Here is a 57,671-nt window from a genome sequence, read left to right as displayed (position 1 = left end):
GCCACAACCACAACCACAACCACAACCACAACCACAACCAACGGTCCCACAGCCACAACCAACAGCCCCACCGCCACGAAGGTGGCCCGCCAGGAAAGCCATCAAGGCGAGGTCCGCACCCCGTAATTGGCTGGCGGAGGCGGTCCGTCCCATTGAGCATCGCCCCATGGAGACCTATCTGACCACCGCCCGCCTGGCCCTCCGGCCGTTCACCGACACCGAGGCCGACCTCGATCTGGTGGTGGAACTCGACAGCGACCCGCAGGTGATGCGGTACATCACCGGCGGCCGCCCGATGACCCGGGACGAGATCCGCGCCGAGTCCTTCGCCCGGATGCTGCCGGGCGGCTTCTGGGCCACGCATCTGCGCGCCACCGGCGAGTTCCTCGGCTGGCACTGCCTCCAACCGTACGACGGCGGCCCGGGACGCTCGGCCGAGCTGGGATACCGCCTGCGCAAGACCGCCTGGGGCCGGGGACTCGCCACCGAAGGCGCGCTGGCCCTCCTGGGGAAGGGCTTCGGCGAGCTGGGCTACGACCGGATCACGGCGAACACCATGTACGTCAACGCGGGCTCCCGCCGCGTGATGGAGAAGTGCGGACTCTCCTACGTCCGCACCTACTTCGAGGAGTGGCCCTACCGGGTGGAGGGCGACGAACACGGCGATGTGGAGTACGCGTTGACCCGCGAGGACTGGCTGACGCACCGTTAGGGTGCCGGTTCGGGCCGGTGCCCTGACGACGCGTGGCCCCTCGCCCCTACGGGCCGCGAGGTTCAGCCGGTCCAGGTGAGGCGCCCGCCCAGGTAGGTGGCGGCCCCCTGGACCTCCTCCCGGAACGCGGCGGCGCGGCGAGGACCGCCTCAGCGGTGACGTCGCCGTGGACGTGACGGGCCACGTGGAAGCCCCTGGGCGGTGAACGCGGTGGCCAGGTCGGCGAGTTGGCGGGGGCGGTAGTTCATAGGCCCGTGGGTGCAGTGGTCGAGGCCGATGCGGAGCGTCGCGTCGTTGTCCCGGAACGGGAAGCGGCCATGATCGGCATGTAGCACAGGACTGCGGCGAAGATCGCGACGGTCGCGAAGACGAGGGGCCCCACGGGACACCCGGCACGCCACAACCTACCGCGGCCCAGGGGCCCGAATCCGCATGCGATACACATCGCATCGGATACGAGTTCGTATCGCATACGGTGCTGTACCGTGAGCGGCGTCACGTCGACGTGTCAATGCCCGTGGAGGGATGCGTTGCCCAAGGGACCGACCAAGCGCCGACCGCAGACCACCGCGCGGCTGCTCGACGCGGCACAGGAGACCTTCGCCGACCGCGGCTTCCACGGCGCCTCCATCGAGGAGATCTGCGACCGCGCCGGCCTCACCCGCGGGGCGTTCTACTCCAACTACCGGACCAAGGAAGAGCTGTTCTTCGCGCTCTTCGACCTGCACGCCCGGCGCGTGGTCGAGCGACTGGCCGCGGCGGTCGACGAGATGCAGGACACCGAGGACCCGCTGCGCACGCTGATCACCCGGACCAGCGCGCTGGACGAGACCGAGCGCCGCTGGTACCTGCTGTCAACGGAGTTCACGCTCCACGCCATCCGGCACCCCGACACGGCCCGCACGCTCGCCGAGCACGACCGGCGCCTCCGCGAGGAGATCGCCCGACTGCTGGCCGCCCTCTTCGACCGACTGGGACGACGCCCCACCGTCGACCTCGACTCCCTCGCCCGCCTGGTCACCGCCCTCCACGAGGGCTCCCTCGCACAGAGCCTGGTCGAACCGGACCGCCTCCCCCCGGACGAGCTCGCCGGCACCTACCTCCCACTGCTGGTCCACGCCGTCTCCCGGGCCCGCCGCACCCGCCGCACGGACCCCTGAGCCCCCCGGCGAACGATCCCCTCCCGCCCCAACTCCCGCCCGGTCCCTACCCATTGACGAATGGTATGGACCAATCTACGGTGTGCGCACACCCCCCGATTCCCCGCCACTGACGCCCCCGTCATGGCGCGAAGGGAGCACAGCGTGACCGGTCGGATAGCGCGTCTGCTGAAAACCGGCCTCGCGGCCGCCTGCCTCCTACCGATGCTGGGCGCCGCGGCACCCGCCACCGCCGCGCCCCGGAGCGACACCTGCGCCGTGAAGTCGAAGCCCACCGGAAAGGTCCTCCAGGGGTACTGGGAGAACTGGGACGGCGCGGCGAACGGCGTCCACCCGCCGTTCGGTTGGACGCCGATCACCGACCCCCGGATCGGCGCCCACGGCTACAACGTCCTCAACGCGGCGTTCCCCGTCATCCGCTCGGACGGCACCGCCCTCTGGGAGGACGGCATGGACGCGACGGTGAAGGTGCCGACGCCGGCCGAGATGTGCCAGGCCAAGAGCGACGGCGCCACGATCCTGATGTCCATCGGCGGCGCCACGGCCGGTATCGACCTCAACTCCACCACGGTGGCCGACCGTTTCGTCGCGACCGTCGTACCGCTCCTCAAGAAGTACAACTTCGACGGCATCGACATCGACATCGAGACCGGCCTCAGCGGCAGCGGCAACATCACCCAGCTGTCGCCCTCCCAGTCCAACCTCATCCGCATCATCGACGGCATCCTCGCCCAGATGCCCGCGGGCTTCGGCCTCACGATGGCCCCCGAGACCGCCTACGTCACCGGCGGCAGCGTGACCTACGGGTCGATCTGGGGCGCCTACCTGCCGATCATCAAGAAGTACGCCGACAACGGCCGCCTGTGGTGGCTGAACATGCAGTACTACAACGGCAGCATGTACGGGTGTTCCGGCGACTCCTACGAGGCCGGCACGGTCGAGGGCTTCACCCGGCAGACCGACTGCCTCGACAAGGGCCTGACCGTCCAGGGCACCACCATCAAGGTCCCCTACGACAAGCAGGTACCCGGCCTGCCCGCCCAGCCGGGCGCGGGCGGCGGCTACCTCTCCCCGGACCTGGTGACCCAGGCGTGGAACACGTACCACAACGGTCTGAAGGGCCTGATGACCTGGTCCCTCAACTGGGACGGCGCGAAGGGGTGGACCTTCGGCGACAACGTCAAGGCCGCTCAGGGACGCTGAGCCCCCGGCATCCGCAGGGTGCTACGACCGCCGGCGCGGCCGACCGCGCCGGCCCCCGTCCTTGGACGCAGCGGCGCCGCGCCGCTGGCCCCGTCCGGCCGGCGCCTCCCCCCGGGCCGCCCCGCCCCCCTTGCCGGACGGCTGCTCCTTCTTGCCGGACGGCTTCTGCTTGGTCTCCTCGTCCGGGCGGCGGCCCCGGGAGCTGTTCACCGTCCGCCCGCGGACGATCCCGATGAAGTCCTCCACCTGATCAGTGGTCCGGTCCTCGCGCCACGACAGCGCGATCCGGGACTGCGGGGTGCCGGTGATCGGCCGGTAGGTGAGGTCCCGCCGGTGGTAGAGCCGCGCGAGCGACTGCGGGACGACCAGCAGCCCCACGCCGGCCGCCACCAGCTCGATGGCGTCCGGGGTCGTGGCGGGACGCTCGATCGCGGGCCGGCCCGGCGGCTGCGCCCAGTCCAGGGCGTCGTCGAGCGGGTGCAGCACGATCTCGTCGGCCAGGTCCTCCGCGGTCACCTCCTCGAAGGCGGCCACGAGGTGGTCCTTGGGCACCACGACCACCGACGTCTCGGTGTACAGCGGGATCGCGCTGAGATCCGTCCGGTCGACCGGCAGCCGCAGGAATCCCGCATCGGCGCCGCCGTCCCGCAGGGCGTCGGCGGCCTCGGTGGCGGACACCTGGAGGAGGGTGAGCGGGACGTCCGGCAGGCGCTCGTTCCAGATCCGCACCCACTTGGCGGGTGTCACTCCGGGTACATACGCGAGCCGGAACGAAGGGGATGCTTCCGAGCCTGTCACCCCGCCAGGTTACCCGCCGCGGGGTGAGGCCGTGGTCAGAGGTGGTGCGCACGCTCGATACCCTGGAGTCATGAAGTCGCACCAGACCGCCCAGACGATGAAGCCCGCCACCGCGGCGAAGAAGCTGGGTGTGTACCTCCAGGCCACCCCCGCAGAGTTCCAGGAGGGTGCCGTCTCCCGCAGCGAGCTCAACGCACTCCAGGCGGACCCGCCCGAGTGGCTGCGCGAGCTGCGGCGCAACGGCCCCCACCCCCGACCGGTGGTCGCGGCGAAGCTGGGCGTCTCCATCTCCGGCCTCGCCCGTGCCGGCGTCACCGACGCCCTCACCACGGAGCAGATCGACGCGCTGAAGACGGAGAACCCGGAGTGGCTCCAGAAGGAGCGCGCCACCCAGGCCGAGGTCCGCAAGGAATCGGCCCGCCTCAAGGAGCAGAAGCGCACCGAGGACGAGGCGTAACCACTCCGCAACAGCGGGCGACCCGCCCCACCGCCCTCGCAACCGACCGTCAACCCCCCGCACGCTCGGCAACGCCCGACTCCGCCATGATGGGCACATGACCACCCCGAGGACCCCGAGGACCCGGCCCGTACTCGTCTACGACGGCGACTGCGGCTTCTGCACCACCTCCGTGAACTTCGCCGAGCGGTACCTCCGGCCCCGCTGCCGGATCACCGCCTGGCAGTTCACGGACCTGGACGAACTCGGGGTCACCCAGGAGCGCGCCGAACACGAGGTGCTGTGGATCACCCCGTCGGGAACGGTCCACGGCGGCGCCCAGGCCGTCGCCAAGCTCCTGCTCAGCGCGGGCGGCCCCTGGTCCGTCGCCGGCGCCGTCCTCACCCTCCCCCCGGTGCGCTGGCTCGCCCACGCCGCCTACCGCCTGATCGCCACCAACCGCCACCGCATGCCCGGCGGCACCCCGGCCTGCGCCCTCCCGGCCAACAACCGCCCGAACCCGGGCTCTTGACCGCCCCGCGGCGCCCGCTGCCGGCAACCTGACCCCCTCCACCACAGGGCGTCGGTCCCGTCCACCGGCCGGCCGAAGGTGGCATCGCCGCTCCCGGGAATAGTCGGCGGCGGCCGGGCCTTCCCCGGACATGACCGCTACCCCGTTCGACCCGCGCGCCCTCCTCGCGGAGAGCCGTCTCGGCGTGCTCGCCACGCTCAAGGCGGACGGCCGCCCACAGCTCTCCCCCGTCATGCCCTTCTACGACCAGGAGGCCGATGTCCTCCACGTCTCGATGAGTGAAGGGCGGGCCAAGACGGCCAATCTGCGGCGGGACCCGCGGGCCGCGCTGGAGGTCACCAGCGCCGACGGCTGGGCCTGGGCGACCGCAGAGGGCACGGCGACGCTCATCGGCCCGGGCACCGACCCGTACGGCCCCGAGGTCGAGGCACTGGTCCGCTACTACCAGCGCGCCGCCGGCGAGCACCCGGGCTGGGACGAGTACCGCGCGGCGATGGTGTCCGAGCGCAGGGTGCTCATGACGATGACGGTGGAGCACGTGTACGGCGCCAAGCTCCGCTGACGGGCCCGAAGGAGGTCGCCACCAGCACCTCCTGCAGACCTACTCCGGACACCGTGCCTGCCCCCTGCCCCCTCCCCTCCGGCGCCCGCGGCGGCCTGCTGGAGTGCATCGGCGGCCTCATCGACCGGCGGCACGGCGGCCGCGTCCCCAAGCGCTACCCCACCCGACTCCGGCTCGTCCACCGCAGTTCGTGACCGCGGCACCGTTCCCCGCCCGCGCGCAGCGGTTCGGCGGCCCCGGGGCCGGGGGCTATCCCTACGTCGCACTGGCCCGCTACCCGGATGGGACGGCGGGGCGTGTGAGCGCAGGCTGAGCAGGTCCAGATTTCCCACGTGGCCGGCGGGCTGCACCAGGAGGGGTCTCATGTCCGATCGTGCTCATCAGTCTCGGCGGTTCCGCGCTTCGTCATGGCCCGGGCGGCGGGGGGTCGCGATGGTGACGGTGACGGCCGCCGCGCTGGCCGTGAGCAGCGCACTGCCCACGGCGGCCGCGCAGACCCGTGGTTCCGGTGAGGTCGTCCGACAGGGCCTGCACCGCCTGGTGCAGCAGGACCGGTTCCCCGCCGCGCTGGCCGCCACCACCGGCCGGGACGGGCACACCCACAACTACACCGCAGGCGTGGCGGATTTGACGACCGGGGCGAAGGTGCCGGTGGACGGGCAGGTGCGGGCGGGGAGCAACACCAAGGCGTTCACCGCCACGGTCGTCCTGCAACTGGTCGGCGAAGGCAAGGTGGCGCTCGACGCGCCCATCGAGCGCTACCTGCCGAAGCTGGTGCGGGGCGAGGGCATCGACGGACGCCGCATCACGGTACGCCAACTGCTCCAGCACACCAGCGGATTGCCCAACTACACCGAATTCCTTGGCGACTTCACCACGTACCGTCACACCTACGTCCCGCCGCGCACCCTGCTCGACCTGACACTGGCGCACAAGGCGCTGTTCGCCCCCGGGACGCGTTGGTCGTACAGCAACACCAACTACCTCCTGGCCGGCCTGCTCATCGAGAAGGTCACCGGACGCCCGCTGGCCGAACAGATCACCCAACGCGTGATCGACCGCATCGGGCTGCGCCACACCGCCTTCCCCGGCGTGGGCGACGAGCACATCCGCGAGGCCCACCCCGAGGGCTACTACCCGTCGAAGCCCGGCGGGCCACTGACCGACGTCACGGAGCTGGACCCCGGCTGGGCCTGGGCCGCCGGCCAACTCATCTCCACCCCAGGCGACTTGAATCGCTTCTTCACCGCCCTGCTCGGCGGCCAGCTCCTGCGCCCCGCGCAGCTCGCCGAGATGCGCCGCACCGTCCCGGCCGAGTCCGGTCTGTGGCCCGGCGCCCGGTACGGGCTCGGGCTGATCAGCACGCCGCTGAGCTGTGGCGGCCTGATGTGGGGCCACGGCGGCGACATCCATGGTTACGGCACGCGCACCGGCGTCACCACAGACGGCCGCGCCGTCACGGTCGCCGTCACCGCCGACCCCACGCCCACCCCCAAGGCCCCCGACCATGCGCGGTCCCTCCTGGACACCACCTTGTGCACGTGGGGTCCGGATTCCCCGCCGAGCCCGGCCCGTTCACTCACGAACCGTCGCTGATGGCGTCAGGGGTTACTTCCCTCGGCTGGGAGAACCGCCTGCCGCAGCCGCGATCCCGGAAGGGAAGGCCGCATTGGTACGGCTCGGCGGGGGCATGCACCCCAACTGTCGGGGCGGGGGAGTAGATTCGCGATCATGCGAGCGGTGGTGATCGACGGCGGGGGCGCGTTCCGGCTTGAGCAGCGCGCCGATCCGGTGGCCGGGCCCGGCCTGGTGGCGGTGCGGGTGCATGCAGCAGGGCTCAACGCGGCCGACCTTCAACAGGCCCGGGGTGACTACCCGGCGCCACCAGGCTGGCCGGCCGACATCCCCGGTCTGGAGATCGCCGGTGAGGTCGAGCAGGTCGGTGCGGGGGTCACCGGAGTGGGCGTCGGCGACCGGGTCATGGCCCTCGTGGGTGGCGGTGGCCACGCCGAGAGGATCGTGGTGCCCGCTGACTTGCTGCTTCCGATACCTGCGGGGTTGTCCTGGCAGGAGGCAGCAGGATTCCCGGAGGCGTTCAGCACCGCCTGGGACGCACTGGTCATCCAAGCGGGGGTACGCGCAGGAGACCGGGTTCTGGTCACCGGAGCTGCGGGCGGGGTCGGTACGGCCATGGTGCAGGTGGCGGCCGCTTCCGGCGCCCATGTCGTGGCAAGTGTGCGCCGGACCGAACTGCACGACCGAGTCCAGGAACTTGCACCCGCCGGCAGCAGTGTGGAGGTGGTGGTCCCGGGCCAGGAGGGCGGAGCGGCGCCGTACGACATCGTCGTCGAACTGGTCGGCGGGGAGGACTGCTTGCGGCGGGTTGAACTGTTGCGCGCCCGGGGGAAGATCCTCGTTGTGGGGGTGCAGGGCGGGGCGGTGGCCTCCTTGCGCATGTTCGACCTGATGCTTGCGCGCGCCCAGCTGATCGGCACCACCATTCGAGGCCGCTCCCCCTCGGAGAAAGCACTCCTCGCGGCCGCGGTGCGCGCAAGTGTCGTCCCGCTGCTGGCCGAGGGCCGGCTGCGGGTGCCTGTCGACGCTACCTTCCAGCTGGATCGTTACTCCGACGCCTATGCCCGGCTGGCCGGTCCGGGGAAGTTCGGCAAGGTCATCATGGCGACTTGATGGCGCTACGCCTGGTGGTTGACGGGCTCAAGGCCACGGCAGAGCCGAATCCGACCGAGCGCATGCAGAGCGCGCTCATCAAGGCCGGGCGCCAGGGCAGTTGAGACCTTCGGCCGAAGCGGCTGCTTGCCGGGCCGGGTACTTCACGCACACGCTCTGGGAACATCATCCGGACGCCGGCTGCTGGTGACCCGGTTCCCCCCTCCCAGGCCGCGGCGCACTTCCCCTGGGTCGCGGCGCACTCCCCCGGGTCCGCCTCGGGTGGTCCCGGAAAAGGCCCCGAAGTCCTCGTTCAGTATCTTCACCGTGCGAACGCTCGCTGGACTATGGTGAGCGCAAGCCTGTGACCAGGGTTTTTCAACGGGGGATGAGCTACGTGAGCGCCATAATCTTCAACCTGACGACCGCCGCACTGATGGTGCTGGCGTTCAAGTCCGGCCTGCTTCTAGTCGGCGAAGGCACGGTGCGCCGCAGACCGGTGCCCTGGGTGGCGATCGCCCTCACCGCCGTGGCCATCGGCGCGGTGGTGCTCCAACTGACGTGGTCCGGAGCGATGGACGCACTGGACAGCGATCCGCGCAAGACCGGCTGGTGGCGCGTGGTGACCTCGGTGTTCATGCAGAACGGCGGGCTGTTCGGGGGTGTCTGGAACATCGCCACCCTGGCGGTGATCGCCGCGCTGGCGCAGTGGTTCTGGCGCAGCCCGCTCATGCTGGTGCTGTTCGCCGGCGGCATTCTGCTGCCCCAGCAGATCGACGCGCTGTTCGGTGAGACGGCCCCCAGCACCGACCCGCGTAACTTCGCGGGCAGTTCCGGCGCGACGTACTTCCTGGCCGCCACTCTCGCGGCGGGCCTGCTGCTGACCAGCACCCAGGCCAAGGGGCGCCTGCTGGCGGTGAGCGTGCCCGCGGCCGGGCTCGCGATGTGGCTCGCCCAGGAGAACGGACACGGCCTCGTGACCTGCTACGGATTCGTCCTCGGCGCCATCGTCCTGCCGCTCGCCCGCCTCCTGCCGCACCCGCCCGTCCCGGCCGCACTCGTACCGTCCGCGGCCGCACCGACGGACGGCGCCTCCGACACTCCCCGAGCAGCTCAGTAGGCACCGGCGGAGCCGTAAAGCGTTTTCCCGCTCCGTCCCGGCGCGGGAAAATCGCCATGTTCGGGTTCGGTTCGGGTTCGTTTCGGTTCGGGCTCATGGGGAGCTGGATCGCCGGTCGTCCGACGTGCCGCACCGGCTGTTTCGGAGGAGGGCGCATGGCCAGACCTGCGGTCGGGGCGGACTTGCGGCGCTGTGCGGAGTGCGGCGGATATGAGTACGGCGGGGCACCGGACTGTACGGCCTGCCGCGAGCTGGTGGACGGCATCGTGGAAGGTGAGTGGTCCGTCTTTCTCCGCCGGTGGAACCTCCGTGGTGAGGACGAGAGCGAGCCGGGCGACCGCGGTGACCAGGAAGTGGCGCTCGCCCAGATGGTGGTGGCGGAACCGGACCGCCATGACTGGCGGGTGGTGGATGCCGCGCTCGACAGACTGGTCTGCTCCGCATGCGGTGATCGGCTGAGCCGCGGTCCGGTGGGCTGCTCCGACTGCGACCTGGCGCACGGATTTCGCTATGCCGCGATCGAGACGGACCGGACCGGCGTCCCGCCCGGCAATGAACACGCCGTCCGGGTCAACGTCTCGGTGGTGCGTCGGCCGCAGATCTCCTCGGACGACGAAGTCCTCGCCCGGCGCCTGCTGTTGCCCGCCCTCCTGGTGGGACTCCTCCCGACCACCGAAACGGCCCAGCGGGTGAGTGCCCTGCTCAAGAGGAGCGCCCCGGCGCAGAAGACCGCCATCCTGGAGCAGGCCGTAGAGGAGATGCTCCTGCGCCGACGTACCGGCAGTCGGCCTGCTGTGTGAGACGCGGCGGCGGTTCGGGCGAGGGGCCGGGGAACGAGGGAACCGGAACCAAGCATGTCGGTCTTGCGTCACGGCCCCTGTGCGCCCGTCTCGACGATTCCCGCTCGTATCCGTCGCCGCCACCATGACGGCACTCCTCACGCTCGGTGGCCGTGAGGAAACGCTGCCGCCCGAGGCCCGCGGATGGATCGCGCTGCACGACGACGGGACGGCATCGGGCAGTTACGGCTGCACCCCCTTCCACACGAAGGCCGAGGTGACGGCCACCAGCCTGACACTGGGCGAGGCGGTGACTCCGCTCCCTTCCCCGTCCCTGTCACCCGCCGCGCCGGAGGGTGGGCCGGGGCCGTGCCATCCGGACGACGTGGCCGGCACACCAGCACTGGCAGACTTCGAGAAGAAGGTGAAGAGAGTCTTCAGCGGAGAGGTCACGCTTTCCGCGGGGCGTCCCAACGGCGATACCAAGCTGCATGTCAAGAACCAGAAAGGCGACGGCCTCACCCTCGCCCAGGCCAGGCGCGAGGACTTCTTCAAGACCAGGTGGCAACTCGACGACGCCACCTTCTACGACAGCCACGGCGCGCCGTTCGCGGCCGGCGACCAGATGTACTTCGACTTCCATGAGAACGGCGAGGTGAGCGGCAAACTCGGCTGCAACGACTTCACCGCCAAAGCCACGTTCGCCGGCATCCACGTCTTCTTCCACGATCCCGTTCTGACGACACAGCGCACCTGTGACACAAGGGTCATGACGGAGGAAGCGAGCGTCCTGGCGACGCTGAAGAAGTCGCTCAATTACTCGTACTGGGCGGAAACCGGGAGCAGTTTGTCCCTCCAAGACGACTTGGCCTTCCCCGCGAACGAACACGGCTTCACCTTCTCGGCCCTACCGCGCCGGTAGACGGCGCAGGCGCAGTCGCGGCCGCGCATCGGGGGGCCGAGCATCGGGGGGCTGCGGCCGGAGCGCTACGCGACGTACCGCGGCGGCTCCGACTTCGCCGGGTGCGTAGGCTCCCCGGAGGGAAAGGAGCTTGATCGATGAGTCCGCTGAGTCTGGAGAAGGTGGAGCAGACGGCGCCGCCGCTGGTGAACCTCTACAAGCAGGCCGGTGTCAGCCTGCGCAAGCACGGGCTGGAGGGGCAGCGGGCCGCGGTGTACCTGGTGCTGGACCGGTCGGGTTCGATGCGCCCGTACTACAAGGACGGCACGATGCAGCACCTGGCCGAACAGGTCCTGGCCGTCTCCGCGCACCTCGACGATGACGCGGTCGTCCCGCTGGTGTTCTTCTCCACCGCCGTCGACGGAGTGCACGAGATCAGCCTGGACCACTACCGAGGACGCGTGGCCGCCTTTCACGAGCAGTCGGGGCACATGGGGCGCACCCACTACGAGGCCGGGATGGACGCCGTACTCGACCACTACCTCGCTTCCGGGGCGACCGCCCCGGCGCTGGTGGTGTTCCAGACCGACGGTGGGCCCACCAACCGGACCGCTGCCGAGAAGTGGCTGTGCAAGGCGGCCGGACTGCCGCTGTTCTGGCAGTTCATCGGCTTCGGCGACCCCGAACACCGGGAGTTCGACTTCCTCCGCCGGCTGGACGAACTCCCGGTCCCCGGCCGCCGGATCGTCGACAACGCCGGGTTCTTCCCCGCCGGCACCCAACCCCGCTCCCTGCCGGACGCCGAACTCTACGACCGCCTGCTCGGGGAGTTCCCCAGCTGGCTCACCGCCGCCCGCGCCCAGGGCATCCTCGGCTAGGCCCCGTCCTGGCACTCCTGCCACTCCTGGTAACGATGCGTCAGGGCGTGGCGTCCCAACCAACGTACGTGGTTCACGGAGGTCGATTCCGTGTGCTGCCCGACGTGCCGTCAGCCCTCAGGAGGTGGGACCGCTCCAGTAGGCGTCCGCCCACCGCATCGCGTCGGGGCTGAACTCGACCTCCATCCGGTCTGCGGCGTCGGGCGGCAGGGAGAAGGCGTACCTACCGACGGCCTCCTTGCCGGGGAGGACGTAGCCGGTGAGGACCTTCTGCCGCCCACTTCCGTCGATCACCAGCTCCGCCGATGCCCCGTCCGCGTCGTTGACGTCGGGCAGCCCGGTCTCGACGGAGACCCGCTTGCTGCCGGTGTTGACCACGGTGACGGTGACCTGGACGGCCTTGTTGCCCTGGGCATGGCCGTGGGCGAAGGCGTCCGGGACGAACGGCTCCGGCTTGGCGACCGTGACCTTCAGACCGTTGTCGAAGGTGTACGACTGGCCGAAGGACAGGTGCCGGGCCTTCTCGGCGGCAGCCTCCGCTTCCTTGGCCGCCTTGGCCTTCGCACTGGCGTCGTCGGTGGCCTCCTTGACCTCCCTGCGGGCGTCGTCGACCGCTCCCTTGACCAGCACGGCGGTGAACACCCCGGCGGCCACCGCCAGGAGCAGACCGAAGAGGCCCATGATGACGCCGCTCAGCGCCATCGCCTTCTTGGTGGCCCGCCCCTTGCGTACCTGGCTCAGTCCGATGCCGCCGAACACCACGGCCAGCGCGGCCGGCAGCCAGGACACCCAGAACAGGAAGACGAACAGGCCGAGGCCGATACCCACCAGACCGAGCACCAGGGCAGCGATGGGCATGCCGTTGCTGGGCGGCCGCACCCACACCGGCGGCGGGTACGACGTCGCGGGCTGCGCGGCGCCCTCGGTGGTCGGCGGGGCCCACGGGTCGCGGTCCGGCGACCGCGGGTCCGCGGGCGCAGGGCCGTCCGGGGAGACGGGCGTGGTCATGCAGAATCCTTCAGCCGGATCACTTGGTGAATTTCCGACCATACCAGGGGTTTTACCCTTTCATTACTTCGCGGGGGGGGGCGGAGGGAGGGAAGCGGCGGAGGCGGCCGGCGGGACGCGACCGGGCGCCGAACACCGAGCACCGGCCGCAGAACACCTGACAAGCCACGTCAGCCGTTCACCGCGCCGCCCAATCCCGCAGGGAAGACCGAACCCAGACCCGAACCCGCAAAAGAGACCCGCCAAGAGCGCAACAAGAATCGAACCGGCCTCCCCCTCCATGATCACCGCATCCCTAGCGCGGAGATCTTCCGCGCTGGGCCGGCCCTCGCACGTCACCGTCCGGGAGATCCACTCCGCCCACCGGAGCCACCGCGTATTGCTGGCGATGCGGTGTGGCTTCGCGGCTGTCATCGCGGCGCTCGCGCTACGGGACGCCCCCGCCGCCACCTCAACGCCGACCTCCTCGCCTGCCGCTCCCACATACCGCGGATCCGCATCACAGGCCCCGGCGCCGGCCTGCACCTCCGTGACTCCGCCCGCCGCGGCAAGACCCACCGCGACCGCGTGCACTCCCCCGCCCTGCGCCTGCGTTCACCGGACGGCGGCAAACGGGACCTGTTCGTCGATCGCCGCCTCAACCCGGCACCGCTCGCCGAGGAACTGCACGGCCGGCAGGGCTGGCTGTACTGGGCGCCGCGTCCGACGCGGAGCCGATTTGGTCCGAACCCGCCCTGCTCGCCCTCAACGACGGCCGGTACCTCCTCGGCGCCACAGCCGGGCGTGTGCGCTTTCGGCCTCGGCGTCCTGGCCGTCCGCCTCATCGCCGCCAGCGTCGGCTACGGGCACCTGATGGCTCTGGCCGGGCCACCCGATGGCCCTGGCCGCCTGCCTCACGACCGCCGTACTCGGCCCGGTCACCGGCCTCCCGCTGAGCGGCTACCGCCGCACCCGCTACCTGCGCGACCTACACCACGGCTGACCGACCACCTCACCCGTCCCCGACCCCGTCTTCCCTACCCTTGCCCAGGTCTTCGGCGAGATCCCGCAGAGCCCCCAGGGACTCCACCATGAGGTGCGTCATTTCGGCATACGCGGACGCCGCATCACCCGATTTGGCAGGACTCCCGCGCCTTCCCTCCGAACACCCCGGAAGAATCCTCTCCGTGAGATGCTCAATGCATTTAACCGATTCCAGCATCTCCGCCTCGCCTGCACCCCGCCCTTCAACCCCGACTTCACCAGGTAATTCAACATCGACATCAACACCGACATCGGTCTTGGTATCGACATTGGCGTCGACCTCCCCTTCGATGGATTTTCCAGAACTCTCAAGAGTCGCCGGATCCACCGACCCCTTCTCCCCGTTCGGCATACGAGCCACCCCCTCGGTGTTCGAGGTGCAGCAACTGCACCAAGATCAAACGTAAGGCACCAGGAAGCCCCAACTGGGCTTTCCCGGATGCGTCTTATCATGATCCATATGCGATGCGCCGCCCCCTCGCCACGAGCCGCAATGCGCACCACCGAGACGCATACCGAACAGCGAATGATCCCGAAAATCGAGGCGCACACCACAGGAGCCAAAGGGAAGTCCACATCAGAAACGAGGATGCAGGGCCAGCGCGAGACGTACTCGTTCAGCCCAGGAAGCTCAGCCAGACATGACGCCGGGGAATATCGACGTTCGTATCCGCCAAACTCCGTTAAGCCAACCGTCATAGCCCGCGACTTGGTCAGATCCCCGGCTCCAGCACGCCGGCCTCCATGTACGAGGACTACAAGGAACCGCTGTACGCCGCTCCCCCGCTGCTGCAGCGGATGGTGGACGCGGGGCGACTCGGCCGCAAGACCGGGTCGGAGTTCTACTCGTGCTGAGGGGCGTCGGTGCCGCTAAGTGGCGTTGATCCAGGGGGAGTTCACTTGGAGCAGCGTCAGTGGTGGCGCGGCGGCCGAGTGGCTCCGCTGCCCCCGCAGGCAACTCGTCCACGCCGTCGGAGCTGTTGGAGGGCACCCGTCCGACGGCCAGCCATCTGTCCCTGCCTCAACGGCTGAGGGTGGTCATCCGCTGGAGGTTGTGGGTGAAGACTCCAAGTCCGGCCCAGGTCTGGGCACCGGTCAGGCGACGGAGGCCTGTGCGGCGGAAGCCAAAGCTGCGTTTGAGGTGGCTAATGCGAGCCTCGATACCGACTCTCCGGTTGCGCATACGCCGGAAGGTGCGACTTCGTTCGTACTCACGCCGTGCCTTGCCGGGTCTTCCAGCACGTTGGAGGGCGATCCGCCGGCGCCGAGTTCGGCCAGAGACTGGTCGTTGGCCGCGGTGCCGAAGCCCCGGTCCGCGACGACCGTGCCTGGTGGGTGGCCGGTCAGCGTGGTGACGCGCTCCACCGATGGCACCAGCTGCGGTGCGTCGGATGGGTTCCCGCTCTGGACTTGGTGGTCGGCGACGAAGCGGCGCTCGTCCTCGGCCGGGACTGTAGCGTCCGGCTCTGTCTCGCATCCGGTGGTAACAGAGTGTCATGTTCCTTTCATGGAGCGGCAATTCGAGAAATTCGCAGGCCGACGGGGCCGAGCGTCATCCAAGCGAGGCGTCGGCACACGGATGTCGGTTACCCACCGAGTAGAGACCGCCCGCTCCGGACATCCGTAGTGCCAGCCAGCGAAACCCCAGACCAGAGCACCCACCAAGGTCAGAACTATACGGACAGCGAAGACTGCGACGCTCCGTTGCCACCGGTTGTGAGACAGAGCCGCTCGCTTGACAGACCCCCACTACGGTCACAGACCGGCCCCTGACGGAGCACTGGCTCCAGCGAGCCGGCAGACCGCCACCCCACCTCCGGCAAGGCAGCACCACACGCCCACGTCAGTGACACTGAAACGCGGCGTGCACTCCGACCCGTTCGGACCGCCCCGCTGGCTGGCCACCTTCGACAACAACACGCCCTGACCGGCGCAAACGCTCCAGGACCCGGTCGGCGTCGCCCGCGCCGCAAGCTTTCTGCAACCACTCAGCAAGCCTTTCGCACACTCACCCGGGCACCTCCTCCATAGCCCCGCGGATCGGCAGGGGGCAACGGGAGGCGGCCGTCACGACGACGGCGTCGGACAGCAGACATTGGGGGATGTCATGTCGGCAATCACCACGTCCTACGGACTGGGGCGGGAGAGTCAGAAATCGGAGTACAAGCGCGAGTGGCTGACGCTGGTCGGCCGCAAACGCATCCTGGTCATCGTGCACACCGTGCCCTACGGGAAGCGGCTGCAGGAGGTGTTCTCGCTGCTGGAGTCGGACTTCCGCGTCCAGGTGATGTTCACCGCGCCGCCGCATGAGTTCAGCGACGGGGTGTCGCAGTTGCTCCGCCGGCTGGGCAGTGTGCAGCTCACCTGGCAGGAAGCGGTGCGGATGGAGTTCGATCTCGTACTGGCTGCCGGTCCGCGCGGCGTGGAGGAAATCCGGGGCCCGCTGATCACACTGCCCCATGGCGCCAACTACCTTAAGCGGGTGGGGCCTTCGGGCAAGCAGTGGGTGGCGGGACTGTCTCGGCGGGACATCGTCCCGGACGGCAGGCCGCTGCCGGCCGCCGTCGTACTGCCCCACGAGGACGATGCGGGCGAACTGGCACGTCACTGCCCAGCTGCCCTTCCCGTGGCAGTCGTGGCCGGTGACCCGGCGCATGACCGGATGGCGATCAGCCTGCCGCAGCGCGATGCCTACCGTAGGGCGCTCGGCATCGGCGCCCGGGAGCGGCTGATCGGCGTGGTCTCCACCTGGGGTCCGCATTCGACCTTCGGCGCGTTCGAGACGCTGTTGCCCAGGCTCCTGAGCGAGCTGAACGACGACTCAGTACGGGTGGCCATCCTCGTCCACCCCAATGTGTGGTCCGGGCACGGGGCCTGGCAGGTACGCGCCTGGCTGGCGCAATGCCGGACGCGGGGCATTGCGGTGGTGCCGCCCGAGGCGGACTGGCGTACGGTCCTGATCGCAGCCGACGGCATCATCGGGGACCACGGCTCGGTCACCCTCTACGGCACGCTCACCCACGCGCCGATCCTGCTGGCGGCGTCACCGGCACGGGAGATCAACCCTGCCTCGCCAGCCGCCGCGCTCGCCCTCACCGCACCAACGCTGTCGCCCGCCCATGGGCTGCTGGAGCAACTGGACTACGCGGCAGCCGAATACCGACGGCAGGACTACGCCGCCATTGCTGCGCGTATCACCTCCGAACCCGGCCGGTTCAGCCGGAATATGCGACAACTGATGTACCGCGTCCTGGGCCTTGGCCAGCCCGCATTCCCAGCCCTCACCCGGCGCCTGCCGCTTCCGTCGGCGCTGCAGACTTGGGTTGCGAGGGATGACGGGGACACCTGGCACGCAGGAGAGTCGGAGGTCCCGGCATGACGGCGGTCACGTCCGATGCGCCCCGATGGCTGCGGCGCGGCGGCCGGCTGGTGAGCGTCGAACCGGCCATGGCAGCGGGCGGCCGGTGGGCCCTCCCCGGCACCGGGGCGCCGACGCTACGGATGGTCCTCGGCACGCCGGGGGGCGCGTATGTGGTGGAGGCCGTGCGGGAAGGCGTGTACGTCGTCAATGCACAGGGCGACGGGACGGCCAAGATCGCCGATGAACGCGTCGACGCAGGCCGACTGCTCTGCCTGCATGACCACTTCGCGGTCGATATCGACCTCTGTGCCGAGGAACGCTGGCTCGGGTGCGCCGACCTGCTGCACGGCAGCCTCCCCCGCCCACGTGACCACGCCCTGCGCTGGGTGGCGGACGTACTCGCCGACCGGGTCGGCTGCCGGCTCGCCACGCTGCCCCTGGATGACGGGGGCTGGGCGGTGGCGGAACGCCAGGGCGGCCGAGGGCAGGTGCGACCGTGCCTGGTGCCCGCGCCGTCCTGGTGCGGAAGTCCACCCACGGCCGCGGACCGAGCGTTGCTCCCCTCTTGCCTGTACGGCTGGGCGGCAGCGGGGCAACCATGGGGCAAGCTGGCGTCGATGGTCGTACTGACGCGCGCTACGTCCACAGCTTGAGAGCCTGGTACGTACCGAGGCACTATCGATTCGATCAGGCGCCGAGCAACGGGAAAACCGCCGCTGCCCGCCGCGTTGTGGGCCCGTAGGGGGTGCTCGCCCCCTACGGGTTTTGTTCGAGCGCCCCTGGGGCGTGTCCGCCCAGCTCGCCCAACCGCCCCGCCAGCCGCTCCGCTTCATCAGGGCTGTGCGGCAGGTGAGCCGCCCGGGAACGCTCGTAGAACTCCCGGGCGGCATCCCTCTCACCATTGTGCTGGGCACTCCGGCCGAGCAGTTCCAAGGCCCTGGCCCGCCAGTGAGTCGCTCCCGACGCCTCGAATACGGCCAGCGCCTCCCGGAGTTCGCCGATGCCTCGCTCGTAGGCATCGGCCCTGGCGTCTGCGGCCCGCTTCCTCGGGCTTGCGGCCAGTGAGTGCGCGTATCCGAGGAAGGCCAGCGCCCGCGCCGCGTCGTACGGGTCCCGTACCTCGGTCAGCAAGGTGTGCGCCTGGGAGAAACAGCCGACGGCGCGGTCGATGTCGTCGCTCTCCAGGGCGATCTCACCGACGATGATCCGGGACAGCGCGGCACCCCGCTGATAGCCGCAGCTCTCCCACGCTGTGATGGCCTGGGAGAGGTACGAGACGGCCTGCCCGGTGCGACCCGCCTCGCGATGGCAAGTGCCCAGACCGTGCAGCGCCTGTCCTTCGTCTCGCACATCGCCGGCCTCGCGCGCGGCGATCAGGGACCGGCGGTACCAGTCGATGGCGTCGTCGATGCGACGCGCGCTGGTGAAGCCGATGGCGCCGGAGTTGAGCATCTGGCGCTCCGCGGCCCGATCACCGGCGCGTTCCGCGGCGGCGAGTCCCAGTTCGTGGGCCTCGATCCACAGGCCGTAGTGTCTCAACCGCAGAAACAGCGGCCACATCGCGTCGACGATCTGCCAGCCCGTGTCGTACCAGCCCTGTCCGGTCGCGGTGCGGACGGCTTCCAGCAGGTCCAGCCGGTGCGCGGCCAACCACTCCAACGCCCCGGTCTCGTCGTCGAACGGGAGCGGGAGACCGTCGGGGCAGAAGGCGAAGTCCCGCCGTAGGGTGAGCTGAATGGGCGTCAGCAGCCGTTGAGCCTCAGTGGCGGTCGCCAAGTACCAGTCGCACGCCCGGCGCAGGGTCTCGCTGCGGGCGCGCTCCGACTCGTCCAGGAAACCACGCTCACGCGCATGGAGCCGCACCAGATCATGGAAGCGATAGGCGTCAGGCCCGGACTCCTCGATCAGGTTGGCCTCGAGCAGCGCGCCGATCAGCCGCTCGGCCACCCGCATGGACACCCCGCAGACCGCCGCCGCGCTGCGTACTTCGAATACCCGCACCGGCAGCAAGCCCCAGCGCCGGTACAGCCGCGCGGTGCCCTCCGACAGAACCGCATACGAGCCGTCCAGTCCGCTACGTACCGCCTTTTCCCCTTCCACTGTCAGCTCCTCCAGGCGATCGCGGTCCTCGGCGAGCGCGTCGACCAGGGCGCGCAGCGGCTGCTTGGGCCGCGCTGCGAGACGCGCGGCGGCCAGGCATACGGCCAGGGGGAGGCCGGCGCACAGCAGAACCACTTCGCGAGCCGCCGCGGCCTCGTTCTGCACCCGTTCCCGACCCACTCCACGCGACAGGAGTTCCTCGGCCGCTGCCGGGTCCAAGACGCCTAGGTGGTACACCCGAGCGCCATCCACGCCCAGTCCGGTCAGCCGGTTTCTGCTGGTCACGACGGTGAGGCCGCATCTGCCGCCGGGCAGGATGGGCCGGACCTGGGCCGCGGACAGAACGTTGTCGATCACTATGCCGATCCGAAGGTTCGCCGTGACCGAGCGCCAGAGCGCGGCTTGTTCGGCCAGCCCAGCCGGGACCGGGCCCACTCCCAGGGCCCGTAAGAACTGGCCGAGGATCTCTCCGGGCTCGGCGGGCCCCTCGGGGGAGTGTCCGCGCAGGTCGGCGTAAAGATGGCCGTCCGGATACGCCTTGTCGGTGTCGCGCAGCCACCGTGTCACCAACGCCGTCTTCCCGACGCCGGCAGGACCGCTGACCACTATCAGCGGCGCTGAATGTCCATCGTGCCGGGAGCGCAGATCGTCCAGGGCCGCCAGGTCGTCGGAGCGGCCCATGAAATGGGCAGTGAGGGGTGGGAGTTGGCGTGGCACCGGAAGGGGTGGCTGTCGCCCGGCGCCATGAAGATGGATGCCGCCGGTGACCTCTCCCGCCTGGATGACGGGGCCGTTGAGCTGCGCCTCGCCGCCGACCACGTTCCCGTCCCGACTCATCCGCCCCCCTGTTCCACCAACCCCACTACCGATCACTTCTGCACCAAAAAGTGGATCACCTCGCTCACAGATCGATCACGGATGGGTGATCGGTCGCACATTCACCGGAGGGGAACTACCCATCAAGTGCGCCACAGAGACCCTGACATAGAGCGATGGCATAGGAATTCGGCCATTGCGCCAGGCCCTCTGGCCCCTCTTTTGTGACCCCTGCCATAGTCGTTAACGGCGGGGTGTGCGCTGCCAGGGGGAGGCGCTGGTGGAAATCCAAGTGCTTGGCCCGGTCGGACTCGTGGCACAAAGTCGTCGTTTCGGCCTCGGTTCGGACAAAGAACGTCTAATCCTGGCCTCACTCGCTCTGGAAGCCGGCCGTCCGGTCTCGCTGGACGTGCTCGTCGGCCGCCTCTGGGAGGGCGATCCGCCAGCCAACGACCGTAAGAACGTGCACGTTTACGTGTCGCGAATCCGCAAGGCGCTGCGCGAGTATGGCGCCGGACCCGACGTACCACATATCTCACGTCACGCGCACACCTACGCGCTGCGTGTTGACGCAGACTCGATCGACTGGCACCGCTTCCAGCACCTGACCTCCGAGGCCCGTTTCACAGCGGACGGCGGGGACACCAAAACCGCCGTCGACCTCCTGCACCAGGCCGACGATCTCTGGCGTGGCGACGCGCTCGCCGGGCTACCCGGGCTGTGGCCCGAGCGCACACGAAGGAAGCTCGCCCAGCGGCGCCTTGGTGTCACATCCTCCCGGATCGCCCTCGAACTGCGGCTGCACCGTTTCGCCGACGTCGTCGGGGACCTGGCCGACCTGGTGGACCAGCACCCCGACGACGAAACGCTGATCGGCCACCTCATGGTCGCCTACTACGGATGCGGACGGCACGCCGACGCCCTCCGCGTCTACCAGGTCGCCTTACGCAGACTGCGCGCCGAATTGGGCACGGAGCCGGGGCAGGAACTGGCGGACATTCATCAGCGCATCCTCCGGCGCGCGCCGGTGCAGGACCTGCTTCCCGGGAGCGCCGAGTCAGCCGGATCCACCGGGTCCACGGGGCCCGCCATGCCCCTCGCATCCGCCGGCGCCATCGCAACCACCAGGTCCGTCGCGGCCCCCTCTGGCGCCGTACCGCCCGTGGCGATGCCTGCACCGCACAATCTGCCCCGGCAATCCGCTCTCATCGGACGGCAGGCGGAGCTACGGCGGCTGAGCCAGGCCGTCCAAGCGGTTGCCGACCACGGGTCGGTGGTCACTCTGGAATCGATCTCCGGGATGGCCGGGATCGGCAAGACGGCGCTGGCGATCAATGCCGCGCGGCACATGGGCGACCGGTTCCCCGACGGGCAGCTCTATCTCGATCTCCGCGCCCACGCGCGCGTACAGGAACCGCTGGAAGCCGGCCAGGCGCTCGCCATGCTGCTGCGCCTGCTGGGCGTTCCCGCCGACGCTATCCCCGCCGACATCGAGGAACGCACCGCGCTGTGGCGCACCATGCTGGCGCGCCGGCGCGTGATCCTCGTCCTGGACGATGCTGCCTCGCCCTCCCAGGTCATCCCCCTCCTCCCCAGCGACTCCCCCAGCCTGGCGATCGTCACGAGCCGACTGCACCTGGCCGGCCTGCCCGGCGCCCACTCACTGGCTCTGGACGTACTGCCGCCACAGGACGCGATTGCGCTCTTTCTGCAGTTCGCCGGGGAGCACCGCAGCCAGGACATCAGGGAAGTCGCACAAATCGTCCGTCTTTGCGGGCATTTGCCGCTGGCGATCGAGCTGGTCGCCAACCGCTTCAGCGCCCACCCATCATGGACGCTGGCCACCCTCCGCGAGCACCTCACACGCGGTTCGGGACGGCTGGGAGAAATCCGGGACGGCTTCCGCGAGATAGGCCGCGCATTCGAAATCTCGTACCAAACGCTGACGCCCGGCCAGCGATCCGCATTCCGCCTGCTCGGTCTGCATTTGGGATCGGAGTTCGGATCATACGCGGCTGCCGCCCTGCTGAACCGGTCGCTGGAGGCAACCGAGCGGCTTCTTGAAGCATTACTACAGTGCCACCTGCTGCAGGAACCCGCCCCTCACCGGTACCGATTTCATGATCTTCTGGGTGAGTACGCGCGTGCCCTGGCCAACTCCCAGGACGACGAGACTGAGCGGTGTAATGCCCTCAACCGATTGACCGATTTTTATCTGTGCAACGCATCACGGGCCGACGCTCTGATCTACCCTCAGCGGCTGCGCTTGGCCCATGAACTCGATCCAGGACCTTGGCCCTTGCCTCCCTTCCAGGATGTTGATGACGCGCGGTCATGGCTGAGCCTCGAACGCGCCAACCTCCTCACCACAGAGCACTACGACCGCGTTCACAGCTCCCCCGGGCGCGCCGCCCAGCTCTGTCACGTACTGGCCGGCTTCCTCGACACCGAATGCCACTGGACGCACGCCGACCGGCTGCACGGACACGCCGTCAGCCATTGGCAGCGCACCAATGACCAGCGCGCGCTCTGCCTCGCCCTGCTGGACCTAGGCGGCGCGCACGCACAGACCGGCCACTACCCGCAGGCCGAGGAAGCCTGCCACCGCGCACTGGAACTGGCCCGCACCCTGGGCGACCCGGATGCGGAGAGCGAGGCGCTGCGCGCGCTCGGCGTGCTCGACTGGAATCGCGGAAAGTACCGGACGGCCCTGGAATTCTATTTGCAGGCACTGGCCGTACAGAATGAATCCGGAAACGCCGCGAACCGCGCCAAGTACGTGAACAACATCGCCATCGTCCTGCTGCACCTAGGCGAGTACCAAAAGGCGCAGGAGCGTTTCCTGGAAGCCATTGACGAATCCCAGCGGGCCGGCGATACGAGGACTATCGGCAAAACGAAGAATAACCTGGGCGATCTCCACGTACGCATGGGAAATATCTCATTCGCTCGACGGTACATCGAGGAAGCACTCGACATCGCCAAGGAAATCAGAAATCCGCATGACCAAGCGATAGCCCGGTTCAACCTCGCAGAGGTTACAGCTCTCGCCGGAAACGCCTGGGAAGCGTCAAAGCTCTACCGGGACTGCCTCCTCGATTTTCAGCGACTCGGTGACCGGAAGAACGAGGCTAACGGACTCATCGGCCTCGGCACCGCCCAGCACAATCTGGGGCGCTTCTCCGAGGCCATCGACTACCACACCCGGGCGCTTGACCTCGCACGTAGCATCGGCGCCCGCTACGAGGAGTGCCGCGCCCTGCGCCATCTGGGGAACGCGGAAGCCGCCATACGACAGCTGCGGCCGGCCGCCCAGCACTTCGAGTCCGCACTCCTCTTGGCCCGCCACACCCAGGATCCCGAGGAAACCGGGCGGGCATTGGAGGCCCTGGCGGAAATCCGGCACGATGAGGGCGCCCTCGATACAGCTCAAACGCTCTGGAAAAATGCCCTTGGCATATTCCGCGAGTTAGGCGACGAGGGAGCGGCCGCACGCGTGAGCGGCCGACTGCAACAGACCTCGAATGGGGCGACGGACTGAGATCCAAAGGTTCTCTCCAGGACCTATAAAACCCGGATTCGCAATGCCGTGCAGCCCGGTGTAACGTCCCTCACGCATTTAGTTAATCTCCGACTCCATTAACCGTGGCTTCAAATATGCGCACGGATACAGGGGCATGAAAAAGTAAGGCTAACCTCATGATGCGTGCTGCCTTTATCGGCCTGCTCGCCCTCACCCCGACTGTGGCGATGGCCGCCGCCCAAGCGCCCTCCACGACCCACCCATCGACAGTCGTCGTCCCTTTTACATCACACACCCGCGCCACCCACCAGACTTCAACCGCTACTGCACCGACCATCTGCAACCCGTCCTTCAGCCGGTACGCCTAAAGGATTCATCGGCGCGGGCCCCGTCAGGACCGAGGTCCTGGCGGGGCCCGCGCCCCCTAGCCATCAATCCTCGCTCCTACGCCACTGGCCTGAAGCGCACCCGCAACGCCTGCTCCCGGCGTGAACACCCCAAACTCCCGCGGCTCCGCCGCCTGTCAGCTCCATGTCCGGCAGTCCGTCGAGCAGTTGGTTCACTCCCACCTCGACCTCCGTCTTCGCCAGCAGCGCGCTGACTCAGAAGTGGCGGCGCGCCTAGCGGGCCGTGGGGTGTGAGCCAGGCCAGACGCCCGCGGGGCAGAGGCGCGCGCTCCTCACAACCGAATGTCCCTGAAAAGTCCCTGGGTGCCCCGCAGTCCCCAGGCAGAGCCGGAAACCGCAGGTCAGGGCAATAACAGCGTGCACTTCCCCATGTACGAGGAGTACAAGGAGCCCCTGTACGCCGCTCCCCCGCTCCTCCAGCGGATGGTGGACGCGGGGCGACTCGGCCGCAAGGCCGGGTCGGAGTTCTACTCGTACTGAGGTGCGCCGGTGCCGCTGACGCTGTTGTGCGGGGGCGTACTGGACTACCGGACCACTGAGCAAGTCCTCCAGTCGCATGCTGACCTGTGGCTCACGTCGGTGACCGGGGTGGATCCGGCGACGTGCTCCGGCGGGTGGCCCGAGGTCCTGGACCAGGCGCACCGCGTCCTCTCCGAACGCCTAGCGGCAGCCGGCGGCGAGGGCGAGACGCTGAACAGCATCACGATGATGCTGCGTATGGCAGCTGAGTACGCGGCGGAAGGCGATCCGTACCAGGCGACAGTTCCCCTCGGGTACTGCGAGACGCTCTTCCGAAAGCTGTAGTCGCCTCTGCGCGCTCCTACCGGTGGCTGCACGGTGGTCCCATCCGAGCTCTCCACCAGGTGGAGGGTGCGGCCTGCCGAGACAGCACGGCACTGCCGCTGCCCACGAATCGGGTGCTCGACGTCTCCGGATTCGTTGACGAAGCCGACATCGATCCGCTGCTGTACGCCCGCCCGTACCTGGGTGGGCGCCCGCGGCCCGGGGGCCCAGAAGCCGTATGCCCTGATGGTCGAAGCCCGGGCCCGCTCGGGCACGCTGCAGCTCTCCGGTTTCGGGACGGCAGGCCGACCGGGCCGTGGCCGGCTGCGGGCGACCAGTCAGCGGTTGCCGGCGGTCAGGTGCGCAATGTGGGCACGGTAGCGGTCGATCTCGGCGTCGGTGAGGGTCAGGTGGCCGGGGCCGGGTTGGTCGGCCGGCAGGCCGCTCCCCTCCCCCGGTGACTACCGTCGGTGGCGGGGCGACGGTCTGCCCGCAGTCTGAACGGCATGCCCGCGCTGGACATACGCACCGACGCCGTGCACGGGACAATCAGAGATCCGCAGCGGCTCCGCCGGACCGATATCCGTGTACCCGCCGGCCTGAACGCAGGGCCTTACGGCCGGTCGTGGACCGTACCTTCGCCGGCCACTGATGGTCCGGGGTGGTGCGGATGCAGGCCCCTGAGGCCGCGCCCGCACCGGTACCCGCACCGGAGAGTCACTCGCGCTGCATGGTCGGCCTGACGCCGCTCGTGCGCGCCACGGTCATACGCTGAACTCGACGGTGTAGCCGTACATGTCGGCGGGATACCAGGAGTGTGAGACCTCCGCCGCCGCGCCGGTTGCCAAGCGTGCCGTGCGCTGTGTTCGCAGGACTACACCGCCTCGGCCGATGCCCAGTTTTTCGCCGATCTCCAGATCGGCGGGCCGAGCCAGGATGGTCTGGCGCGCGCTCGTCAGTTGGACCCCCGCCTGTTGGAGGATGTGCAATACACCGGCCGACTTCAGGCCCCGCTTGGTCAGCAGCTTGCCGTATGTGTCGCAAAGGTAGTTGCGGTGGAAGGCGAAGGGAGCTTCTCCCGCGAACATCAAGCGCTCGACGATCGTGCCGCGCCCTTCCGGCAGTCCGAGTTCCGCGGCGACCTCTTCCGGGAGTCGCCTCCGGTGCAGGAGGGAGATCTCCCGTACGGCGTGGGCGTTGGACGAAGCCGCCGTCAGCAGGTCGTTCATATCGCCCTTGAAGACATAGCGCATCGTCTTCCGGGCGACGTCGAGAACGAAGGTGCCGCGACCGTGCTGCCGTGCAAGCAGTCCGCTGTCGACCAGGTCGAGGAGGGCCTGCCGCACCGTTGCCCGGCTCACGCCGAATTCACGCGCCAGGTCCTGCTCGGGCGCCAGTTGATGGTGGGCGGGGTAGGTGCCGTCGAGAATCCGCTGGCGCAGCACGCTCGCAATCTGGTGATAGAGCGGAATCGGGGAGGAATGAGTGATCATGCGGTATCCGGGCTCGGCCTGAAAAAGGAGGGGCGCAGTCGTGCGGCGCAGTATCTCACCTTGCACGCCGAGCTCCCAGTACGGCGATGACGGCTGCCAACGCCGCCATCACGCTCCCCGCCCCGATGACCGCCGTGGCGCTCACGCCGTAGGCGCCCATCAGCCAGACTCCCCAGGAGGCAGCCGCGTACAGGAGGGCGAGGTTCCAGGACAGAGCGACAGCGGTGAAACCGTCCGAATGCGAGGCGATCAGTGTCTGCTGGTTCGTGTCGAAGGCTCCGGCGGCAATGAACCACACCAGCACGGCAGCCAGGTTGAGCCACAACGGCCTGGCACCGACCGCGACCGCGAGTGTCACCAGCAGCATGGTCGTCCACAGCGGAAGCAGCACCGATTCACCTCGGCCGCGGGCCCGTACGACGTCGCCGAACCGGCCCCCGAGCGACGCCCCGATGAACATGCCCAGGCCGCTGAGCAAGCCGACGGCACCCAGCGCGGACGTGGAGAGCTCGTACCGGGATCCCAGGAGGTCCGGCAAGTAGGTGTACGCCCCCAGGCTCGCCGCGTGGAAGAGGAAGGTGACGATCAGAGCGCGGCGCAACCGTGCGCGGGTCCACACCCGCAACAGGACACGCGCCCCCGTTTCCGGTGCCGGTTGGTTCCGGCGGTGTTCACCGCTGAACCGCAGTCCGTAGAGCATCAGGGGGAGTGCCAGCAGGGCTGCCGTGCTCAGCAGCGCGAACGGACTGTGCCAGCCGGCGAGATCGGCGGCGAAGCCACCGATGGGCACGCCGAGCACCTGGCCGAGCGCGAAGGCACCCATGCCCGCGCCCATGGCCGTACCCCGTACGGCCTCCGGGGCGCTCGTGGCGATCCAGGCCCAGATGGCCGGGCCGGCCATGGCCACCCCGAATCCGGCGGCGGCACGGGAAGCGATCAGCACGCCGTAGTCACCGCTCAGCGCGACGGCCGCATTGCCCACGATGAACAACGAGGCACCGATGCCGACCATGGTCCGCGGCCCCAAGCGGGAGTTGGCCAGGCCGAGCGGTGGCCCGGCCACCGCCTGGACCAGGACATAGGCGGTGACCAGATGCGCGGCACCGGCAACCGGAACGCCGACGTCGGCGGCGACCGTGGGCAGAAGTGGTGCCACGAGATACATCTCGGCGCCCACCAGGAAGAGGAAGAGATAGAGCGGTAGGTAGCCCAGGAGCAGCCGGGCAAGGCCAGGCGGGGCGGAACCGGTGCCGGGGGCCCGCGCAGTGCCGGCATCGGTGGACAGGGGGGTTTCCATCAAGGCAGCTCCGGATTGTAGGTGCGCAGCCAGACATCGAAGTTCAGGGCGAGTTCCGCGCCGAGGTTGCTGATGAGACTGCCCTGTTCGGATGAAGTGACGGCTTGGTGCAGGGCGCCCTCGTCGAAGAGCTCGGGGAGCCGGCAGTGCGGATCCGCCAGGCGGGCGGCCAACTGGTCGCGGAGCGCCTGGGCATAACGGGGGTCGGGAGTCGAGGGATAGGGAACCTTCGGCCGGTGCAGCACGGAGTCCGGCAACAGGTCGCGGACGGCCGCGCGAAGTGTGCTCTTCTCCCGGCCGTCGTGGGTCCGGTTGCGCCAGGAGATGCCCTGGACGTATTCCACCAGCCGGTGGTCGCAGAACGGCACGCGCACTTCCAGGCCGGTGGCCATGCTGAGCCGGTCCTTGCGATCGAGCAGGGTCGGCAGGAAACGGGTGAGGGCGAGATGGGATATCTCGCGCATCCGGCGTTCCAGAGGGTCGCCGGCCGGGGCGGGCGACACTTCTGCGAGGGCGGTGCGGTACTGGTCGGCGACGTACTCCTCGACCGCGAGCCGTTCTCGCAGGTCCTTGCGGAACAGAGCGAGGATGCGCTGGTGCAGCCGTCCGTGGGCAGGAGTGTCGGCCAGCCACGGGAAGGTGTCGGCCGCGATGGCGTCCGGGTGGTGGAACCAGCGGTAGCCGCCGAAGACTTCGTCGGCCGACTCCCCGGAGAGGGCCACGGTGGCATGGTCGCCGACCGTGGCGAAGAGCTGGTGCAGGCTCAGGTCCAGATCGCCGATGCCGTTGGGGAGGTCGCGCGCGAGGACGCTGTCGCGGCGCACCCAAGGGTCGGCGAGCAGCTCGCCCGACAGGACGATCTCCCGGTGGTCGGTGTGCAGATGCCTGGCGGCCTGCCGCGCGTACGGCCCGTCCTCGGTGGGGGTCGAACTGCCCGTGAAGGAAACGGAGAAGGACCGGATCCGGTCACTGGTGCGGCTGGCGGCGAGGGCGGTGAGGGCCGAGGAGTCCAGCCCGCCGGACAGCAGGGTGCACACGGGAACATCGGCGACGAGCTGTCGGGCCACGATGTCCTCGAGCAGTTCCCGCACATGGGCGGCGCTCTTGCCGGGGTCGTCGCCGTGTTCCTCGGGCCGGGCCGCCCAGTAGCGCCGCAGTCCGTGGCTGCCGTCCGCCCGGACGCGCAGCAGGTGGCCGGGCGGCAGTTCGCGTAACGCGGCGTACGGAGTGCGGCCGGGTACCTTCAGTAGGGGGAGCAGGAGCTGCGCCAGTCCTTCGCCGTCCACGCGGGGCGCGGCCGCCGGGTGCGCGAGCAGCGCCTTGGGCTCGGAACCGAAGGCGACACCGCCCGGCAGCGGCAGATAGTAGAGCGGCTTGATGCCCAACCGGTCGCGGACCAGCCACAGTTCGCGTGCGCGTGCGTCCCAGACGGCGAAGGCGTACATACCGTTGAAGCGTTCGGCGGCAGCCGGGCCCCATTCCTGCCAGGCGGCGAGGACGACCTCGGTGTCGCCGGCGGTGCGGAAACGGTGTCCACGGGTGGCCAGTTCGCTGCGCAGCTCACGGTAGTTGTACAGCTCTCCGCTGTAGACGAGGGAGAATTCCCGGCCGCCGCTCCCCCTGGTCATCGGCTGGGTGCTGTCTTCCAGGTCGATGACGGCCAGCCGCCGATGCCCCAGGGCCACCGGGCTATGGAGCAGCATGCCCGAGTCGTCGGGGCCACGGCAGGCCATCGTCGCGGTCATGGTGCTCAGCAGCCGCTCCGCCTCGACGTCGCGGCCGGTGTCCTGGACCGCCGGGGCGGGCGGGTATCGGTGGTGGTCCACCCATCCCGTGATTCCGCACATGCTGGTTCGTTTCCTTCCTGCGTCCTTGTTGTGGGAACGCCGCGTCGAGTGGCCGGGGGCGTCGGAGCGGCGCTCGGGGTCAGCGGATGGCGACGCGATAGGTGCGGAGCCACGTGTCCAGATTCAGCAGATAGCTCAGGCCCGCCGTGGAACTGCGGGCGGCGCGGGGGCTGGGCAAGGCTTCGCCCCGTTCGACGAGACGGCGGACGACTGCCCGGTCGACGAGGTCGAAGACCGGTGCCCGGGTGTCGGCCAGCAGGTCGTGCACGCGTGTGCGCAGCGTCTGCGCGAACCCCGGGCTGGGGTTGGCGGGAAAGGCGCTCTTGCGACGGTTCGCCACCGAGGAGGGCAGCAGGTCGGCGACGGCCCGGCGCAGCAGGTACTTCTCCTGGCTCCCGGCTTCCCGCAGGGACCACGGCACGTTGATGACGTATTCGACCAACCGGTGGTCGCAGAACGGCACCCGTACCTCAAGACCCGTGGCCATGCTCATCCGGTCCTTGCGATCCAGGAGAGCGGGCAGCCAGCGGGTCAGGGCGAGGTGGGAGACCTCGCGTATGCGCGCGTCACGCCCCCGTTCCCCCTCCAACCGTTGGGTTTCGGCGACGGCATCGGCGTAGCGGTCACGCAGGTACTCCTCGGGCCGTACGCGAGCACGGACCTCCTCGCGCAGCAGGGCGGCAGGGGTGGTACGGCCCTGCAGCCAGGGGAAGGTACCGGCGGCCAGCGCGGCCTCGTCCCGGAAATAGGGGTATCCGCCGAAGACCTCGTCGGCGGCCTCCCCGGACAGGACGACCGTGGAGTCCCGGCTGACCTGGGCGAAGAGCAGGTACAGGGAGACGTCCATCTCACCCCAGCCGGGCAGGTCCCTGGCACGCAGCGCGGTCTCCTCGTGGGTCCGCTGCTCGTCGGAGTCCACGAGGATCGTGGTGTGCCGGGTGCCCATGTGCGCGGCGGCGGCGCGTGCGTAAGGCTCGTCGCGGCTGTCGTGCCAGGAGGTGCGACGGAAGGCGCTCTCGGCTTCCGGGAAGTCCACCGAGTACGTGGACAGCTTCTTCCCGGTCCGGGCCAGGGAACGCGCCGCGAGCGAGGAGATCGCGCTGGAATCCACCCCTCCCGAGAGCAGCGAACCCAGCGGGACGTCGGATACGAGCTGCCGCTCCACGGTGTCTTCGAGCAGTTCTCGTACCCGGGCCGTGGTCTCGGCGGGCCCGTCCGTGTGCGGACGGGCCGGGGGTGTCCAGTAGCGGATCTCGCGCAGCGTGTCGCCCTGGACCCGGACGACATGTCCCGCACGGACCTGCCGCAGACCGCGATACACACCGTGCCCGGGGGTGGGGGCACTGGGCACGGCGAAGAGTTCGGCGATCCCGGAGTCGTCGAGTGCCGCCTCGAAGAGCGGGTTGGCGAGCAGTGCCTTGGGTTCCGACCCGAACAGCAACCCGCCCGTATAGGCGTGGAAGTACAGGGGTTTGATACCGAGCCGGTCCCGGACCAGCCACAGTGCGCCGGCTCGCGCGTCCCAGACGGCGAAGGCGTACATGCCGTTCAGGCGAGGGGCGAGACCTTCGACTCCCCACTCCAGGCAGCCGCGCAGCACCACTTCGGTGTCCGAGCGGGTACGGAAGCGATGGCCGCGCGCGAGGAGTTCGGTGCGCAGTTCACGGAAGTTGTAGATCTCTCCGCTGTAGACGATGACGAGGTCCTCCCGCTCCGGGGCGGCCGTCATCGGCTGTGCTCCGCCGGCCAGGTCGATCACCGACAGCCTGCGGTGGCCGAGCGCCGCCCGGCTGGACCGCCACAGCCCGGAGGCGTCCGGGCCCCGGCAGGCCATGGTGTCGGTCATCGTCCGTGCTGTCGCGATGTGTTCGGGTGAGGTCAGGTCACGCCCGGTGTCGGTCCAGCCGGTGATACCGCACATGGGGTGGGGGGTCCTTTCACATGATCGCGGAGTCGGCGCGGGCACGGTGGCGCGGGAGGGCGCGCCACCGCGGTCCGCGGGGTGGGTGGGCGCTCAGAGCAGAGCGTCCTCGTGGTAGAGGCCCACGCTGTAGATGCGGCAGCCCGGCGGGAGGGTGGACCGGACGGCCCGCTGTCCGTCCTCACGCCAGCAGGCCGCCTCTTCCTCGGTGAAACGCCGCGGTTCGGGCGGCCCGACGGCCAGGACCTCGACGCGAATCTGTCGGGCGCGGACCGGGTCGGGCAGGCGGACGACGTTCAGACGGCGGTAGTTGTCCTCGGCGCTGTGCAGTTCCCGCCACGGTCGGTCCGGATCCGGACGGCTCAGCAGACGGTATGCGGAGACGCACTGAGGGGGCCGCCACAGGCCGGGAGCGTTGCTGATCCGAGCGTTGAGGTCGGTGTCGAACCGGAGCCGCACCTCGTCGAAGGTGACGGGCCGGGGGTAGCTGAGCTCCAGGCCCTGCGGCAACGGTGCATACGGGTCGGACATCCACAGTTGCGGCCACCTCTCGGGCCAGTGCCGTCCCGTGACGGCGTTGTCCGCGCCGTAGGGGTACTGCACGGGATCGGTGCGCAGGGTGAGGGCGGTCCACTTGTCCTGGCACCAGTGCCGGTAGGTGGGCAACGCGATCTCACCGGCGGCCAGGGCGTCGTAGGAGTGCGCCTCCGGGGTGGGGCCGCCGCCCGTGGTGTGCAGGTACTGCGCCGTGGTGCCGGGGGGCTGGTCGGTGGCGGTGATCCAGTGGACGGCCGGCGCATCTGGTGCGGCGTTCCCGGCCAGCGGGCTCAGGGAGAGCCGATGGAGACGACCGGGGCGTACCACGGCCTCCAGCGGCAGGACGATCTCCGCCGTGCCGGGTGGCACGTCCACCGTGCCGTGGGCGACCGGTTCCCCTTCCGTACGGGTCCACAGCGTCGGGACCTCCGCGAGGTGCCACCCGATCTCCGCCGTCCCCCGGCTGTCGTTGCGCAGCCGGACCGCCGCCGTGCGCAGCCGCTCGGTACTCACCGGGAAGACCAGGGCGTGGGGTACATCCAGGCGTCGGGTCCGTCCGAGGTCCGGCGCGCCGAAGTCGAGCGGCGCCTGGCTGTCGGCGGTCACCACCGCCTCCGGCCCGGTGACGGGCCGCTCCCGCATCCCGTGAATGCGGACGTCCGAACGGAGCAGGCGTTGCTGTACGCGGTCAATGTGCCTGGCGTCGGGGTCGGCGGTCTGCTGGGGAGTCAGACCGCCGACCAGGGCGTAAGCGGCGGCGATGCCGGTCGCCTGCCCGAGCATGCCGAGAATCTGCTGGACCCGCAGGGCGCCCAGTGCCACATGCGTGGCGCTCAGACATCGGCCGCCCAGCCAGAGGTTCGTCACATTGCGGCTGTAGCAGGCGCGCAGCGGCACGCTGAAGGGCGGTACCCGCGTCCAGTGCCGGTAGTTGGTGTCGGCCTTGGACGGTTCTCCGGGCTCGGACTTGTTCAGCAGCCCTCCCTTGGCATGCAGGTCCAGGTACCAACCGACGGAGGCGATGCGGTCGGGCCAGAGCCCGTCCTCATGGCAGTCCCATTCGCTGAGCACCACGTCGCCCAGCAGCCGTCGGCTCTCCCTACGCCCGGGCAGCGACCCGATCCACTCCAGCGCGTGGTTGGCCAGCGCTCTTCGCCGGGGGTGGTGGTTCTTGAGGTAGTTCCATACGCCCAGTGCGTGGCGCAGCAGTTCGTCGCGGACTTCCTCGGCGCCGGTCACCTGATGGAACGGGTAGCCGATCTCCAGCCACCAGAAGCCTCCGAACTCCTTGCGGTGGATATTGCGCAGTTCACGGAACGGGCCGATCGGATGCTGTGCGTCATACGGTTCGACCCACGCGGGAGGCGTGTAGAGAACCGGACGACCGGTGTCACGGGCCCGCAGGGTGATGGTGCTGCCGGAGGTGGACGAGTCCCGGACGGCGGGGGCCAGCGGCTCCCCGTACTCGTGACGGGCCTCCCGTCCGTAGTCCCAGTCGGCGCCCGCGAGATACCCCACGGTTCCGTTTCCCGTGCAGTCCGCGAACTGCCGGGCGCACAGCCGTAGTTCCTTCTCCGTGGTCAGCTGGACGGCATCGACCCGGCTGATGGTGATCCCCCGGCCGGTGCGCTGTCCCTCGTCCGCGTCGCCGCCTTCGACGTGTACGGCGCGGACGCTGGCGTTGAGCACCGTGCGCAACCGAGGCTGCTGCCGTGCCGCGTTCCACAGCGTCAGGTCCCAGCCGGAGTTGGTCAGCCCGCCCTCCCAGAACTGCGCATGGTTGGTGGCCCTGTCTTCCAGCAGCAGTTCCTCGACGATGCCGGTCTCCCGGGCCCACGCCGAGAAGTGCGCCGTCCCTGCGGGCACCACACGTACCTCGCTGGAGGAGTTGCCGCCCAGAACCGGCCGGTCGTGCACCAGGACCGTGTCGGCGCCTTCGCGTGCGGCGGCCAGCGCCATGCACAGGCCGGCCAGTCCGCCGCCCACGACGACGAGGTCCGCGTGCAGTTCTTCGGTGTACCGGGCCGGCCGGTCGGCATGATTCTCCGGCGTCGGGTACCGGCCGGAGTCCATCGCGGTCATCGATGGTCTCCGTTCGCCGGTGTACCCGCCGCCTCGTACGCGGCCCCGGCCCGGAGTACGTGCCGGTCGCTGCCGGGTGCCCCCAGGAACTGCACGCCCAACGGAAGCCCCTGGCCCGGCGGTTCCACGCCGGGCACCGTGAGGGCGGGCGCTCCGGTCACGGTCGCGGGCCGGCACAGCCGTGGGTAGGCCGCGGCGAGCGGTTCCCGTACACCGTCCGGGCGTGTGAAGTGGGTGGCTTCCCGCTCCGCGGCCGGCCCCGGGACAGTGGGAACGAGCAACACGTCCACCTCGGCCTCACGGAACAGCGCAGCCCAGCGCTCCCGCAGCCTGCCGATCCGCCGGCGCAGCTGCGCAGCCCGCTCGGCACCGATCTGCCGGCCGTCCCGTACCGCCGCGGCGATCCCCGCCTCGGCAGGGGGTGCGCCGGGGAAGCGGCACGCCGTCTCCCAGAGCGTGAGAGATGCGGTCAGTTCCCTGTCGAAGTACTCGGCGCCGACGGTGACATGGCGCCGCTGTGCACCGAGGAAGCACAGCTTCTCGGCCGCTGCCTCCACGGCCTGTACGGCGCGTGGCACACAGCCGTCGTAGAAGAAGCCGCCCGGGACGGCGATCCGCAGTCCCCGGACGTCCGACCGCCCGTCGTCGTCCGGCGGTGTGCTCGGCCCGCCAGCGGTAAGTGCGGAGAGCATGAGGCGGATGTCCGTCACGTTCCTCGCGAGGGGACCGACTTCGTCGAAGGTCTCGGACATGACGGTCAGTCCGCGCCGCCCGATCAGGCCGGCGCTGGGACGCAGCCCGACCACGCCGCACAGGGCTGCGGGAATGCGCGCCGAGCCGACGGTGTCGCTCCCCAGCGCCGCGGGCACCAGACCGGCCGCGACCGCCGCCGCGGACCCGGCGCTGGACCAGCCCGGTGTGTGTGCCGGATCGAGGGGGTTGCGGGTGTCGCAGGCGAACGTGAACAGTGCGGGAGCTCGCGTGGTGCCGACGATGACCGCCCCCGCCGAACGCAGGGCCGCAACGGCCCGGGCCGGAGCCCGGCCCTCAACACCCGTCTCCAGCAACGTTTTGCACGCCAGCGGTACCCCGTGCAGCGGGCCCAGCCGTTCGCCACTCATCACCTGGCGCTCGGCCTCCCGGGCCGCCTGTCTGGCACCGTCCGCATCGACCCGGTCGAACGCCCGTAACCAGGGATCTTCGCGTTCGATGCCACGCAAGCACCGCTCCAGCAGCGCGAGGGGGGAGAGGTGTCCCTCACGTACCAGCCGCGCCGCCTCCGCCACGCCCGGGACGTCCGCCGTTCCGGCATCGATGTCGCAGGCGCTCCGCCCACCCGTGCCCGTCATGTCCCGCCTCCGGCCCGCACCACGTCGGATCCGAAGGTGAAGGTCCCCTCGCCGGCGCCTTCCAACAGGGCCAACCACTGTTCGAGGAGGGTGTGGAAGCGTTCCGGGGCCTCCAGGTGGAGGAAGTGACCGCAGCCCTCCCAGACCAGACTGCGCGACGGCGGGCCGGCCAGGACACCGGCTTCCCATCGTGCGCGGGTCCGGTCACGGTTGAGGGCGAGCACCGGCTGAGTGCGGCGCACCAGATACCGGGACGAGGCCGGCTCGCTGGAAAGGGATTCGGCGGGCATGTGGAGATCGGCCAGCGTGCGCCGCATCACTTCCGGGTCGGTCCGCCTCACGCGGTCGTACAGATACGCGCGGAGCTCCGGATGACGCGTGCGGTCGACCGAGCCGGCGACGAGATCGGGGGCGAGCTCGGCGGTATCGGTACGCAGCCGGTCCAGCCACGGCTGCACACGGTCGCGGTGGCCCTCCGGACGCCCATAGGCGGGGTCGAGAACCAGCAGGCCCGCCACCCGGTCGCCGGCCTCCGCGGCGACGACGGAGGCGACCACGGCGCCGAGTGAGTGGCCGACCAGAACGGCCGGGGCCGCCACCCCGCGCTCGTCCAGCAGCCGCACGACATCGGAGGCGAGCGTCGCCGGCCGATAGTCACTGGGCGAGGGTCCGGAACTCCCGTGACCGCGAAGATCGAGGGCGATGACTCGGCGTCGGGTACGAAAGCGCTCCACCGTCGCGTCCCAGTCATGGAGATCCGCGCCCCATCCGTGGATGAGGACGAGCGGAGCGGCCGTCGCCCGGCTCAGCCCCTCGTCCACGTACGCCAACGGCCCGTGCGGCCCGTTCAGACGGCGCGGCAGCCGCTTGTGCTGCGGCGGCGCGCTCAACGGTCCGCCTTCTGGGGAGCGCTCGCCCGCCAGCGACAACCGTGGTCGTCGCCGTCCTCGATCAGCTCGAAGGCGGGCCGGTAGCCGCGTGCGGCGATATTGGCCGAGATGGCCGCGGTGCAGAACTCGCAGGGGGACTTCAGGGTGAGCGGTACGCCGCGGGCGCGGGCGAGTTCCCGGTAGTCCCAGATGCCGCAGTGCGTGATGTGCAGTTCCGCCCGCTCGCGGGATGCCTGGAGCAACCGCATCCCGGAGCCGTACAGTTCGGCCTGCCTGGCCACCCGCCCTATGGCATCGGCCGCGCCACGGCCGTCGGCGCGCTCCACGGCGCCGTGCACCGCGGCGTTGGCGCGTGCCCAGGCCGTCAGCTCGCCGTATCCGAACCGGCTGATCAGGAAGCGCTCGATGAGGGCCTGTGCCCGGAAGAAGACGCGTTGCCAGGCGGTGGGGACGGGCGGGCCCTGGGCCGGGAGGTCTTCGAAAATGGCTGCCTGGATCTCGAACCACTCCCCCAGCGCCGTTCCGGCCTGCTGTTCGACGAGGTACTTCGTCATTCCCGCTTCGGCCTCGAACAGGCGTTGCTTCCACAGAGCGACCCGCTCGGCGTCACTCATCGTGAAGTCGTCGGCCGCATACCCGTCGTCGACGGGCGAATCCGCCCCGGAACGCTGCTCCGGAGGTTCGGTCGTCGTCTGCCTCGCTGCCATCTCGGTCCACCTCTCCCGCCGTCGGTGTCAGCTGGACCAAGTGCCGTCCGACGGCTTTCCGACACCCGGTCAGGTCGTTCACCAGCTCAGCGGACTCGTCGTGCCCGGTGAGCGCCCGGTCTGCCTCGCACCGGGCGTCCGGGTGCCTTCCGCCCGTGTGGCGAGTGGGGGCTCCCAGGAGGGGAGCGCGTCGAGCAGGTCCCGGGTGTAGGGGTGTTGCGGTCGGTCGAAGACCTCTTCGGTCCTGCCACGTTCCACGATCTGGCCGCCTCGCATGACCATCACGTGGTCGCAGAGTTGGCGGACGACCCGCAGATCGTGGGAGATGAGGAGCAGGCCGAGCCCGTACCGTCGGCGCAGTTCGGCGAGCAGGCCGAGGATCTGGGCCTGGACGGTGGCATCCAGCGCGGAGACCGGTTCGTCACAGACGAGCAGGCGGGGCCGGGGCGCCAGGGATCGGGCGAGGGCGACCCGTTGCCGCTGTCCTCCCGAAAGCTGCCCGGGCCGCCGTGCCAGGTGGGCCGCATCGAGCCCGACCTGTTCCAGCAGCCGTACCGCCTCGGCACGGCGCGTGCCACCGCTGGGCACACCCCGCACGCCCAGCGCCTCCTCCAGCAGCCGGCCAATGGTGCACCGCGGGTCAAGGGAACTCAGCGGGTCCTGCTGGACGAGCTGGATGTGCCTGCGCCGGGGACGGCGCCGTGACTCTGCCAAGCCGCTCCAGACCTCGTCGTCGAAATGCACCGAGCCGAAGTCCGGGGTCTCCAGGCCCAGGACGAGGCGGGCCGTGGTGCTCTTGCCGGACCCGGACTCACCGACGATGCCGAGCGTGCGGCCGGCGCACAGTTGGAAGGACACCTCGTGTACCGCCGCTCGGCGCTCCCCGTGCGGCCCCGGATAGCACTTGGTCACGGACCTGACATCGAGCAGGACCCGGTCGGTGGGACGAGCTCCGCCGAACGGGGTCTCACGCGCGGCTGCCTGCCGTGCGGGGGGCGCCGCGGCGGATTCCGCCACCGCGGTACGGCATCCGGCGTCCGGCCGGGCTGTCCCGGCCGGCCGGCGCAGAGCGACCGTCGGGACGGCGGCCAGCAGCTCCCTGGTGCGGTCGTGGAACGGATCGGACAGCACCCGTTCGGCCGGTCCCTGTTCCACGACGGCACCGTCGTGCAGCACTGCCACCCGGTCCGCCAGCGTGGCGACCGCCGCCAGATCATGGCTGATCAGCAGCAGGCCCATGCCCGTGTCACGCAACCGTCCCAGCAGGCCGAGAACCTGTGCCTGCACCGTGACGTCCAGCGCCGTCGTCGGCTCGTCGGCGATGAGAAGGGCGGGACCGGCGGCGAGCCCGGCGGCCAACAGTGCACGCTGGCGCAGACCGCCGGAGAGCTGGTGGGGGTACTGCGCAGCACGCCGCAAGGGATCCGGTACGCCGACATCGGACAGCAGCCGCACCACCCGGTCCGCGGTCTCGGCTCGCGGCACGATCCGGTGGGCACGCAGCGGTTCGGCCACCTCGGCACCGACGCTGCGCATCCCGTCGAGCGCCACCAGCGCATCCTGAAGCACCAATCCGATCTGACGCCCGCGTACCCGGCGCCAGGCCCCCGGCCCCCAGCGGGAAGCGTCGCGCCCCCCGACCGTCCAGCGCCGGGCGGTGACCCGCGCACCCGGACCGGCGAGGCCGACCAGCGCCCGGGCGGTGACGCTCTTCCCCGATCCGGACTGCCCGACCAGTGCCAGACACTCGCCGGGTCCGATGGCCAGCGTCACGCCGTCGACGGCCGTCACCCGGCCGCCGGAACCGGCGAATTCCACCGTCAGCCCGTCGCATTCGACCAACGGGGCATGCGACGTGGCGCTGCTGGTCACCGGCCCACCCCCTTGACGCTGCCGCCGAGCCGACGGCCGAGGGCGGTCACGGACATGGCCAGGACGGTCACCGCACAGCCGGGGAACGTCGTGGGCCACCAGGCGAGTTGGAGGTATTCCTGGCCTTCTGCCAGCAGCGTGCCCCAATCGGTCGACGGCGGCTGGGGCCCGAGCCCGAGATAGCTGAGCGCAGCACCGGAGACCATGGCACCGCCGAAGCCGACCGTGGCGAGGACGAGCAGAGGGCCGGTCGTGTTCGGCAGTATGTGCCGGGTCACCAGGTGACGGCGCCGCAGGCCCAGCACGGTGCCGGCCTCCACGAATCCCGCGCTGCGTACCGCGAGCACCCGGGCGCGGGCGACGCGCGCATACCCCGGTGCGCCGGCAATGCCGACGGAGAGGACCAGGTTCGCCGTCCCCGGTCCGGTCACCGTGATCACCAGCAATGCGAGCAACAGCTCGGGAAAGGCCATCAGGACTTCGGTGCAACGCATCAGCACTCCGTCCACGACTTGCCCGCACAGGCCCGCGGCGAGGCCGACCAGCGTGCCCACGGTGGCGCCGATGACCGTGGCCCCCGCACCGATCAGCAGGGACAACCGCGTGCCGTGCACAAGGCGGGAGAAGACGTCACGGCCGAGCTCGTCGGTGCCGAGGAGATGGCCGCTCCCCGGAGGCCGAAGGGCCTGCGCGGATGTCGCGTCCGGCGCGTGCTGGGTGAGCAGCTCCGGACGGACGGCGGCCAGCAGTGTCACGGTGAGCACCAGCGCGGCCGGAACGGTGGACAGTCCGCTGCCGAGAGGAAGCCTCAAGCGCGCGCTCCCGATGCCCTTCCGTGCCGCGGTCAGCGCACGGGGGACAAAGAGCACGCGGCGGCACCTCATGCCCTTGCCCCCCGCATCGCCCGTCCGTCGCGCAGGCGGGGGTCAAGAAGGGGCACCGCCAGGTCGACCAGCAGGTTGATCACCGTGAAGGTGGTGGCGGACAGCATCACGACGGCCATCACGACGGGCGTGTCCTTGGAGGTGACCGCGGTGATCAGAACTCGCCCCACCCCTGGCCTGGCGAACACTGTTTCCACCAGCACGGCACCGCTGAGGAGACTGCCCGCAAGCCACCCCGCCAAGTTCAGCGCGGGCAGCGACGCATGGCGCAGCGCGTGCCGCACCAGCAGCACGGGCTCCCGCACCCCTCGTGCCCGCACGGTCAGCGCGAACGGCTGGGCGAGGGCCTCCGCCATTCCCGCCCGCAACACCTGAGAGAGCGTCCCGGCCACCGGAACGGCGAGTGTCACGGCCGGCAAGACCAGCGAGGCCACCCCCTGGTCACCCGCTATCGGCAGCAGCCGCCAGCGGAATGACACCACCGAAAGGGCCAGCAGACCGAACCAGAACTGCGGTACGGACACCGCGATCATCTCGCCCGCCGACACCAGCGCTCTGATGACCCGTCCCCGCCCGGCAGCGAGCAGTGCGGTGGCCAGTGCCACCACTACGGCCACCCCCACGGCGGCCAGCGCCAGTTGGCATGTCGGACCCACCTGGTCGGCGAGCACCCGCGGTACGGGCTCGTTCAACTGGTACGAGTAGCCCAAGTCACCGGTGAGCAGCTTGCCGAGCCACACCCCGTACTGCACCACCAGCGGCTGGTCGAAGCCGTACGCGTGAACGATCTGCTGACGCAGTCCGGGCGTGGCGCTCACCATGGGGCCGACGACGACGTCCACCGGGGACCCGTCGATGAGGTGCAGAGCGACGAACGCGACCGTGACGGAACCCCACACCACGGCCAGTGCGGCGAAGCTCCTGCGCAGGGCGTACCGGGAAACTCCGGACCTCACTGCGCCCCCGCAAGCCAAGCGCCCTGGAACAGCGGCCATGCGTGCGCGTCGAACGTCAGCCCGCGCACCCGCCGGTGCACGCCGACCACCCGCTGGTCCACGGCGGTCGGCAGGGCGTAGCCGTGATCGGCGATGCGGCGTTGGATGCGTGTGTACAGCGCGTCCCGGCGCGTCCGGTCTCCGACGGTGGATGCCGCCCGCAGCCATGCGTCGAGCACCCGGTCCGAAGTGCGGGAGGCGTTGTAGCCACCATCGGCGAAGGTCGCTCCCGTGCCGAAGAGGGTACGCAGCACATCGGGGTCGGCAGCCGGCCAGTGGAAGGCCACCATGTCGTACCGCCCCGCGTTCCGGCGCGGCAGGAAGTCATTGGCCGGCAGCCTGGTGAGCCGTACCTCGATTCCCACCTTCCCGAGGTCGGCGCGCACGCCTTCGTCCAGCGTGCGTTGTTCCGGAGCTGTGAAGTCGGCGACGAAGGGTAGGTCGACGCTCAGCCGGTGACCGTTCCGGGTTCGGTAGCCCTCCTCGTCGCGCTGGTTCCAACCGGCCGCGTCCAGCAGCCGTGCCGCGCGGCGGGGATCGGGCCGCTCAGCGCCGGGCGACGGGTGATGTCCGGGAGTGGAGGGGCTGAGCACGCTGTCCGCCGGCCGCCGCTGTCCGAAGTACACGGACTCCAGCAGGGTGTGGCGGTCGAGCGCACAGGCTGCCGCCAACCGGATCCGCTGATCGGCGAAGGGGGCCCGGCTGGTGTTGAGGAAGTAGGTGTACCCGACACCCGGCGGCACCCGGCTCATCAGGCGCATCCGTCGATCCGCGCGTACGGTCGGGGTGTGCTGGGGCGGGACACCGTCCGCCACATCTGCCTGCCCGCTCAGCAGCGCGCCGATCCGCACGAAACCGACGGGCAGGAAACGGAACACCAACTTGTCCACGTAGGCGGGGCCTTGATGGCCGGCTCCTGGTGGCGCCCAGGCGTAGCGAGGGTTGCGGACGAACTCGGCCTGCTGTCCCTTGATGTGCGAAACGAAGCGAAACGGCCCTGTCCCCACGGCGGAAGGTCCGCCCGCGCACAGCGCTCCCGGGGCGGCGTGCAGCGAGCGTGGCGAATGAAATCCGAGGTAGGTCGTGCTGAGGGCACTCAGAAACGGAGCGAAGGGCCTGCTGAGCCGGATGCGTACCGTGTGCCGGTCGACGACGGCCGTGGACCGGTAGGGCTCGATGAGCGAGGCGGCGTACTCCGACTGCGTGGCGGGAGCGACGATCCGGTCGAGATTCGTTTTGACCGCCGTCGCGTCGAACGGGGTGCCATCGGTGAAGGTCACGCCCCTGCGTAACCGGAAGGTGTAGGCGGTGCCGTCACGGGAGACCTTCCATCCGGTCGCGAGCCACGGGGCGAAGGATCCATCGGAGCGCTGGGCGATCAGCGAGTCGTAGACGTTGCGCATGAGGGAAGCAGTGACGTCGGCGGGGCTCACCTGCGGGTCGTAGCAGTCGGGTTCCTTGTCCGCCGCCACCGTCAACGTGCCGCCCCGACGCGGAGGGCCCAAGGCTCCCACGTCCTGGGCAGCGCTCCCGGAGCGGGAACACGCCATGAGCCCGGCGGCTGAGACGAGCAACAACGCCACGAGCTGGTTTCTGGACGGAATTCGCATGCCCTTCCCAAGGTGGAGGCACACCGAAGCCCGCGCCCGACCCCGGCGGGAGCGCGCCACAGTGCGCGAAGGAGGATGCCCGAGGACAAGAAGGCTTCAGCAGGCAGTGCGCCCCGCCCTCCATGCGCGTGACCGCGAGGTGGAACATCGATCGGACCTGCCCGAGAGGAGAGAGCGACGACCCGGTGCTTCGTACCGGCCGTGCCGGTGCTGCACCCGATGGCGTGACGCAACGTCAACAACTGCTAACCCATCCATGGCAGACATCATCAAACGTCGCCCAGCGCAGGGTCAAGAGGGTTCTGGTTGCCCATACGTCTAGAGGTACGGATCTACGTACCTTTCTTGCCAGCCTCGACCTTCCACCCGGTCGGTTTCGTTGCCGAAAATCGCCCCTGACGGAGCCCGGTCCGATGCCCTCCGGTGTCGCGTCCGCGCAGGTGACGGCCGGCTCTCCGCACCAGGCGGGTGCCCGCTCGCCAGCCACGACGCAAGGCCGGAATTGGTTCCATGAGAAAAGGCCGGGCCGGACGCGATCGAGAACAGCCCTTGACGTATTCGCGCGTCGTCGCTTCCATGGATTGCATCGACAGGCCATAGCAGAAACGTGAATCACCCACCATTCCGGTTCGCTTCGAACCGCGCGTGGAGACTTTGATGCAGGTCGTCACAGAGGACGCGGTGCCACCTGAGGTGAAGGAACCGCGGATGGCGTCTCATTGAGCAGAGATTTCTTCCGAGGTACGCCCTGGCGTGAATTCTCGCACCACCATACGGCCGTTGGGCTTCGTGCTGAAGATTTTCCGTGCGAGACAACGAATTCGATTCCGGAGGGCGTCAGCACATACGCACTGCACGTCGGAATCCGGCACTCCGGCAGGCCCACAGATGAGTGCGAATCCCTTGAGACAGACTCGGGGGAAGTAGACATAGGGAAGCAGACATGCAGTCGACGCTAGCGAACGACGATGCTTCGGCGTTACCTGGGTCAACCCCGCTGCGCGCGGCGATGGGCAACACCCGGAGCGGGCGCCTCTCCCTGAACGAGATTCCGTACCGCATCCCTTCCGACGTCCTCCGTGAAATTGGTTCGGTCCTGCCGGACATCAACCGCCATCCGGACCCGACGTGCGCTCAGTTGGTTCAGACGATTGCCCGGCACCATGACTGCGCGCCGGACGACATCGTCGTCGGACCCGGTCGACTGGCATTGGCCACCGGAGTCGCCCTGGCCGCAGCCGCCGAAGAATCCGAATCGGAAATCATCTATCTTTCCCCCACCCTGGACGGAATCTCCACATCGGCACGGATCGCACGTATGAGCCCGATCTCCGTACCGCTCTCCGACGAATGTGCACTGGATCTGCAAAACATCGGCGACCTGGCATCGAACCGAACCGGACTGGTGTACCTCTGCAATCCGAATGAACCGACCGGTGTGGTGCTTGAGCGCCGGCACATCGAAAGGCTGCTGTACCAGTTACCGGCGACGACCGCTGTGCTCATCGACCAGACGTACGCGGACTTCGTCGACGAGCGGCCGGATGTCGATGTGACCGGCCTACAACAACGCCATCCGAATCTGATCGTCCTGCAGTCGTTCTCGGCGGCGGACGGACTGGCCGGTCTGCCGGCCGGATACGTGATAGCCAAACCACCGATGGTGCAGAAGATCCATGAATACATGCTGCCGTTCACCGTCGATACGATCGCCCAGGCGGCAGCGACCGCATCACTCAACAACATACGGCAGCGCGACCTGCGCATAAAGATAATCATCGAGCAGCGCGAATCCATGCATCGCGAACTGGCGAAATATGGGTACCGCTCACCGAAGAGCGGTACGAACTTTCTCTGGATCCCGCTCGGGCCGGCCAGCCTGGACTTCGCGGTGGCCTGCCGGGAGGCCGGCATCGACGTCCGACTGTACTCCCAACGCGGCGTACGAGTCACGGTGGGACGACCGGAGGAAAACCAGGAACTCCTGCGCGTGGCACGGGGTTTTGCCGTCGACCGTGACGTGTTGGGCGCTGCCCGCCATACGGCATACGGACACCACGGCACCCCGGAAGCGGGCGGCACGACGCACGGCCATCAGCCCTGCCCAGTGGGCGAGTTCTCGGGAGAGTAGAAACGCCCGATTTTCACCGGCAGTTGTTGGGAGACGGCAATGAAGCTGAACAGTTCCACGGTTTCCGTTGATCAGACCAAGCTGCGCTCCGTTTGCGGGCTGTTCTGCAGTGGGGTGACGGTCGTGACGGCACGGCACCAGGACAGGCCGGTGGGACTCACCTGCCAATCCTTCAGTTCGCTATCGCTGGATCCTCCCTACATCACACTGTGCATCGGGCGCGACTCGCTCACGTGGCCGCTCATCCGACAGGAAAATCGATTCTGCGTGAATATCCTGGCGGGCCATCAGGAAGGCATCTGCCAACAATTCGCTCGATCCGGTGGGGACAAGTTCTCCGGCGTGAAGTGGACCGAGTCGCCCAACGGATCCCCCTTACTCCATGGCGTCCTCGGTTGGATCGACTGCTCACTGGCCCGGGAGTTCGACGGCGGAGATCACGTCATAGCCATCGGACAGGTCACCAACCTTGACCAGGCCGAAGCAGATTCCCCTCTGCTGTACTACCGCTCATCATTCCAGCGCCTGCCCTGAACCTGGGGCCCCGCGTTCGTTCTCTCGGCACGGAGGCTGCACGATGACAACTTTCCGCTTTGATCCCCTGTCGGACAGCCAACTCGACAACCCATATCCGGTGTACCAGCGGATGCGCGACGAGTGCCCCATATTCTTTGACGAGATCAGGAACGTCTGGGTGGTGACGCGCCATGAAGACGTCTTGACCGTGGCACTCGATCCGGAGACCTACTCTTCGGAGAATGCCGTTCGCCTCTCTGCGGGAGATCAGCCCGATGAGGTGAGAGAGGTCCTACAACAGGGTTGGTCGCTGACGCCGAACCTGACCGAGAGCGACGGCGAGCAACATCGCCGACTGCGCGCCATGGTCGGTCGCGTCTTCACGCCCGGCAGGGTGGCGCAGCTGGATCCCTTCATTCGGAAGACCGTCGATGAGTTGATCGATGGATTCATCGACGCCGGGCACATTGACATCATCGAGCGGTATGCGTGGCCACTGCCACTGATCACCATGGGACAGATCCTCGGAATACCGCAGAATGACGTCCCCCAGCTACACCGGTGGAGCTACGACTGGCTTCGTTTGTCCGAATCAGCGCATCCGATATCGGATCGCACTGAGTATGCGCACAGTGTTGTTGCTATGCAGCACTACATCATGGATCTGTTCCAGGACAAGAAAGCGGCCGATGAGGACGACCTGATTTCACTGCTTCTGCGGTCTGCCCAGGAAGCCTCAATGGAGACCGTGCAGGTAATGCAGCTGGTGATGAACCTGATCATCGCAGGACATGTGACGGTCACCCGGGCGATCGGCAACGGCATCGTGACACTGCTGGACCATCAGCTCGACGTCCGAGAATCTCAGCTGGACGAGCAGCTCACGAAGACGATGGCCGATGAGATCCTTCGCTTTGAATCGCCGGTCCAAGGGCTGTTCCGCACCGTGACGACGGACACGGAACTCAACGGGGCACGGCTGCGCCGCGGAGACCGGGTCATGGTCCACTGGGGAGCGGCAAACCGTGACGAGCGGGTCATCTCCGATCCCGACCGGTTCGATGTCAAGCGCAGGGCTTCCCGGCACCACTTGGCCTTCGGCCGGGGCGTCCACGCCTGCCTCGGCGCCCCGCTCGCAAGAATTCAGTTGCAGACGGCCATCCCACGCCTCTTCGAACGCCTTCCCGGCCTACGACTGGCGAGTCCGGATTCCTGGCTCCGGGACCGCATCATGATCGCGCGAGGATTCGTGTCACTGGAGCTCTGCTGGGACCAGCATGAGGAGACGACTGACCGCATGCGACTCCGCCGGGAACAGAAGACCCCTTAGTGGCTGCCTGGGGATTTGTGCGCACGCGCGGACGCGCACGCTGGGCAATCGGCGGGCTGCTCACCTTGACGACAACGTAGCCACCAGCTCAGTGAGGCAGAACGCACGAACGGAAAGCGGTCACGGCCGGAAAGGTACAGCAATGGGGAAGACTTGGCGGATCAACGCCACACGCACGCAACTCGAAGCCAATCGGAAACGGCGCATCGCTCAGCTGTTGACGACTGAACCGGAGCTCGTTGAACGTAATGCCCTACCAGAAGTCTTCAAGGCAACCGCCGAACGCGGACTGCGGTTGTCCGAGATCATCAAGAGAACACTGACGGGATACGGCGACCGACCCGCGCTTGCCGAGCGCGCCAAGGAGTTCGTCTCCGTAGCCGGACGTACTGAAATACGACTGCTGCCCCATTTCGACACCATCACATACGGCGAGTTGTGGTTGCGCTTACGCGCGGTCGCCGCCGACTGGTATCACCATCCCCAGCACCCCCTGCGCGCCGGAGATTTCGTGGCCGTCCTCGGCTTTGCCGGGATCGACTACACCACCGTGGACCTGGCTTGCAGCCAGGTCGGGGCGGTCGCCGTACCGCTGCACAGCAACTCCACGGTTGCCCATATTCGCCCTCTGGTGGCGGAAGCGGCACCACGCGTCTTCGCCACGAGCGCCGAACGGTTGGAGACGGCGGTCGAAGCGCTGGCCGGAGACACTTCCGTCCGCCGGTTGATCGTCTTCGACTACCACCCCGAGCTCGACGAGCACCGTGAACACGTAGCGGTCGCGTGCCGGCGGCTGGCCGAGACCGGATCGTCGATTTCGCTGGACCTCCTCTCCCATGTCATCGACAGCGGGCGCGCCTTGCCCCCCGCTCCGAATCTGCCGGCGGAGAGCCCTACGGGAAAGACCTTGTCCGCACTGATCTACACCTCCGGCAGTACGGGCAGCCCCAAGGGCGTCATGTACGCGGAGTCGATCGTTTCCCTGATGTGGCGTCCAAACTGGGACACTCGCTGCCAGTTCCCCGTAATCACAGCCAACTTTCTCCCGCAGAGCCATCTCGTGGCGAGGAGGATCCTGGCCACGACCCTCGCGCATGGCGGCACCGCCTACTTTGTGGCCAACAGCGATCTGTCCACTTTCCTGGAAGATCTCGCACTCATACGGCCGACCGACCTCACCGTGGTACCACGCGTCTGCGAGATGCTCTTCCAGAGCTACCGGAGTCAGCTCGACCAGCGGGCCACGCGTGCCGAGTTGCGGGAAACGGACTACGCCGAGGTACTTGCGCACTTTCGGGACGAGGTGTTCGGCGGCCGCATCATCCGAATCCTGTGCGGTTCGGCCCCGCTCGCACCCGAGCTGGTCGATTTCCTCGAATCCTGCCTGGAGGTTCCGTTCCACAACGGATACGGCACCACCGAAACCGGGTTCCTGATGCTGGATCATCGCGTGCAACGGCCACCCGTATCGGATTACAAGCTCGTGGACGTGCCCGAGCTCGGTTATTTCACCACCGATTCCCCGCACCCTCGAGGAGAATTTCTTGTCAAAACGCAGCTGATCACCTCCGGCTATTACCAACGCCCCGACCTCACCGCCGAGGTGTTCGACGAGGACGGATTTTACCGAACCGGCGACATCATGGCCGAGATCGAGCCGGACAAGCTGGTCTACATAGACCGGCGAAACAACGTGCTCAAGCTTTCGCAGGGCGAATTTGTGGCGCTGGCGAAGCTGGAATCGATCTTCGCCGCCAGTCCGCTGGTGCATCAGATATTCGTGTACGGGAACAGTTCCCGCGCTTATCTGCTCGCGGTGGTGGTGCCGACTCATGCGGCAATCGAGCAGGCCGCCGACAAGACGGCATTGAAATTAGCGATCAGTGAGTCACTGCGGAGCATCGCAAGGGAGGCCGAGCTCAACCCGTATGAAATGCCACGTGATCTGCTCATCGAGACCGAGCCGTTCAGCCAGGAGAACGGCCTGTTGTCCGACTCGACCAAGCACATACGGCCACGGTTGAAAGACCACTATGGCGAGCAACTGGAGCGACGCTACGTCGAGTTGGCGGAGGGACAGGCCAACGAGCTGCGCGGGCTGCGGCATGACGTGAGCCGCCCGGTCGTGGAGACGGTCGGCCGTGCCGTGCAGGCACTGCTCGGCACGGCCGAGGGCGAACTGAACCGGGAGACGCGTTTCACCGACCTGGGTGGGGACTCGCTGTCGGCGCTGTCGTTGACAAACCTGCTGCGGGAAATCTTCGATACCGAGGTCCCGGTCGGGACGCTCATCGGCCCGGCCAACAGCCTGCGCCAGATCGCCGATCACATCGAACAGCTGCGCAGCCCGTCCACGGAACGACCCACGTTCGCCAGCGTGCACGGCGAAGACGCCACCGTGGCGCGGGCCGAGGACCTCACCCTGGACAAGTTCATCGACCAGGCAACGCTGACCGCAGCCACGGCACTCCCCCAGCCGACCGATATGCCCAGCGCGGTGCTCCTCACCGGAGCCAACGGATATCTCGGCCGTTTCCTGTGCCTGGAATGGTTGGAGCGGCTGGCCCCGATCGGCGGCAAGCTGATCTGCCTGGTACGCGGCACCGATGACACAGCCGCTGCCCAGCGCCTGGAACAGGCGTTGGACAGCGGGGACACCGAACTCAAACGGCGTTTCGCCGAGTTGACCGCCAACGGCACGCTGCAGGTGATCGCCGGTGACATCGGCATGACCAACCTCGGTCTGACCACGCATGCCTGGCAACGATTGGCCGCCACCGTGGACCTCATCGTGCACCCGGCCGCGCTGGTCAACCACGTACTGCCCTACCGGCAACTGTTCGGTCCCAACGTCGTCGGTACCGCCGAACTCGTCCGCATGGCGCTCACGGACCGGCTCAAGTCGATCAGCTACCTGTCCTCCGTGGCCGTCGCGTCGCACGGAGCACTCACTGTGGACGAGGACATCGACATCAGGGTGGCCGGCCCGGTGCGCCCGATCGACGGGAGCCACGCAGGCGGCTACGCCATGAGCAAATGGGCCGGCGAGGTACTACTGCGAGAGGCGCACGACCTGTGCGGGCTGCCGGTGACCGTGTTCCGTTCGGACATGATCCTGGCGCACGGCCGCTACACCGGGCAGCTCAACGTGCCGGACACGTTCACCCGCCTCGTGCTGAGCTTGGTCACCACTGGAATCGCGCCCCAGTCGTTCTACCGCACCAACGCCGCGGGCCAGCGGCCCCGGGCGCACTACGACGGGTTGCCGGGTGACTTCGTCGCCGCCTCAGTGGCCACCCTGGGAACCGGGGCGGCCGGGTACCGCACGTTCAACCTGGTCAACCCGCACGACGACGGCATATCACTGGACACTGTTGTCGACTGGCTGGGCGACGTCGGCATGGCAATCCGCCGGGTCGAGGACTACCGGGAGTGGTACAGGCTGTTCGAGGCCGCCCTACGGGCGCTGCCGGAGAAGCAACGACAACACTCTCTGCTCCCCCTGCTGCACGCCTACCGCGAACCGGCGACACCGTTGACCGGGTCGGTCGTCCCCGCCGTACGGTTCCAAGAGGCAGTGCGAGCCACCGGAATCGGGACGGCGAAGGACATTCCCCACCTGTCCCGGCCGCTGATCGAGAAGTATCTGACGGATCTACGGCAATTGCGCCTGATCTGACCTCGGGAATCCATGCCGGGGGCGGCCCACATGCGGACGCGGTGGTGCCGCCCGGCTCGCGGAAGCGGAAATCCTCATGGGAAAGGAAATACTCATTCGTGAACAGATCAATCGCCGAAGCCGTGGGGACATTTGAGATCGCCGGTAAGCCGGTCGCCAGGCTCGGCTTCGGCGCCATGCGGCTGACCGGGCGCGGCGTGTGGGGGCCGCCCGCCGATCGGGCCGAATGCGTGCGAGTGGTGAGGCGGGCGGTCGAGCTGGGTGTGCAGCTGATCGACACCGCGGACTCCTACGGCCCGCACGTCAGCGAGGAGATCCTCGCCGAGGCCCTCCACCGCTACCCCGAGGACTTGCTGATCGCCACAAAAGCGGGAGTGACCCGCAACGGCCCGGACATCATCGACACCGACCACGGACCGGTCCACATCGGATCGAGGGCCTGGCCACCGGTCGGGCGCCCCGAATACCTGCGCCAGCAGGCGGAAATGAGCCTGCGGCGGCTCCGCCTGGAGCTGATCGACCTGTTTCAGCTGCACCGGGTCGACCCCGCGATCCCGCTTGAGGACCAGGTAGGCGAGCTCGCCGACCTCAAGGCCGAGGGCAAGATCGCTGCGGTGGGGCTTTCCGAGGTCAGTGTCGAGCAGATCGAACGGGCACGGACCATCACCGAGATCGCCACCGTGCAGAACCGCTACAACCTCACGGACCGTTCCTCCGCGGCGGTACTCGAGTACTGCGAGGTCAACGGGATCGGGTTCATGCCGTGGGCGCCCGTCGCCGCGGGTGCGCTCGCCGGCCCCGGTGGCCCTCTCGATCGGATCGCCACCCGTCACCGGGCCACTCCGGCCCAGGTGGCGCTTGCCTGGCTGCTGGCCACTTCCCCGGTGATGCTGCCCATCCCTGGCACGGCCAAGGTCGCGCACCTCGAAGACAACCTCGCGGCGGCCACCGTGCGACTCGAAGCCGGCGAACTCGCCGAACTCACCGCACTCGGATAGGGCTGCGATCCCGAGAACAGCGATGAAGGCGGTCCTGATGCCGCGCGCCGGTGCGACCCACGATGCTTCAGGCAGAGACGGTCGGACCGTGGCCTCTGTCGTACCTGCCCAGGCCCTGCACGGGCCCCTTGCCGTGCTGGAGCGAGGGGCGTCGGGCGCCCGGAGCCAGTGGGGCGCCGTCGTCCTCCCCACCCCTGGCCGGCAGGCTCGACCCGCTCCGTTGAGCGGGTCGAGCCGAACGGCCCCCAGCTCCAGGCCAGGACCGACCGCGCCCCGATGTCCACGAGATCCGCCGGCGCCGGCTGCAGCCGCAGGTCCAGGCCGGGTGCCGGGCGGAACAGCGGCGAGGAAGGCAAGATCTCTACCTGCCTCGTCCCTGGCGTGGACGAAGGCCGCAAGCATGCGCTCGGCAGCACGGTCTGCTGCGGTGCTCTCGGCCGGCGCTCATGAGGATTCGGCTGGATTCTCGTTCCGGAACCAGGCGATGACGAACAACGACGCCACCAGGAGGACCGTGCCGATCGTCCGGTATCCCAGATCAACTGAGTTGACGAACCTGTCGACCATGTCCGTGTTGCCTCCGGTCAGCAGTCTGGAGAAGACAGACGAATGCGCCTCTCCGCCCGCGAGGTGGGAAAAGAAATGAGCCTGGATGATCGTCCCCATTGTGGCGATGCCAATCGCTGCCCCGAGCTCGCGCATAAGGCTGTTGAGGCCCGATCCGGCCCCGACACGGTTCGGGGGCAGGGAGCTGATGATGGCATTGGACAGCAGTGGCGCGGAGAGCCCGATTCCCGTTGCCATCAGCAGCAAGTAGACGATGAGAACCACATACGGCGTTGCCGCGGTCAGTGTTGACAGCAGATACGAGCCGATGACCAGGAACGCCATACCCGACGCAATCGTCCTGCGCGCGCCGATACGGTCGGCAACCCGCAGGCTCTTCGCCGAGACCACGGCATTCCAGAGGGGCATGGGAATCGTGGCGATGCCGGCCACCATCGGCGTGTACCCCTTGGCGAACTGTAGATACTGGGAATTGACGTAGAAGAGCGCGAACATCGCCAGGAATCCGACCATTACTCCGACCGTCCCGGCCCGAAGCTTGGGGATGCGGAAGAGCGCCGTGTCGAGGAGAGCATGGCTCTTGCCCCAGCTGCGCACCACATAGCAGACGATGACCGCGACCCCTGTGATTCCCGAGGCAGCAACCGTCAACGAGGTCCAACCCAGTTCGGAGCCCTCGATGATCATGTAGAGAAGGCTGGTCAGACCGACGACCAGGAGAGCCGATCCGGCGAGATCCACCTTCGTGTCCACATTCCGCGTCTGGGGCACATATGCCGCGACACAGATGGTGGCGCACGACGCCAGGACGGCGAACACCAGGAACATCATGCGCCAGCCGCCGAACTGCACCAGGGCCCCGCCGGCTGTGGCAGCCACCATACCGGCGGCCTGGACAGCGACTGTCCACCCCGTGATCGCCTTGAGGCGTTCCTGTTCCGGATGAATGTTGACGATGATCGACAACGTCGTCGAAAACACGAACGCCGCTCCCAGACCGGTCAAGAATCGCGCGGCAAGAAGCAATGCGATCGTCGGGGCCAGCGCGGAAGCCAGGCAGCCGATGACGTAGACGATGAGGCCCGCGAGCAGAAAACCTTTACGCCCATACCGGTCCGCGAGCGCGCCTGCCGGAACCAATAAGCAGGCGAAGACAATGGTGTACCCGTCGACGACCCATAATAACTGGGTCGCCGACGGATGCAGATCACTGGCAGAGATCGTCGGTATCGCAAGATTCATCACCGATACCATTCCCATGACCAGAAATGCTGCGCCTGAAGCGATGCGACGAGCTCCACGCCGACGCGGATGGCCAACTTGCGCCGTCGGTTCGACACCCGTAGTTGCTGTCACGAATCTCCCGCCCTCGTCTCGAGTCGAGCACCGCCCGGGCTCGACGAAGCCCGACTGTCGACTACCGAGTGAAACCAATGACTTTCGAGGCGTATACCTCGAAGCGAGGTCAGGAACTCTATACCTCGAAGCGAGGTACTGCCCAGCGGATGCCGGATCGGGACCCTGACCGCGTGACCGCAGGGTGTGACGAAGTGCAGGTACCGGCGGCGCGGGTGGCGACGGGGCAGGCCGCTCCCGTTCGCCACCCGCTGGAGCGGCGGAGCATCGAGCGCCTCCCCCGGACGCCGACTTCACTTGCCTACCGACGCACAGGCCCGCCGCGTCACTTGGGGAGCCGCGGCAGCACGTTCTCGCGGAAGCGCCGGAGGTTGCCGGCCATGTCGTTGAACGCCTGGCCGCCGTAGTCGATGTGCCACAAGAACGTGTCCACGGACAGCGCGCGCCGGAACTCAACGATCCGTTCCGTGACCGTCTCCGGTGAGCCGACGATCGCCGTCTCGATGAGATCGTCGTCGCTCATCTCTTTGATCTTCTTCACGGCCTGCGGGTACTTCGCGTAATCCGACGAGTGACTGTGCAGCAGAGATTCGGCGGCTTCACCGAACACCTGCCAGTGCGCCCGGAGTCGAGGCAGCGCCCTGTCCACCGCGTCCGCGTCCGTCTCACCGATCATCAGCGGGATGCTGATCGCGACCCGCGGCGATCCTCCGCCGACCTCCGAGGCCACCTGGAAACGCGACTTGTAGAGCTCCACATTCTCCCGGGCCTTGGGCAGTTCCTCAGCGCGCGGCGGAGACGCCATGAGCAGGTTCAGCCCGCGGTCACCCGCCCAGGAAAACGTCTCCGGCGACATCAGCCCGGCGACCCAGGTCGGCGGGTGCGGCATCTGAGTCACTGACGGAAGGGAGTTCACACCGGAGTACTGGAAGAACTCACTGGATTCCGAGACGTCTTTCTCGGTCCACAGCCGAAGGACGGCCTCGACTGTTTGCTTGTACCGCTGCCGGCTTCCTTCCATGGGCACGCCGAAGGTGTCGAATTCGTAGGGAAGGAAGGCTCGGGCGAACCCGACATCGAGTCGTCCGTGACTGAGGACATCGACCTGAGCCGCTTGAGCCGCGATCTGTACCGGGTGGTGGAAGGAGGCTTGTATACCACCGGTCATCAGGCGGATCGACCGTGTCCGGGCAGCCACTGCGGCCAGAAAAGTGAGGGGGTGCGGGCTGTACCCGCCGTATTCCTGCAGGTAGTGCTCTGTCATCTTCACATAGTCGAACCCCAACTCCTCGGCGAGGCAGGACAGGGCGAGCGCATCGTCGAGATACTCGGTCGCCGAACGCTGACTGCAACGGCAGTCCGGCAGGAAAGAGATGCCGTATTTCATGGTGCGAATACCTTCCGACGGCGTGTGAACGGAGGGCTGCATATGAAGGACGCTGCTGTGCGGCCGCCCATCTGCTGACCCGAGCCCAGTGCAACCATCGATGCTGGTCGGGCCAGTCGGCGCGGCACCGGCCCTCTGATGGGCCAGCTCGTGCGAGCGGAACATGGAGCAACCTACGCCGCACATGACGGACTGTCAAGGCGTTGTATAGGGAGCTTGTAAAGTCTCAACAAGCCTTGCCTGTAAGCGTGTTGACAAGGTGGTTGGTGTCTGGTCTTCTGGGATGTGCGACGCCGCAAATGCATCACGAAGACGCCGGTCAAGGCGTTTACCAGGGTGAGGTGTTGTAGAGATGGCCGAAGCATACTGCTGGGCTGGCAAGCACCGGCGTTTACAGCGCCTTCGTCATCCGGGCTCTGGGGCGATCTTCCTGGTTCCACTGGACCATTCACTTGCTGATGGTCCGGTAGCGGATACCGAGAAATTCGCTTCACTGGTCGAGGCGATGGCCAACAACGGAGTGGACGGGCTCGTCGTCCACAAAGGACGGGTTCGATTTCTGCGTCCGGAGCTGCTCCGGGACTTGAGCCTGATCGTGCACTTGAACGGCAGCACCCGCTATGCGCCGGACGCCAACGCGAAGATTCTCGTCGGCTCCGTGGAAGAAGCCGTGGCACTCGGCGCGGACGCAGTCAGCGTGCACATCAACATCGGTTCCAACAACGAAGCCGCACAACTCGTCGACCTGGGCAAGGTCTCCGACCAGGCGGCGCGCTGGGGCGTACCGCTACTGGCCATGGTCTACCCGCGCGGCCCCCATCTGACGAATCCCGCCGACCCCGCTCTGCTGGCACACGCCGCGAATATCGCGGCCGACCTCGGGGCCGACATCGTCAAGCTTCCCTACACCGGTTCGGTCAGCACGATGGTCGATGTCGTCCATGCCAGCCCGATCCCCATCGTGACCGCCGGCGGTGGGGTGGTCGCCGAAACGGAGAAGCTCCTCGACGGCATCACCGACGCGATGACCTCCGGCATCGCCGGCGTCGCCGTCGGACGCAACGTCTTCGCCGCCGACGACCCGGGACGGACGGCACACCTCATCGCGCAGCGGGTACACGCCACCGCTCCACCGCCGGACCTCCTGCCGGCGGAACGACAGATGGACTGCGAAACAACATTTTCCTGAGCCACAGGCAATCGGACACGAGTTGAGGGAGAACATGAAGTCTGCCTACATCGATCTCCGTGACTGCACCGGCGAACTGGCGAATGCCGTCATCGAAGAGAGCGCCCACCTGGGAGTCGAGGGCGTCGTCGTCGACGATCCGGAGCTCGCCAAAAACGTACCCCCGACGCTGCGCAAGGTCGCCATCGTGGCGCCGGAAACTCCGACCAGCCTGATCGACCAACTCGTCGACGTGGTCGACCTCTTGGTCGCCGATCACAGCATCGTCGAGAAGTTCCAGGGGCTGCGTCCCCACCTGAAGACCGGTGTCCTGGTGAAGGTGCTCGGCGAGGAGACGCTCAACCTTGCCTGCAAGGTCGCCAACGAGGCGGACTTCACGTTCGTCGAATTCCAGCAGGACCCCAGCAAGATTCCGCTGGAGATCCTGTTGGCCGCTGCGGACCGCGCCGAGGGCTCGATCGTGACCTTTGTCGAGGACCTTGAGGACGCCGTAGTGACGCTCGGTGTCCTCGAACGCGGATCCGATGGAATTCTGCTGCGGCCGCGCCGGGTGGGTGACGTCTCCGAGCTGGTGCGCGTGTGTCATGAGGACACTGCCTCGCTCGCCATGGAGGAATTCGAGATTGTCAAGCTGACACATCTCGGGCTCGGTGATCGGGTCTGCGTGGACACCTGCACCCGACTCAGGCAGAACGAGGGCATCCTCGTCGGTTCGTACTCAACCGGCCTGATGCTCATCAGCAGCGAGACACATCCGCTCCCGTACATGCCGACACGGCCGTTCCGGGTCAATGCGGCAGCACTTCATTCCTACACGCTCACGCCCGGTAACCGCACGCAGTACCTGTCGGAGCTTCGATGCGGCTCCGAGGTTCTCGCGGTGAGCACGGACGGAAACGTTCGACGCGTCATCGTGGGACGCATCAAGATGGAAACCCGTCCGATGCTCCAGATCGAGGCCCGCACCTCCGACGGAACGCTCGTCGACGTAGTGGCACAGGACGACTGGCATGTCCGTGCACTCGGGCCGGGCGCAAGTGTTCACAACATCACCGAACTCCGGCCGGGAGACCGGATTCTCGGACATACGCTCACGGACCAGCGGCATGTCGGATACGCCATCCGTGAGTTTCTCCACGAACAGTAAGTTCCGCGCGTCGGCGGCACATTCGACGTTCTCGTTTTTCGGTGGCGAAGGAGAGTGCACAACGTGGCACGCATCGTGCAGAAGTACGGTGGCACATCAGTCGCCACCGCCGGGAAGATCACGGAAGTGGCGCGGCAGGTCCGAGCGACGCGGGAAGCGGGGCACGATGTCGTGGTCGTCGTCTCGGCCATGGGAGGCGCCACCGACGAGCTGCTCGCACTGGCGTCCAGCGTGTCGGAGCGTCCCGATCTCCGCGAACTCGACGCCCTGCTGTGCACGGGTGAGGCGAAGTCTGCCGCGCTGCTTTCCCTCGCCCTGAACCAGCAGGGCGTCACCAGCCGTTCGTTCGGCGGCCCTGAGGCCGGTATCCGTACCGATCAGCGGCACGGCGATGCCTCGATCGAGAAGATCGAACCGGGTCAGCTGCGCAGTGCCCTGGCGAGTGGCGTCGTGCCCGTGGTCGCGGGCTTCCAGGGCGAGGCCGGCGTCGGCGGAGCGCGGACAACCCTGGGCCGGGGCGGATCGGACACCACGGGCGTGGCGCTGGCGGCCGCGATCGCGGCCGATCACTGCGAGATCGTGACGGATGTGTCGGGTGTGTATACAGCCGACCCCCGCCAGGTCACAGGAGCCCGCCGGCACACCGCGCTCTCGTACGAGGAAATGGCGGAGCTCGCCGCAAGCGGTGCGAAAGTCCTGGCTCCGAGCTCCGTGGAGTATGCGCGCACCCACGGTGTCGACCTGAAGGTGCGCTCGTACGAGTCCGTCTCGGACCCCGGCACCTGGGTCGGCAACCACCGGCCGTGCAATGTCCGCGACACCGACGACTCGTGGATCGCGGCACCGACTGGTCGGCCGATCACCGGGGTCGCCAGTCAACACGGCCTGGTGCGCTGTGTGTTACGGCGCATCAGTGCGGATTCCGCGAGACGGGCATTCGCCGCGCTTGCCGAGCACCGAATCGAGATGGATCTCTGCCGCTACGGAAATCTTGGCACCGAGGGCGTCAGCGATGTTGCGTTCACCTTGTCCGCGGCGGACTCGGAGGAGGCACGTTCCCTCCTCACCGGTGTGGCCCTGCGTGGCACGCTCGACGAACTGCACTGGACGTCCAACCT

The 57,671-nt window shown here is 68.3% G+C and carries 43 protein-coding genes and 3 pseudogenes (1 of these 46 only partly in view); 27 read left to right on the top strand and 19 right to left on the bottom strand.

Features of this window, described 5'->3' with window-relative positions; genetic code table 11:
* The first annotated feature begins 166 nt into the window (after positions 1-166).
* From ACO0M4_RS10980 to ACO0M4_RS10970, 3 genes are all read left to right on the top strand, one after another.
* On the top strand, positions 167-712 hold the full coding sequence (locus ACO0M4_RS10980) for a GNAT family N-acetyltransferase (protein ID WP_430369679.1): 546 nt from the start codon (positions 167-169) through the stop codon (positions 710-712).
* A 530-nt stretch (positions 713-1,242) separates the two neighbouring features.
* Positions 1,243-1,872 (top strand): TetR/AcrR family transcriptional regulator, encoded by a 630-nt coding sequence (locus tag ACO0M4_RS10975; protein WP_430369678.1) that lies wholly within the window; start codon positions 1,243-1,245, stop codon positions 1,870-1,872.
* Positions 1,873-2,016: 144 nt separating this feature from the next.
* Entirely contained in the window at positions 2,017-3,075 is a 1,059-nt protein-coding gene (locus ACO0M4_RS10970; protein ID WP_430369677.1) for a chitinase, read from the top strand.
* A gap of 21 nt (positions 3,076-3,096) precedes the next feature.
* Here the strand turns inward: ACO0M4_RS10970 and ACO0M4_RS10965 are convergent, their stop codons facing one another.
* Positions 3,097-3,873: a LysR family substrate-binding domain-containing protein gene (locus tag ACO0M4_RS10965; RefSeq protein WP_430369676.1), complete on the bottom strand. Its 777-nt coding sequence runs from the start codon at positions 3,871-3,873 to the stop codon at positions 3,097-3,099.
* A 70-nt stretch (positions 3,874-3,943) separates the two neighbouring features.
* Here ACO0M4_RS10965 and ACO0M4_RS10960 point away from each other — a divergent pair, with 70 nt between their 5' ends.
* The 10 genes from ACO0M4_RS10960 (at position 3,944) to ACO0M4_RS10915 (ending at position 11,748) form a co-directional block, all read left to right on the top strand.
* A complete protein-coding gene (locus ACO0M4_RS10960) occupies positions 3,944-4,330 on the top strand; it encodes a DUF5997 family protein (RefSeq protein WP_430369675.1) in 387 nt (128 codons plus the stop codon).
* Between the two features lie 97 nt (positions 4,331-4,427).
* Positions 4,428-4,841, top strand: coding sequence for a thiol-disulfide oxidoreductase DCC family protein (locus tag ACO0M4_RS10955; RefSeq protein WP_430369674.1), 414 nt, complete (start codon positions 4,428-4,430; stop codon positions 4,839-4,841).
* 130 nt (positions 4,842-4,971) lie between these two features.
* Positions 4,972-5,403, top strand: coding sequence for a PPOX class F420-dependent oxidoreductase (locus ACO0M4_RS10950; RefSeq protein ID WP_430369673.1), 432 nt, complete (start codon positions 4,972-4,974; stop codon positions 5,401-5,403).
* A gap of 53 nt (positions 5,404-5,456) precedes the next feature.
* A complete protein-coding gene (locus ACO0M4_RS10945) occupies positions 5,457-5,597 on the top strand; it encodes a hypothetical protein (protein WP_430369672.1) in 141 nt (46 codons plus the stop codon).
* A 238-nt stretch (positions 5,598-5,835) separates the two neighbouring features.
* A complete protein-coding gene (locus ACO0M4_RS10940; RefSeq protein WP_430369671.1) occupies positions 5,836-6,999 on the top strand; it encodes a serine hydrolase domain-containing protein in 1,164 nt (387 codons plus the stop codon).
* Positions 7,000-7,134: 135 nt separating this feature from the next.
* Positions 7,135-8,091 (top strand): alcohol dehydrogenase catalytic domain-containing protein, encoded by a 957-nt coding sequence (locus tag ACO0M4_RS10935; RefSeq protein WP_430369670.1) that lies wholly within the window; start codon positions 7,135-7,137, stop codon positions 8,089-8,091.
* 367 nt (positions 8,092-8,458) lie between these two features.
* Complete coding sequence (locus ACO0M4_RS10930; protein ID WP_430369669.1) at positions 8,459-9,190, top strand: hypothetical protein; 732 nt, start codon at positions 8,459-8,461, stop codon at positions 9,188-9,190.
* 155 nt (positions 9,191-9,345) lie between these two features.
* A complete protein-coding gene (locus ACO0M4_RS10925; protein ID WP_430369668.1) occupies positions 9,346-9,990 on the top strand; it encodes a hypothetical protein in 645 nt (214 codons plus the stop codon).
* 124 nt (positions 9,991-10,114) lie between these two features.
* Positions 10,115-10,891 carry an META domain-containing protein gene (locus tag ACO0M4_RS10920; RefSeq protein WP_430369667.1) on the top strand — a complete coding sequence of 259 codons (777 nt, stop codon included), beginning with the start codon at positions 10,115-10,117 and terminating at the stop codon, positions 10,889-10,891.
* A gap of 137 nt (positions 10,892-11,028) precedes the next feature.
* Positions 11,029-11,748, top strand: coding sequence for a VWA domain-containing protein (locus ACO0M4_RS10915; protein ID WP_430369666.1), 720 nt, complete (start codon positions 11,029-11,031; stop codon positions 11,746-11,748).
* A gap of 117 nt (positions 11,749-11,865) precedes the next feature.
* Here ACO0M4_RS10915 and ACO0M4_RS10910 read toward each other — a convergent pair whose 3' ends face one another.
* Both ACO0M4_RS10910 and ACO0M4_RS10905 read right to left on the bottom strand, forming a co-directional pair.
* Positions 11,866-12,756: a DUF4190 domain-containing protein gene (locus ACO0M4_RS10910; protein ID WP_430369665.1), complete on the bottom strand. Its 891-nt coding sequence runs from the start codon at positions 12,754-12,756 to the stop codon at positions 11,866-11,868.
* Between the two features lie 991 nt (positions 12,757-13,747).
* On the bottom strand, positions 13,748-14,131 hold the full coding sequence (locus ACO0M4_RS10905; RefSeq protein ID WP_430369664.1) for a hypothetical protein: 384 nt from the start codon (positions 14,129-14,131) through the stop codon (positions 13,748-13,750).
* A gap of 374 nt (positions 14,132-14,505) precedes the next feature.
* Between ACO0M4_RS10905 and ACO0M4_RS10900 the strand changes: the two are divergent.
* Positions 14,506-14,634: pseudogene (locus ACO0M4_RS10900) on the top strand (3-hydroxyacyl-CoA dehydrogenase family protein); the annotation flags it as partial.
* A 166-nt stretch (positions 14,635-14,800) separates the two neighbouring features.
* Here the strand turns inward: ACO0M4_RS10900 and ACO0M4_RS10895 are convergent.
* Positions 14,801-15,225, bottom strand: a pseudogene (locus ACO0M4_RS10895) (transposase); the annotation flags it as partial.
* A gap of 661 nt (positions 15,226-15,886) precedes the next feature.
* On the opposite strand from ACO0M4_RS10895, the gene ACO0M4_RS10890 reads away from it, so the two are divergent.
* Together ACO0M4_RS10890 and ACO0M4_RS10885 are read left to right on the top strand one after the other, a co-directional pair.
* Positions 15,887-17,158, top strand: a complete 1,272-nt coding sequence (locus tag ACO0M4_RS10890) for a hypothetical protein (RefSeq protein WP_430369663.1) — start codon at positions 15,887-15,889, stop codon at positions 17,156-17,158.
* The gene (locus ACO0M4_RS10885) at positions 17,155-17,793 is read left to right on the top strand and encodes a hypothetical protein (RefSeq protein ID WP_430369662.1); all 639 of its coding nucleotides are present in this window, start codon (positions 17,155-17,157) and stop codon (positions 17,791-17,793) included. The genes ACO0M4_RS10890 and ACO0M4_RS10885 overlap by 4 nt, the downstream gene beginning before the upstream one ends.
* 103 nt (positions 17,794-17,896) lie before the next feature.
* Here ACO0M4_RS10885 and ACO0M4_RS10880 read toward each other — a convergent pair whose 3' ends face one another.
* Complete coding sequence (locus ACO0M4_RS10880; protein ID WP_430369661.1) at positions 17,897-20,077, bottom strand: tetratricopeptide repeat protein; 2,181 nt, start codon at positions 20,075-20,077, stop codon at positions 17,897-17,899.
* Positions 20,078-20,336: 259 nt separating this feature from the next.
* On the opposite strand from ACO0M4_RS10880, the gene ACO0M4_RS10875 reads away from it, so the two are divergent.
* The 3 genes and pseudogenes from ACO0M4_RS10875 (at position 20,337) to ACO0M4_RS10865 (ending at position 24,790) form a co-directional block, all read left to right on the top strand.
* Positions 20,337-23,597 (top strand): AfsR/SARP family transcriptional regulator, encoded by a 3,261-nt coding sequence (locus tag ACO0M4_RS10875; RefSeq protein ID WP_430369660.1) that lies wholly within the window; start codon positions 20,337-20,339, stop codon positions 23,595-23,597.
* A 743-nt stretch (positions 23,598-24,340) separates the two neighbouring features.
* Positions 24,341-24,466 (top strand): annotated as a pseudogene (locus tag ACO0M4_RS10870) (3-hydroxyacyl-CoA dehydrogenase family protein); the annotation flags it as partial.
* Between the two features lie 9 nt (positions 24,467-24,475).
* Positions 24,476-24,790: a hypothetical protein gene (locus ACO0M4_RS10865; protein ID WP_430369659.1), complete on the top strand. Its 315-nt coding sequence runs from the start codon at positions 24,476-24,478 to the stop codon at positions 24,788-24,790.
* A 743-nt stretch (positions 24,791-25,533) separates the two neighbouring features.
* Here ACO0M4_RS10865 and ACO0M4_RS10860 read toward each other — a convergent pair.
* The 12 genes from ACO0M4_RS10860 to ACO0M4_RS10805 all read right to left on the bottom strand — a co-directional run bounded on the left by ACO0M4_RS10860 (position 25,534) and on the right by ACO0M4_RS10805 (position 42,148).
* Complete coding sequence (locus ACO0M4_RS10860; protein ID WP_430369658.1) at positions 25,534-26,262, bottom strand: GntR family transcriptional regulator; 729 nt, start codon at positions 26,260-26,262, stop codon at positions 25,534-25,536.
* Between the two features lie 55 nt (positions 26,263-26,317).
* Positions 26,318-27,559: an MFS transporter gene (locus tag ACO0M4_RS10855; RefSeq protein ID WP_430369657.1), complete on the bottom strand. Its 1,242-nt coding sequence runs from the start codon at positions 27,557-27,559 to the stop codon at positions 26,318-26,320.
* The gene (asnB, locus tag ACO0M4_RS10850; RefSeq protein WP_430369656.1) at positions 27,559-29,406 is read right to left on the bottom strand and encodes an asparagine synthase (glutamine-hydrolyzing); all 1,848 of its coding nucleotides are present in this window, start codon (positions 29,404-29,406) and stop codon (positions 27,559-27,561) included. The genes ACO0M4_RS10855 and asnB (ACO0M4_RS10850) overlap by 1 nt, the downstream gene beginning before the upstream one ends.
* A gap of 79 nt (positions 29,407-29,485) precedes the next feature.
* Positions 29,486-31,327 (bottom strand): asparagine synthase (glutamine-hydrolyzing), encoded by a 1,842-nt coding sequence (asnB, locus tag ACO0M4_RS10845; RefSeq protein ID WP_430369655.1) that lies wholly within the window; start codon positions 31,325-31,327, stop codon positions 29,486-29,488.
* 93 nt (positions 31,328-31,420) lie between these two features.
* Positions 31,421-33,946, bottom strand: coding sequence for an FAD-dependent oxidoreductase (locus tag ACO0M4_RS10840; RefSeq protein WP_430369654.1), 2,526 nt, complete (start codon positions 33,944-33,946; stop codon positions 31,421-31,423).
* Positions 33,943-35,295 carry an amidase gene (locus tag ACO0M4_RS10835; RefSeq protein ID WP_430369653.1) on the bottom strand — a complete coding sequence of 451 codons (1,353 nt, stop codon included), beginning with the start codon at positions 35,293-35,295 and terminating at the stop codon, positions 33,943-33,945. Before ACO0M4_RS10835 ends, ACO0M4_RS10840 begins: the two co-directional genes overlap by 4 nt.
* On the bottom strand, positions 35,292-36,185 hold the full coding sequence (locus tag ACO0M4_RS10830) for an alpha/beta fold hydrolase (RefSeq protein WP_430369652.1): 894 nt from the start codon (positions 36,183-36,185) through the stop codon (positions 35,292-35,294). The genes ACO0M4_RS10835 and ACO0M4_RS10830 overlap by 4 nt, the downstream gene beginning before the upstream one ends.
* Positions 36,182-36,892, bottom strand: a complete 711-nt coding sequence (locus tag ACO0M4_RS10825) for a hypothetical protein (protein WP_430369651.1) — start codon at positions 36,890-36,892, stop codon at positions 36,182-36,184. The genes ACO0M4_RS10830 and ACO0M4_RS10825 overlap by 4 nt, the downstream gene beginning before the upstream one ends.
* 78 nt (positions 36,893-36,970) lie before the next feature.
* Entirely contained in the window at positions 36,971-38,764 is a 1,794-nt protein-coding gene (locus ACO0M4_RS10820; RefSeq protein ID WP_430369650.1) for a dipeptide ABC transporter ATP-binding protein, read from the bottom strand.
* A complete protein-coding gene (locus tag ACO0M4_RS10815) occupies positions 38,761-39,576 on the bottom strand; it encodes an ABC transporter permease (protein ID WP_430369649.1) in 816 nt (271 codons plus the stop codon). Before ACO0M4_RS10815 ends, ACO0M4_RS10820 begins: the two co-directional genes overlap by 4 nt.
* Positions 39,577-39,644: 68 nt before the next feature.
* On the bottom strand, positions 39,645-40,604 hold the full coding sequence (locus ACO0M4_RS10810) for an ABC transporter permease (protein ID WP_430369648.1): 960 nt from the start codon (positions 40,602-40,604) through the stop codon (positions 39,645-39,647).
* A complete protein-coding gene (locus ACO0M4_RS10805) occupies positions 40,601-42,148 on the bottom strand; it encodes an ABC transporter substrate-binding protein (protein WP_430369647.1) in 1,548 nt (515 codons plus the stop codon). The genes ACO0M4_RS10810 and ACO0M4_RS10805 overlap by 4 nt, the downstream gene beginning before the upstream one ends.
* 1,048 nt (positions 42,149-43,196) lie before the next feature.
* Between ACO0M4_RS10805 and ACO0M4_RS10800 the strand changes: the two genes are divergently transcribed.
* The 5 genes from ACO0M4_RS10800 (at position 43,197) to ACO0M4_RS10780 (ending at position 50,907) form a co-directional block, all read left to right on the top strand.
* On the top strand, positions 43,197-44,384 hold the full coding sequence (locus tag ACO0M4_RS10800) for a pyridoxal phosphate-dependent aminotransferase (protein ID WP_430369646.1): 1,188 nt from the start codon (positions 43,197-43,199) through the stop codon (positions 44,382-44,384).
* A 39-nt stretch (positions 44,385-44,423) separates the two neighbouring features.
* Complete coding sequence (locus ACO0M4_RS10795) at positions 44,424-44,918, top strand: flavin reductase family protein (protein WP_430369645.1); 495 nt, start codon at positions 44,424-44,426, stop codon at positions 44,916-44,918.
* Between the two features lie 43 nt (positions 44,919-44,961).
* A complete protein-coding gene (locus ACO0M4_RS10790) occupies positions 44,962-46,230 on the top strand; it encodes a cytochrome P450 (protein ID WP_430369644.1) in 1,269 nt (422 codons plus the stop codon).
* Positions 46,231-46,372: 142 nt separating this feature from the next.
* The gene (gene car / locus ACO0M4_RS10785) at positions 46,373-49,909 is read left to right on the top strand and encodes a carboxylic acid reductase (protein WP_430369642.1); all 3,537 of its coding nucleotides are present in this window, start codon (positions 46,373-46,375) and stop codon (positions 49,907-49,909) included.
* Between the two features lie 98 nt (positions 49,910-50,007).
* Positions 50,008-50,907 carry an aldo/keto reductase gene (locus ACO0M4_RS10780; RefSeq protein ID WP_430369640.1) on the top strand — a complete coding sequence of 300 codons (900 nt, stop codon included), beginning with the start codon at positions 50,008-50,010 and terminating at the stop codon, positions 50,905-50,907.
* A gap of 444 nt (positions 50,908-51,351) precedes the next feature.
* On the opposite strand, the gene ACO0M4_RS10775 is transcribed toward ACO0M4_RS10780, so the two are convergent.
* Both ACO0M4_RS10775 and ACO0M4_RS10770 read right to left on the bottom strand, forming a co-directional pair.
* Entirely contained in the window at positions 51,352-52,830 is a 1,479-nt protein-coding gene (locus ACO0M4_RS10775; RefSeq protein WP_430369638.1) for an MFS transporter, read from the bottom strand.
* A gap of 325 nt (positions 52,831-53,155) precedes the next feature.
* Positions 53,156-54,217 (bottom strand): LLM class flavin-dependent oxidoreductase, encoded by a 1,062-nt coding sequence (locus ACO0M4_RS10770; RefSeq protein WP_430369637.1) that lies wholly within the window; start codon positions 54,215-54,217, stop codon positions 53,156-53,158.
* Between the two features lie 352 nt (positions 54,218-54,569).
* On the opposite strand from ACO0M4_RS10770, the gene ACO0M4_RS10765 reads away from it, so the two are divergent.
* From ACO0M4_RS10765 to ACO0M4_RS10755, 3 genes are all read left to right on the top strand, one after another.
* Entirely contained in the window at positions 54,570-55,406 is an 837-nt protein-coding gene (locus ACO0M4_RS10765) for a 2-amino-3,7-dideoxy-D-threo-hept-6-ulosonate synthase (RefSeq protein WP_430369636.1), read from the top strand.
* 34 nt (positions 55,407-55,440) lie between these two features.
* Entirely contained in the window at positions 55,441-56,553 is a 1,113-nt protein-coding gene (locus tag ACO0M4_RS10760; protein WP_430369634.1) for a 3-dehydroquinate synthase II family protein, read from the top strand.
* Between the two features lie 63 nt (positions 56,554-56,616).
* Positions 56,617-57,671, top strand: partial view of an aspartate kinase gene (locus tag ACO0M4_RS10755; RefSeq protein ID WP_430369633.1) — the 5' portion only. It continues 325 nt past the right edge of the window; the window shows 1,055 of its 1,380 coding nt (coding positions 1-1,055); its start codon is at positions 56,617-56,619; its stop codon lies beyond the right edge, outside the window.

The organism is Streptomyces sp. RGM 3693, assembly GCF_050471125.1.
Taxonomy (GTDB): domain Bacteria; phylum Actinomycetota; class Actinomycetes; order Streptomycetales; family Streptomycetaceae; genus Streptomyces.
Note: the sequence above shows the minus strand (reverse complement) of the source record. Positions and strands in the feature narration are given on the sequence as shown.

What these genes read in the sequence shown, in the direction of transcription:
- ACO0M4_RS10980 (WP_430369679.1), top strand. Translation starts at nt 167, where the DNA reads ATGGAGACCTATCTGACCACCGCCCGCCTGGCCCTCCGGCCGTTCACC.
- ACO0M4_RS10960 (WP_430369675.1), top strand. Translation starts at nt 3,944, where the DNA reads ATGAAGTCGCACCAGACCGCCCAGACGATGAAGCCCGCCACCGCGGCG.
- ACO0M4_RS10955 (WP_430369674.1), top strand. Translation starts at nt 4,428, where the DNA reads ATGACCACCCCGAGGACCCCGAGGACCCGGCCCGTACTCGTCTACGAC.
- ACO0M4_RS10950 (WP_430369673.1), top strand. Translation starts at nt 4,972, where the DNA reads ATGACCGCTACCCCGTTCGACCCGCGCGCCCTCCTCGCGGAGAGCCGT.
- ACO0M4_RS10940 (WP_430369671.1), top strand. Translation starts at nt 5,836, where the DNA reads ATGGTGACGGTGACGGCCGCCGCGCTGGCCGTGAGCAGCGCACTGCCC.
- ACO0M4_RS10935 (WP_430369670.1), top strand. Translation starts at nt 7,135, where the DNA reads ATGCGAGCGGTGGTGATCGACGGCGGGGGCGCGTTCCGGCTTGAGCAG.
- ACO0M4_RS10930 (WP_430369669.1), top strand. Translation starts at nt 8,459, where the DNA reads ATGAGCTACGTGAGCGCCATAATCTTCAACCTGACGACCGCCGCACTG.
- ACO0M4_RS10925 (WP_430369668.1), top strand. Translation starts at nt 9,346, where the DNA reads ATGGCCAGACCTGCGGTCGGGGCGGACTTGCGGCGCTGTGCGGAGTGC.
- ACO0M4_RS10920 (WP_430369667.1), top strand. Translation starts at nt 10,115, where the DNA reads ATGACGGCACTCCTCACGCTCGGTGGCCGTGAGGAAACGCTGCCGCCC.
- ACO0M4_RS10915 (WP_430369666.1), top strand. Translation starts at nt 11,029, where the DNA reads ATGAGTCCGCTGAGTCTGGAGAAGGTGGAGCAGACGGCGCCGCCGCTG.
- ACO0M4_RS10910 (WP_430369665.1), bottom strand. Translation starts at nt 12,756, where the DNA reads ATGACCACGCCCGTCTCCCCGGACGGCCCTGCGCCCGCGGACCCGCGG.
- ACO0M4_RS10905 (WP_430369664.1), bottom strand. Translation starts at nt 14,131, where the DNA reads ATGCCGAACGGGGAGAAGGGGTCGGTGGATCCGGCGACTCTTGAGAGT.
- ACO0M4_RS10890 (WP_430369663.1), top strand. Translation starts at nt 15,887, where the DNA reads ATGTCGGCAATCACCACGTCCTACGGACTGGGGCGGGAGAGTCAGAAA.
- ACO0M4_RS10885 (WP_430369662.1), top strand. Translation starts at nt 17,155, where the DNA reads ATGACGGCGGTCACGTCCGATGCGCCCCGATGGCTGCGGCGCGGCGGC.
- ACO0M4_RS10880 (WP_430369661.1), bottom strand. Translation starts at nt 20,077, where the DNA reads ATGAGTCGGGACGGGAACGTGGTCGGCGGCGAGGCGCAGCTCAACGGC.
- ACO0M4_RS10860 (WP_430369658.1), bottom strand. Translation starts at nt 26,262, where the DNA reads ATGATCACTCATTCCTCCCCGATTCCGCTCTATCACCAGATTGCGAGC.
- ACO0M4_RS10855 (WP_430369657.1), bottom strand. Translation starts at nt 27,559, where the DNA reads ATGGAAACCCCCCTGTCCACCGATGCCGGCACTGCGCGGGCCCCCGGC.
- asnB (WP_430369656.1), bottom strand. Translation starts at nt 29,406, where the DNA reads ATGTGCGGAATCACGGGATGGGTGGACCACCACCGATACCCGCCCGCC.
- asnB (WP_430369655.1), bottom strand. Translation starts at nt 31,327, where the DNA reads ATGTGCGGTATCACCGGCTGGACCGACACCGGGCGTGACCTGACCTCA.
- ACO0M4_RS10840 (WP_430369654.1), bottom strand. Translation starts at nt 33,946, where the DNA reads ATGACCGCGATGGACTCCGGCCGGTACCCGACGCCGGAGAATCATGCC.
- ACO0M4_RS10835 (WP_430369653.1), bottom strand. Translation starts at nt 35,295, where the DNA reads ATGACGGGCACGGGTGGGCGGAGCGCCTGCGACATCGATGCCGGAACG.
- ACO0M4_RS10825 (WP_430369651.1), bottom strand. Translation starts at nt 36,892, where the DNA reads ATGGCAGCGAGGCAGACGACGACCGAACCTCCGGAGCAGCGTTCCGGG.
- ACO0M4_RS10800 (WP_430369646.1), top strand. Translation starts at nt 43,197, where the DNA reads ATGCAGTCGACGCTAGCGAACGACGATGCTTCGGCGTTACCTGGGTCA.
- ACO0M4_RS10795 (WP_430369645.1), top strand. Translation starts at nt 44,424, where the DNA reads ATGAAGCTGAACAGTTCCACGGTTTCCGTTGATCAGACCAAGCTGCGC.
- ACO0M4_RS10790 (WP_430369644.1), top strand. Translation starts at nt 44,962, where the DNA reads ATGACAACTTTCCGCTTTGATCCCCTGTCGGACAGCCAACTCGACAAC.
- car (WP_430369642.1), top strand. Translation starts at nt 46,373, where the DNA reads ATGGGGAAGACTTGGCGGATCAACGCCACACGCACGCAACTCGAAGCC.
- ACO0M4_RS10770 (WP_430369637.1), bottom strand. Translation starts at nt 54,217, where the DNA reads ATGAAATACGGCATCTCTTTCCTGCCGGACTGCCGTTGCAGTCAGCGT.
- ACO0M4_RS10765 (WP_430369636.1), top strand. Translation starts at nt 54,570, where the DNA reads ATGGCCGAAGCATACTGCTGGGCTGGCAAGCACCGGCGTTTACAGCGC.
- ACO0M4_RS10760 (WP_430369634.1), top strand. Translation starts at nt 55,441, where the DNA reads ATGAAGTCTGCCTACATCGATCTCCGTGACTGCACCGGCGAACTGGCG.